Genomic DNA, 57,671 nt, shown 5'->3' on the forward strand with positions numbered 1-57,671 from the left:
CAGTTGATTCGGATACACATCCAGACCATAACCGCGCGCGGTCTTTGCGATTTCGGCGTGGTAGGTTTCAATCAGGTCAAAGGTCCAGTCAGACGGGCTGGGCAACCGTTCGTATGCTCGAGGCTCAGTCAAAGGTTGTGTCATGCGGTGACCCCTTTCTTTTTGAAGAGATCGCGGAACACAGGGTAAATGTCCTCTGGTGCACTCACCTTGCGCATGGCGAAGTTCCGGCGACTGGCCAGCAATTGCGAGTATTCCTGCCAAAGGTTCTGTTCTGGTTCGGCCACCTGCACATAGGCGAAATAGCGAACCAGCGGGAGGATGTTGTCAGACAGTAGTGCGCGACAGCGGCCGCTGTCCTGATGCCAGTTGTCGCCATCGCTGGCCTGCGCGCCGTAGATGTTCCATTCCCCGCTGGGGTAACGTGCGCGAATGATCTCATCCATGAGCAACAGCACGCTGGAGACGACGGTGCCACCTGTTTCAGTGGCCCGGAAGAACTCTTCCTCGTTCACTTCCTGTGCCTGAGTGTGATGCCGCAGGAACACCAGGTCGATCTTTTCGTAATGCTTTGTCAGAAACAGATAGAGCAGCATGAAAAAACGCTTGGACATGTCCTTGCGCGGCTCGTCCATCGAACCCGATACGTCCATCAGGCAGAACATCACCGCCTTGGCACTCGGGATGGGGGTCTTGACACGGCTGCGGTAACGCAGGTCGATGGGATCAATGAATGGCACATGACGGATGCTCTTTCGAAGTGTCTCAATCACTGCCTCGGTTTCGAGGATTTCACTGTTCAGGGCCTGCGTCTTGGGTTCGTGCTTCTGCAGGTTCAGCAGATGCGCCTCAAGTCTGTGCAGCTCCCTGCGTGGTTCTCCGCCCAATGCGATGCGGCGGGCGAGTGCCCCTCGCATGGAGCGCACCACGTGCAGATTGTTGGGCGTGCCATCGCTGCTGAATCCGGCGCGGTGGCTCTTCCACTCCGGTACTTCGGCCAGTTGGGTGCGGATCAGGTGGGGCAGGGCCAGATCGTCAAAGAAGGCACGCATGAACTCTTCGCGCGTGAGGCGAAACACAAAATCGTCTTCACCCGTGCCGCTGTCGCTGGCATCACCATCACCGCTGCCCGAGCCAGACCCTCCAGGTGGGCGGGCAATACGGTCTCCGCGCAGATAGTCGCGATTGCCCGGGTGCACGAATTCGCGGTTGCCGCCCCGCGCATGCCCGAAGGAGGGTTCCGACACATCCCGACGCGGCAGCGTCACGTCCTCGCCTTGCTCCAGTTCTCGGATGTTGCGGCCGCTCACCGCCTTGCGCACCGCCTCCTGGATCTGGCCGCGGTAGCGACGCAGAAAACGCTCCCGATTGCCAATCGACTTGTTCTTGCCGGACAACCTGCGATCAATGATCTGCTGGAAGATGGCCACGCGCAATTGCTCCTATGAACTCTTTCTTACCCGCAGGTACCACTCGCACAGCAGGCGCACCTGTTTGGCCGTGTAGCCTTTTTCGACCATGCGGCTGACAAAATCCTCATGCTTCTTCTGCTCGTCGGCGCTGCTTTTGGTGTTGAAGCTGATCACTGGGAGCAGTTCTTCGGTGTTCGAGAACATCTTCTTTTCAATGACGGTGCGCAGCTTCTCGTAGCTTGTCCAGGTCGGGTTGTTGCCCGCGTTGCCAGCTCGGGCGCGCAGCACGAAGTTGACGATTTCGTTCCGGAAATCCTTTGGATTGGCGATGCCTGCGGGCTTTTCGATCTTTTCCAGCTCGCCGTTCAGTGAAGAGCGGTCAAACACCTCGCCGGTGTCGACGTCGCGGTACTCCTGGTCCTGGATCCAGTAATCGGCATAGGTTACGTAGCGATCAAAAATGTTCTGGCCGTATTCGCTGTAGCTTTCCAGGTAGGCCGTCTGGATTTCCTTGCCGATGAATTCGGCATAGCGCGGTGCCAGCAATTCTTTGATATAGCTGATGTACTTCTGCTCGGTTTCTGCAGGAAACTGCTCTCGTTCGATCTGCTGCTCCAGCACGTACATCAGATGCACCGGATTGGCAGCCACTTCGGCGCTATCGAAGTTGAAGACCTTGGAGATGATCTTGAACGCGAAGCGGGTGGAAACGCCGCTCATGCCTTCGTCCACGCCCGCGTAGTCGCGGTACTCCTGAAGCGATTTGGCCTTCGGGTCCGTGTCCTTGAGGTTCTCACCATCGTAGATCTGCATCTTGCTGTAGATACTGGAGTTCTCAGGCTCTTTGAGTCGGGTGAGCACGGAGAACTGGGCCATCATGCGCAGCGTTCCGGGTGCGCACGGCGCCTGGGCAAGCGACGAGTTGCGCACCAGCTTCTCGTAGATCTTGATTTCTTCAGAGACTCGCAAACAGTACGGCACCTTGACGATGTAGATGCGATCCAGAAAGGCCTCGTTGTTCTTGTTGTTGCGGAAAGCCTTCCATTCGCTCTCGTTGCTGTGGGCCAGCACCACGCCGTCAAAGGGTATGGCACCAAAGCCCTCTGTTCCCTTGAAATTGCCTTCCTGCGTGGCGGTGAGCAGGGGATGCAGCACCTTGATGGGTGCCTTGAACATCTCCACGAATTCCAGCAGACCTTGGTTCGCCAGACACAGGCCGCCGGAGTACGAATAGGCGTCCGGATCGTCTTGCGCGAAGGTTTCCAGCTTGCGGATGTCGACTTTGCCGACCAGAGAAGAAATATCCTGGTTGTTCTCGTCGCCCGGTTCGGTCTTCGCCACCGCAATCTGCCGCAGCACAGACGGATAGCGCTTGACCACCTTGAATTTCCGGATGTCCCCGCCGTACTCTTCAAGGCGCTTCACAGCCCAGGGCGAGAGGATGCGGTTGAGGTACCGCCTGGGGATGCCGTATTCTTTTTCCAGAATCTCTCCGTCTTCCGCCGCGTCAAACAGGCCCAGGGGCGTCTCGTTGACCGGCGAGCCTTGAATCGCATAGAACGGCACGTGTTCAACGAGCTGCTTCAGGCGCTCTGCGATCGAACTCTTGCCGCCACCCACCGGACCCAGCAGGTAGAGGATCTGCTTCTTTTCTTCAAGGCCCTGGGCAGCGTGTCGAAAGTAGGACACCACCTGTTCGATAGCGTCCTCCATTCCGTAGAACTCTTTGAACGCCGGATAGATCTTGATGACCTTGTTGGCGAAGATGCGCGAAAGCCGCGGGTCGTTGCGCGTGTCGACCATTTGCGGGTCGCCGATGGCCTTGAGCATGCGCTCAGCGGCACTGGCATAGGCCACTGGGTCACGCTTGCAGAGGTCAAGGTAGTCCTGCAGCGAGATCACCTCTTCCCGTGTGCGCTCGTACCGGGCGGCGAAGTTGCTCATCACGTCCATACTGTCATCTCCTTAGAGTCAACAAGACTTCATGCTGGCATTGGGCGCAGCGCCCAATTTACTCTTTTGAAGCCGCACCAGCACTGTGCGCGATCAACAGAAAACTGCCAGTACTCTCAACGGTCTCACCAGCATAGAGCAAAGATCAGGCCTGCTGCACACTGTTGTTATTCTGAATGGCACCCCCGTATCAAAGTTCCGAATATGAAGGGCAATCCACAGGGATTTCTTGGGCTATTGCCGGATGCTGAGTCAGCATGCTTTTTCCACCTTAAGTGCGCCTGACTTGCGTCGATGGCTCTGCAGGTCTATCCTGAAAAACGAAAGGGATGACTTGCCATGATCAAACAGTCCAGAAGCGCCGCGCAAAGCCGGTTCCCAGATAGGGGAGCAGCCCTTGAGCGCTACAGGATGCGCGCTGAAGGTTACGACGGCGAGTTGGCGCTGTTCGAGCCCTTGCGGCAGGAGGCGATATCCCGGCTCAAACTCCGGGACGGAGAATCCGTGCTGGACGTCGGTTGTGGCACCGGACTGAGTTTTGCGCCGCTGAAAGCACTTGTGGGAGAGCAGGGGACCATCGTTGGCATTGAACAGTGCCCGCAAATGCTAAACAAAGCCAGGGAGCGTGTTCAGGCTCATGGCTGGCACGGGGTCAGGTTGTTGAGCGAAGCTGCCGATGAGGCATCTCTGCGCGGCCAGGCCGACGCGGCCATTTTCCATTTCACGCACGACATACTTCGGCAGCCAGAAGCTATCGCCCACGTGATGCAGCATCTCAAGCCCGGTGCAAGGGTTGTGGCGACTGGCCTTCAATGGGCGGCCCCCTGGGTGTGGCCGGTCAACCTGTTTGTCTGGAGCGCTGCGATGTACTCGGTCACCACCATGGACGGACTGGACAAGCCGTGGTCCATTCTCGCCACATTCCTTCGGGATATGGATGTGAGCACCACGTGGATGGGGAGCATCTTCATTGCAACCGGGACATGGAGCGGGCGCGAGCATGAAGTCTGAAATCGCCAAAATGACCCTCAAGGCGTAAAATTGCAAGTCGAGGTTTTAAATCAGTCGCACGCCACTGGACAAGACTGGCGCGGCGACAGAAGCCAGCTTCCCTCCTGATGAAAGCCACCATGACCGATCGTCCGGACAAGCCCATTGATCTGTGTGAGTTGGCGCCACTGGCGCCTGAACTTGCATTGGCCCTGGCGACGGTATCCAGCGACATCGCATTGGTCATCAGCTCAGATGGCGTGATTCAAAACGTTTCCGTGTGCGACGCCAAACTCACGGAGGCCACGAGCGACTGGGTTGGCCGTCACTGGAGTGACACCGTCACAAAGGAGTCGCGCGCGAAAGTGGATCAGTTGCTCGAAGAGGCTTGCACAGCGGGACTCACACGGCGAAGGGAGGTGAGTCTGCTCTCGCATTCAGGCGCAGACATCCCGATGGCCTATTCGGCCATTCGTTTGGGCCAAGGTGGTCCGCTGATCGCCGCAGGGCGCGACATGCGAGCCATTGCGGCCATCCAGCAGCATTTCATCCAGTCGCAGCAGGAAATGGAACAGTCCTATTGGGCGCGCCGTCAAGCTGAGTCCAGGTACAGGCTTCTTTTTCAGGTGGCGACCGATGGCGTTCTGGTGGTGGATGCCCTGACCATGCAGGTCGTGGATGCCAATCAAGCCGCAACTTGTCTTTTTGGCTTGCCGTTGGAATCGCTGGTCGGCCTGGATGCAGCTCAGGGGTTTGATCCCACATCTCAGCCTGCTTTTGGGGAACTCCTCACTTCTACCCGAACAACGGGACTGCCCGCCGAGATCCGTGCTCGCGTCGCGGGCAGTGCTGCACTGGTGGCGGTGTCAGCCACGCCGTTTCGCGCGGACAACGCATTGTTGCTCATGGTGCGGGTCCGGCCTTCTGACGCTTTGATCCAGCAAGACCCGGCGCAGTTTGTCGAGCAGACTCAGGACGCCGTTGTGATCACTGATTCAAGCGGTGGCATCCTGATGTGCAACCCTGCATTTGCGCGATTGTGCGAAGGCGGCGGCGCAGTCCAGCTCAAGGGGCGTCAGATTGATGCTGTTCTGACAGGGCTTGCGCCGTACCTGCCCCAACTCATCAGCGAGGCTCAGCGGCGAGGGCTGACGGGTCCATTGCCTGTGGCACTTGAATCGCCTGCAATATCCGTTGAGGTGGTGGCAACCATGCTCGATGAAGGTGATCAAGCGTGTATCGGCCTGACTTTGCGCACTCTTCGCCCTTCAACCCTGTCGACCGAAGGCATTGACGGCGAACTGGCGCTCGAATTATCTCAATTGACTGCCCGTCTGGGTGAGGTGAAGCTGACGGAGCTGGTGCTCAGTGCCACTCAAGTGATCGAACGCCATTTCTTGAAAGTGGCATTCGAACGTGCGAACGGCGATTCCGAGAGGGCGGCCAGGGTGCTTGGCCTACCGGTCTCAGTGCTCGAGCGGCAGCTGATTGAACTCGGCTTGCAGCCCGCGCAGGGGGCTGGTGGTGCTGCGCCCTCGGGCTTTCTGAACTAGCCCGCAGCAGAATTTCGGACATCCTCAGCGTGCCAAACAGCCCCGCATTCGGCCAGGCCGATCTGACCAACTGCGAGCGCGAGCTCATTCACCTTGCGGGCTCCGTTCAGCCGCATGGCGTGATGCTGGTGGTGAACGAAGCCGACTGGACCATCGTTCAGCTCAGCGCCAATGTTGCTGAGCTGATCGGCAAGCCACTGAGTGAGCTGCTGGGCAAGCCACTCAAGCTGCTGGGCGGAAACCTGGATGAGTGCGTGCGGAGCATGGCAGGCGCATGTTCGTTGGAAGATCCAGAGCCGATGCAGGCGCACGTGTCGCGCGGCGACGTCGAGGGCAGCCTCCACCGTCTGGCGCCGGGCGTGCTGGTTGTAGAGCTTGAACCCTTGTGGTTTGCAACTTCGGACGCTTTCACGGTTGCAACCGGCGCAAAGGAACTGCGAGACCACCTGGCGGTATCGGTTGAGCGCTTCGGAAAGGCATCTACGGTGAACCAGCTGGCCGACGCAGCGGTCAAAGCCTATCGAGAGCTTACCGGTCATGACCGCGTCATGGTCTACCGCTTTGACCCCGATGGCCATGGCAAGATCATCGCCGAGGCACGCGATCCCCGCCTGGATTCCCTGTTGGGGCACCATTACCCTGCGTCGGACATTCCTCAGCGCGCCAGACAGTTGTACATCCGCAACCGGGTCCGGGTGCTGGTCGATGTGCACTACGAACCGGCGCCGTTGGTTCCCCGGCTGTTCCCACTCTCGGGGCAGGACACCGACATGTCGATGTGCTACCTGCGAAGCATGTCTCCCCTGCACCTGCAGTACCTGAAGAACATGGGTGTGTCAGCCACCTTGGTGGTTTCACTGGTGCATGACGGGCAGCTCTGGGGCCTGATAGCGGCACACCACTACGCGCCCCGCAATATGCGATTCGCCGTTCGTGCGGCTGCCGATCTCATGGCCGAGGTGATCTCGACGCGCATTGCCGCCATTGAAAACTATGCTCACGCGCAGGTCGCCATACAGGTGCGGCGGCTGGAGCAGCGGCTGGTTGAAGCCACGTCAACCGAAGGTGATTGGCGTTACGCCCTGTTTCGCAATCCGCGCACGCTTTTGCAGCCCCTGGAGGCCACTGGCGCAGCACTTTTCTACGAAGGTGAGATCCTGACGACCGGAGAGGTGCCATCAACACCGGAACTTCGCGCTTTGCTTCAATGGGTCAACGACTGCCCTCATGAAGCGCCGTTCAATTGCTCGTCGGTGTCCAGGTCCAACCCGGAACTCGCTTCGTTGACGCCCACCGCCAGCGGCGTGCTGGCGATGCGACTTTCACGAGTTCGACCTGATTTCCTCATGTGGTTTCGCAAGGAGCAGCTTTCCTCAGTGACCTGGGCAGGTGATCCGACCAAGCCTCACGTGGGAGATGACCCGCTGGAGTTGTCGCCGCGCCGCTCATTTGCGGCTTGGTCGGAGATCGTGAGGGGCACGGCGTTGCCTTGGACCGCTTCAGACATTGCCCTGGCCAAGGCCTTGGGACTCTCCCTGGCGGACATCATCGTGCAGATCCACGCAGTCCGCCTCTTGATCGCGGAGCATCAGTTGGGACGGATTCGCAGCACGATGGAGAGCTCCCATGAACCTGTCGTTATTGCAAGCCCAGACGGGCGTGTACTCTTCACCAACCAGGCCTTTTTGCAGTTGGCCGGTCCTGCAAGTGCTGAATGCGGTTCGCTGGAGGAGGTGGCGACCTTGTTCAGCGATCCGCAGGCGGTCAATGAAATGTTGGCCAATACCCGCACGGCACACCAACCTTTGCGTAAAGAGTTTTCGTTGACTCGAGGGCCAGGCATGACGCTGCCGGTGAGCCTTCGAGCGGAGGTGGTGCCGGGCACTGCCGGCGCAGTGATCGGATTCATTCTGATCTTCGCCGACCTCAGTGACAACAAACGTGCCGAAGCCGCTCGGCGTCATCTGGAAGCTTCATTGACCGAGGCCGCTCGCGGTTCGCTGGGCTGGCCCCAGCGGTCTGGCGCGAGCACCGATGCCGATGAGTTGGTCAATGCCATCTTTACCAATGTGTCGCTGGCGGCCATGGACATTGCAGACTCGACCATCGGCCCTTCTGTCGCACCCTTGCTGGAACAGCTCGAACAGTCGGCACGACGCGCAGCGACTCTGTACGGGCATATTCGGAGTCACACTGAAAAGTCCTGAGACGGACCGGTCGAGGAGGCACTGAGCGCCTTGAAGATCAGACCATGCTGTTTGAACGCCCAGAGTGTCTCATCCACCACCGATGTTGTTTCCGCCTCTGTCAGTGGCAGCGCATCAAGTGCTTCGCGAAGATCGCGGGCATGGTTGGCGGCCTCGGTCTTGCCGCCAAAATCGTAAAAGGCGACACAAGAAATACGCAAGTGCTCCGTAAGACGCGAGACGGCGCGTGTCAGCACCTGGCCCCCATTGAGGTCTCCCAGGTACCGAACATAGGCATGGGCAACCAGGCGAACCGGGTCTTCGGTTGAGGCATTGAGCAAACGGGCGACATAGGCCAGGGTGGCTTCCTGAACCGGTAGCTTGAGCCAATTGTTTTTTACAGAGAGCGCAGTCAGATCGCTTTCCAGGGCGGGCAACCTGAAGAGATCTGTCTTGCAGACCAGCCCCACCCGTGGATCACCTGCCCTCAGCATCAATGCCGGTTCCAGCGTGGCGTAGATCGCATGGAGGTTGCGCAGCAGCGCGACATAACCATCGACGGGCAGTTCGCCACGCAGAAGGTCAGGCATGACACCGGTGCGCTCCACTTCGGCGTGCAGCGCGCGGGTGGCTGATCGCAACTGGGCCGCGAGCAGCGGGATGGGCTGGTGGGTCATGGTTGGGAAACGATGGTGCAGTGTGCACTGCGAGAAGCAGCTCGCCCTCTCAGCGCCGCGGTCAGCGAATGCGCTTGCAATGGGCTCGGGCACAGGGGTTCACGTTCGCGCAGAAAGCGGAAGTGAAGACCTCAGCGCATCACGCTCGCAGAAGACTCTGAGGGTGTGTCCAGGAGCACGCGGCGCGCGCCATTGAAACGCGAATTCCAGTACGAGAGGCGCATGTCTTCCAAGCGCACATGGGCGCCTGCTCGGGGAGAGTGGATGAACCGGCCTTCGCCCACATATATACCGACATGGCTGAATGTGCGCCGCATGGTGTTGAAGAAAACGAGATCGCCTGGCTTGAGTTCGTTGCGGTCAATCATCTGGGTTGCCGCAGCCTGTTCATCAGAACGCCGGGGCAGTACCTTGCCCACAGACTGCTCGTAAACCGCACGCACAAAACCGCTGCAATCAAAGCCTGTCTCGAAGCTGCTTCCACCCCACTTGTAGGGGACACCCAGGAAAGCCATGGCATTGATGACCAAACCAGAGGCCTGGTCCGAAACCGACAGGCGGGCTTGCTGCAACTGGTCACCAAGCCGGGTGATCAGGCCTTTGTCCGCCAACAGCGTATCCAGATCTCCATAGGTGTCGTGCGCCGGCGCAGCATGCGCTGCGGAAGACAACACCAATACGAGAGCGGGGATGCATCGGACCATGTCGGCGAGGGTATCGGTGTTGATCTTCCAAGTCAAGCGAAGAAAGAGCTTCAAGCGCTTGATTCTGTTGTACTTTCGAATACATGGCGACACTGCGCACGCATGCGGTGATGCAGGTGGTGCCACTCATTCACCATGCGGCTCTGTTTTCGGACGGGAATCTGGGTGGGTCGACAGGCTTCAAGTGTGCCGCCAGGCGAAGTGCTCGGCGAGAATGCGGTTTCTGATAATTGAAATTGATCAAAGGAATTGCATGTTGTTGGATGCCGAAGACTCACAGTTGGTGCTCGTGGATTACCAGGAACGCCTGTTGCCGGCTCTGTCCGATGGTGCACTGGCATTGGCCAACGCCGTCCGGTTGGCCCGCATGGCAATTTTGATGGAGGTGCCCGTGCTGGGTACTGAGCAGAATCCTGAAAAGCTCGGTCCTAACGCCCCCGAGCTTCGTCTGCTGTGCCAGAAAACCTTGGCAAAAATGTCGTTCGGTGCAGTGTCCGATGGGTTGGCAGATTGGTTGCGTCCGCTGGTGAAACAGCAGGGTGGCAATGCGCGCAGTCTCCCCAAGCATTTGCAAAAGCCCGCTGCGTCACCGCAAGGCAGACAGACCATTGTGATCGCAGGCTGTGAGGCCCACGTCTGCCTGCTCCAGACTGCGCTGGAGTTGATCGAGCAGGAGTTTGATGTCTGGGTGGTAACCGACGCCTGTGCTTCTCGTACGGAACGCAACCGCGATGCGGCTTTCGATCGCCTGGCTGGGGCAGGTGCCGAGTTGGTGACGACTGAAATGGTTGCGTTCGAGTGGCTGCGTAGTGCTGACCATCCCTTGTTTCGAGAGGTCCACGCGCTGATCAAGTAGCTGGCGGAAGGGTGGCGCAGTGGCTGTTGTGCGTGTCAGCCTCTCGCAAGCCGTGTGTTCATAATTATGAATTCAGATTGAGCAATTGCTGGGCTTTGGCGGCCGCCATGGGCGAGTTGCCGTGGGATGCTCGGTGCACAAAAAAGGTTGTCCACATCTGAACTCTCAAACTGGAGACATTCATGAACGCATCCATCAACTACGCTGATTTCCATCGCCGGTCCATTGACGAGCGCGACGCCTTCTGGGGCGAGCAAGCCGCCTTGGTGGACTGGCACAAGCCGTTTGACCGCGTCTGCAACTACGACAACCCGCCATTTGCGCGATGGTTTGAAGGTGGTTTGACCAATCTGTGCCACAACGCGGTGGATCGCCATCTCAAGGACCGTGGTGATCAGAACGCCTTGATCTTTGTGTCGACCGAAACCGATACAGAGCGCACCTACAGCTTCCGGCAGTTGCATGCCGAAGTGCAGCGCATGGCTGCCATCCTCCGCGCAGAAGGTGTGAAGAAGGGTGACCGGGTGCTCATTTACATGCCCATGATTCCGGAGGCCGCATTCGCCATGCTGGCGTGCGTCCGCATCGGCGCGATCCACTCCGTGGTGTTTGGAGGGTTTGCGAGCCATTCACTGGCCAGCCGGATTGAGGATGCGTCGCCTGTGACCATCGTCAGCGCAGATGCTGGCTCCCGCAACGGGAAAGTGGTGCCTTACAAGCCGCTTCTTGACGAGGCGATCGCGCTCTCTGCGCACAAGCCCAACTCCGTCTTGATGGTTGACCGGGGGCTGGCGCCTTTTTCAGCGGTCCCGGGCCGGGATGTGGACTATGCGGGTGCGCGGCAGCGCCATCTGGATACACAGGTCGAATGCGAATGGGTGGATTCCACCCACCCCAGCTACACGCTCTACACCAGCGGCACCACCGGCAAACCCAAGGGTGTTCAGCGGGACACCGGAGGCTATGCCGTCGCCTTGGCGGCCTCCATGAAACACATTTACATGGGCGAACCGGGAGAGACCTATTTCTCTACCAGTGACATCGGCTGGGTGGTCGGTCACAGCTACATCATTTACGGACCACTGATTGCCGGCATGGCCACCATCATGTACGAGGGTCTGCCCATCCGGCCGGATGCAGGCATCTGGTGGAGCCTCGTGGAGAAGTACAAAGTCTCGGTGATGTTCAGCGCGCCCACAGCCGTGCGCGTGCTGAAAAAATACGACGCTTCGCTGCTCCGCAAATACGATCTTTCCAGTTTGAAGGCATTGTTTCTGGCAGGGGAGCCGCTGGACGAGCCCACCGCCAAGTGGATTGCAGACGCCTTGAGCAAGCCCATCATTGACAACTACTGGCAGACCGAGACCGGCTGGCCCATCCTGTCGATATGCAATGGTGTTGAGAAAGCACCCACCAAATTCGGTTCGCCCGGAAAGGCGGTTTACGGTTACAACGTCAAGCTGCTTGACGATCAAACCGGCGAAGAGCTCGTTGGCGGCAACCAGAAGGGCGTGGTGGCCATCGAAGGCCCGTTGCCTCCTGGCTGCATGCAGACGGTCTGGCAGGACGATGATCGCTTCGTCAAAACCTACTGGTCCAGCGTGCCGGGCCGCTTGGTCTACAGCACGTTTGACTGGGGCATCCGTGATGAGGACGGCTACTACTTCATCCTCGGACGCACCGACGACGTGATCAATGTGGCGGGGCACCGCCTCGGAACGCGTGAAATTGAAGAGAGCATTTCCAGCCACCCACGCATCGCCGAAGTGGCAGTGGTGGGCGTGGCCGACCAACTAAAAGGGCAGGTGGCCATGGCATTCGCCGTGGTCCGGGACGCGAGCTTGCTGACCGACGAGGCTGCCCGGCTGAAGCTGGAAGGTGAGGTCATGAAGCTGGTTGATGAGCAACTGGGCGCCGTGGCGCGTCCGTCGCGGGTGCAGTTTGTGACACTGTTGCCCAAAACGCGCAGCGGCAAGATGTTGCGCAGGGCCATACAGGCGGTGTGCGAGGGCAGGGACCCGGGCGATCTCACCACCATGGACGACCCATCGGCTTTGCAGCAGATCAAGGACATGATGGCGTGAAAGAGGGCCTGGCTCTTTGAGGATCTCGGCCCGACCGGACATCGGGTTTCAAGGCGATACAGCCCTTGGACGCAGGTGCGACTTGCCAGTATGATGCATGCTTATATTCACAAAAGTGATGCATGCCATGGAACAGATGATCGAAACTGGCGCCAACGTGGAGAAAGCCCGCGTGTTCGAGCTGGCGGCTGAGCTGTTCGGTGTGTTGGCCACGCCCATGCGGCTGCGTGTGCTGAGTGCGTTGTGCGACAAGGAAAAATCGGTGTCGCAGCTGCTTCAGGAAATCGATACCACCCAGCCCAATCTGTCGCAGCATCTGAACCTGCTTTATCGAGCCGGGGTGCTTGCCAAGCGCAAGGAAGGTACCCAGGTGATTTACCGGGTTCAAAGCGAGCAGGCTGTCACGTTGTGCAGAACCGTGTGCACCCAGATAGCGATCGAGATGGACGAACCCAGTTCCGTTCCCGCTTCGCAGAGGCTCTCACCGAGGGTGGTCTCCTGAGCCTGGGATTCAACATGCCCACTTGTTTTGTGTTGTGCGGCGCACGACAAGCGGGGTGGCATCCGTGATCATTCTGTCCATCCGGAACAGTTTTTCTCCCTGATTGATGTCTGCAATGGCACAATCGCCAATTGCAGTCAGGTCCTTCCACAGTCACTGTCGCATCCGCCAAACGGTTCAGCCGTGTCGCGGAAGGTTTTCTTAACCAGCTAATGTTTCCCGAAGGGAAACGGAGGTCAGCGGATTCATGAGCGATACCCAATCAAATGGGGGCAACGTCTATGTTGCCTACAACACCAACTCCTACCTGTTTGGCGGCAACGCCCCTTATGTGGAGGAGATGTACGAGAACTACCTGGAAAACCCCGGTAGCGTTTCTGACACCTGGCGTTCCTATTTCGACGCGCTCCAGCATGTACCGGCGGCCGACGGCACCGATGCCCGCGACGTTCCCCACCTTCCCGTCATCAATGCTTTTGCCGATCGCGCCAAGCAGGGTGGCACCAAGGTGGTGGTGGCTGCTGGCGCCGACTCCGATCTGGGTCGCAAGCGCGTAGCGGTCCAGCAACTGATTGCTGCTTATCGCAACGTCGGCGCTCGCTGGGCCGACCTGGATCCGCTCAAGCGCACCGAGCGCGAACATATTCCCGAGTTGGACCCGTCTTTTTACGGGTTCGCCGACGCCGACTTCGAAACGGTGTTCAACACCAGCAACACATTCTTCGGCAAGGAAGTCATGTCCTTGCGCGATCTGCTCAACGCCCTTCGGGAGACCTATTGCGGCTCCATCGGCGCGGAGTACATGTACATCACCGACCAGAACCAGAAGCGCTGGTGGCAGGAGAAGCTGGAATCCATTCGGTCCAAGCCGTCGTTCGATGCAGAGCACAAAAAGCACATACTGGATCGGCTCACGGCGGCAGAAGGCCTTGAGAGATTCCTGCATACCAAGTACGTCGGGCAAAAACGGTTCTCCCTTGAAGGTGGCGAAAGCTTTATCGCCTCGATGGATGAGCTCATCCGCTCCGGCGGTGTCGCCGGCCTCCAGGAAATCGTGATCGGAATGGCCCACCGCGGTCGCTTGAACGTGCTGGTCAACACACTTGGCAAGATGCCCAAGGATCTGTTCGCCGAGTTCGACCACACGGCCCCTGAAGACCTGCCTTCTGGTGACGTCAAGTACCACCAGGGTTTCAGCTCCGACGTGTCCACCCCCGGCGGCCCGGTACACCTCACGCTGGCCTTCAACCCCTCCCACCTCGAAATCGTCAACCCTGTGGTGGAAGGCTCCGTGCGCGCCCGCATGGACCGTCGCGGCGACCCGCTGGGCAAGCAGGTACTTCCCGTGCAGGTGCATGGCGACGCTGCATTTGCCGGCCAGGGCGTGGTGATGGAAACCCTCGCACTTGCCGAGACGCGCGGCTACACGACGGGTGGCACCGTGCACCTGGTGATCAACAACCAGATCGGCTTCACCACCTCTGACCCTCGCGACAGTCGCTCCACACTGTACTGCTCGGACATCGTCAAGATGATTGAAGCGCCGGTGCTGCACGTCAACGGTGACGACCCTGAGGCCGTGGTGCTGGCCACGCGCCTGGCTCTCGAGTTTCGCCTGACTTTCCAGAAGGACGTGGTGGTCGACATCGTCTGCTTCCGCAAGCTGGGTCACAACGAACAGGACACCCCCAGCCTGACCCAGCCGCTGATGTACAAGAAGATCGCGGCCCATCCCGGCACCCGCAAGCTCTACGCCGACAAACTGGCTGCGCAAGGCCTGGGCGAAACGCTGGGCGACGACATGGCAAAGGCCTACCGCGCCGCACTTGACGCAGGACGGCACACGGTAGACCCCGTGCTCACCAATTTCAAGAGCAAGTACGCAGTCGACTGGACGCCTTTCCTGGGCAAGAAATGGACCGATGCAGCGGACACCGCGATTCCTCTGGCCGAGTGGACCCGTTTGGCAGAGAGCCTGACCACGGTGCCTGAAAGTATCAGTCCTCACCAGCTGGTGAAAAAAGTCTACGCCGACCGCGCGGCGATGGGCCGGGGCGACATTCCGGTGGACTGGGGCATGGGTGAACACATGGCGTTTGCCTCGCTGGTGGCCAGTGGTTTCCCAGTGCGCCTTTCTGGGGAGGACTGCGGGCGCGGCACGTTCACGCACCGTCACGCGGTTATCCACGACCAGAACCGTGAAAAGTACCACGAAGGCACCTACATCCCCCTGCAGAATGTCGCCGACAACCAGGCACCATTCGTGGTGATCGACTCGATCCTGTCAGAGGAAGCGGTTCTGGGTTTCGAATATGGCTATGCGTCGAACGATCCCAACACCCTGGTGATCTGGGAGGCACAGTTTGGCGACTTTGCCAATGGCGCACAGGTGGTGATCGACCAGTTCATTGCTTCCGGCGAAGTCAAGTGGGGCCGTGTCAACGGCATCACCCTGATGCTGCCTCACGGCTATGAGGGTCAGGGCCCGGAACACAGTTCGGCTCGCGTGGAGCGTTTCATGCAGCTGGCGGCCGACACCAACATGCAGATCGTGCAGCCCACCACGGCCAGCCAGATCTTCCATGTGCTTCGCAGGCAGATGGTGCGCAACTTGCGCAAGCCACTCATCATCTTCACGCCGAAATCGCTGCTGCGCAACAAGGACGCCACCTCACCGCTGTCCGAGTTCACCAAAGGCAGCTTCCAGACCATCATCCCCGAGCAGAACGCCGATGTCGTCAAGAAGGCCGACAAGGTCAAGCGCATCATCTGCTGCTCAGGCAAGGTCTACTACGATCTGGTGAAGAAGCGCGAGGAAAAGGGGTCGGACGACGTGGTGATTCTGCGTGTCGAGCAGCTCTACCCGTTCCCGCACAAGGTGTTTGGTGCAGAGATCAGGAAGTACCCGAACGCCACCGACATCGTCTGGTGCCAGGATGAACCGCAGAATCAGGGCGCCTGGTTCTTCGTGCAGCACTACATTCACGAGAACATGCTGGACGGCCAGAAGCTCGGTTATGCCGGCCGGGTGGCGTCGGCCTCGCCTGCAGTCGGTTATGCCCACTTGCACCAGGAGCAGCAGAAAACGCTGATCGAGGCGGCATTCGGCAAGCTCAAGGGATTCATCCTCACCAAATGAACAGTGCCAGGGCGGGGAGCGTCAGCTGTGCCGGTGAATCGCCGGACCGTGGCATTTCCTTCTCCTGACGCGTAAAGCAATACCAGGAAAGAAAAATGGCAATCGTAGAAGTCAAGGTTCCCCAGTTGTCCGAGTCGGTGGCCGAAGCCACCTTGTTGCAATGGAAGAAAAAAGCCGGTGATGCGGTCGCGCTCGACGAGATCCTGATCGAGATCGAGACCGACAAAGTCGTGTTGGAAGTGCCGGCTCCCGCTGCCGGCGTGCTGGTGGAACTGGTACAGGTGGACGGTGCGACCGTGGCCGCCGAACAGTTGATCGCGCGCATCGACACCGAAGCAGTGGCTGGCGCTGGTGCATCGGCGCCGACCGAATCCGCTGCGCCCGCTCAGGCTGCTGCTCCTGCTGCAGCGGCCTCGTCATCTTCCAAGGCCGGTGTGGCCATGCCCGCTGCAGCCAAGCTCATGGCCGACAACAAGCTCGCGGCTGGTTCGGTCAGCGGGACTGGAAAAGACGGTCGCGTTACCAAGGGCGACGTGCTCTCAGCCGTGGCGGGCGGTGCCACAGCGCCCAAGACGGCAGTGGCCGCACCCGTGGCAATCCCGACGGGTGCACCATCCAGGGTGCTGCCTCAGGTCGCCGTGGTGGCACCGGATCTGGGCGACCGCCCTGAAGAGCGTGTACCCATGACCCGCCTGCGTGCCCGTGTGGCTGAGCGACTGTTGCAGTCTCAGTCCACCAACGCCATCCTGACAACCTTCAACGAGATCAACATGGCCCCGGTCATGGAGATGCGCAAGAAGTTCCAGGAGCGGTTCGAGAAGGAACACGGCGTCAAGCTCGGTTTCATGAGCTTTTTCGTGAAGGCGGCGGTGCATGCGCTCAAGAAGTACCCCATCCTCAACGCCTCGGTGGACGGCAACGACATCGTGTACCACGGGTATTTCGACATCGGTATCGCAGTGGGATCTCCGCGTGGCCTGGTGGTGCCCATCATCCGCAACGCGGATCAGATGAGTTTTGCCGACATCGAGAAGAAGATCGCCGAATTCGGTCAGAAGGCCAAGGACGGCAAGATCGGGCTGGACGACCTCACTGGCGGCACGTTCTCCATCTCCAATGGCGGCACCTTCGGCTCGATGATGTCCACTCCCATCATCAACCCGCCGCAGTCGGCCATCCTCGGGGTCCATGCCACCAAGGAGCGCGCCATGGTGGAAAACGGCCAGGTGGTCGTGCGTCCGATGAACTACTTCGCCTTGTCTTACGACCACCGCATCATCGACGGCCGCGAGGCCGTGCTGGGTCTGGTGGCCATGAAGGAAGCGCTGGAAGATCCCGCGCGTCTGCTGTTCGACATCTGATGTCGAGAAAGGCGCCTTGACCATGTCTCTGGCAGACGAACTTCTGAAACTCGAGCAACTCCGCGAACGCGGAAGCCTGTCGGTGGAAGAGTTTGAGCGGGCAAAATCCCGTCTGCTGGGTACGGGGTCGACACCGCAGAATCCTTCCGAACTGGCGCAGGCCTTGAACAACCTGCGTCGCTCCCGCACCGACAAGTGGATCGCCGGCGTCTGTGGCGGGCTTGCTGCCGCCACTGGCGCAGACGCCTGGATCTGGCGATTGTTGCTGTCCGTGCTGTTTTTTGCGGGAGGTACAGGGCTGGTCCTCTACATCCTGCTTTGGATCTTCGTGCCCGCTGAATGAGTGAAGCGGGCACCAACCGAGAGTTTGAACATGTCCCAGTCTTTTGATGTGATCGTCATTGGTGGCGGTCCCGGTGGATACATTGCGGCCATTCGTGCCGCCCAGCTTGGCTTCAAGGTGGCCTGTATCGACGAATGGAAGAATGCCGCTGGCGGCCCCGCGCCTGGCGGCACCTGCACCAATGTGGGTTGTATTCCCTCCAAGGCCCTGCTGCAGTCGTCTGAGCACTTCGACCACGCCAACCACCACTTCGCTGACCACGGCATCAGCGCAACCAACGTGAAGATCGACATCGCCAGGATGATCGGTCGCAAGGACACGGTGGTCAAACAGAACAACGACGGCATCCTGTACCTGTTCAAGAAGAACAAGATCACGTTTTTCCACGGGCGTGGTTCGTTCGTCAAGACAGTGGAAGCGGGCTACGAGATCCAGGTAGCCGGCGAGAAGGAAGAAGTCCTCACAGGCCAGCAGATCATTGTGGCCACTGGCTCCAATGCCAGAGCGCTGCCTGGTGTGCCCTTTGATGAAGAAACCGTGCTGTCCAATGACGGCGCCCTGCGCATCGGTTCGGTTCCCAAAAAGTTGGTCTTGATCGGCTCTGGCGTGATCGGTCTTGAGATGGGCTCGGTCTGGCGCCGTCTGGGTTCCGACGTGATCATTCTGGAAGGTTTGCCGACCTTCCTGGGTGCGGTTGATGAACAGATCGCCAAGGAAGCCAAGAAGGCGTTTGACAAACAGGGCCTGAAGATCGAACTGGGCGTGAAGGTCGGCGACATCAAGACCACCAAGAAGGGCGTGAGTGTGTCTTACACGAACGCCAAAGGTGAAGCGCAGAGCATCGATGCCGACAAACTGATTGTCTCGATCGGCCGGGTGCCCAACACCATCGGCCTGAACGCCGAAGCGGTCGGTCTGCAGCTGGACGAGCGTGGTGCCATCGTCGTGGACGAAGCGTGCCGCACCAGTCTCAAAGGCGTGTGGGCCGTGGGCGACGTGGTTCGTGGCCCCATGCTGGCGCACAAGGCGGAAGAAGAGGGCGTTGCCGTGGCCGAGCGCATCGCCGGTCAGCATGGGCATGTGAACTTCAACACCGTTCCCTGGGTGATCTACACCAGCCCGGAAATCGCCTGGGTGGGCCGCACCGAGCAGCAGCTCAAGGCCGACGGCGTGAAATACAAGGCCGGCACCTTCCCGTTCCTTGCCAACGGCCGTGCACGAGCGCTGGGCGACACCACCGGCATGGTCAAGTTCCTCGCCGATGCCACAACCGACGAAATCCTGGGCGTGCACATTGTGGGCCCCATGGCTTCGGAATTGATTGCCGAAGCGGTGGTGGCGATGGAGTTCAAGGCCAGTGCCGAGGACATTGCCCGGATTTGCCATGCACATCCTTCACTGTCCGAGGCCACGAAGGAGGCCGCACTGGCTGTGGACAAACGGACGCTGAACTTTTGATCCGCACCTGTCGGTTGCTCACGGCGAGTGGTTGCGTACGGGCGACTCGCAGGGTCGGCTGCCTTTCGGATCCGTGGAGGCAGGCCCGGCCAGACCTGGAGTCGCGGCTATTGACGTCTCAAAAGGGTCGCCCCTGCAGATCGGCAGAGCCGGTGTTGCAGGGTAGCTGCGCAAGCCCGATGCAGGGAGCAAGTCCATGCCCATTTGAGGGATGCCCGTGTCTGTAAGGGCGTTCTATGAGGCCGCTCTCAAGGAACGCGGCTACAAGACCGATCCTGCGCAGCAACGTGCGATTGACGCATTGGAGCGCTGCGCGAGCGAGTGGGCACACTACAAGCAAAAACGGTCGAACCCGCTGAAAAAGCTCATCAACCGGCCAGATATTCCTCGCGGCGTGTACATGTACGGTGGCGTGGGCCGGGGCAAGAGTTTTCTGATGGACTGCTTCTTCAATGCGGTGCCGATCCGGCGCAAGACCCGCCTGCATTTTCATGAGTTCATGCGCGAGGTGCACCGCGAACTGCGTGATCTGCAGGGTACAGTGAACCCGCTGGATGAGCTGGGTCTGCGAATGGCCAGACGCTACAAGCTCATTTGCTTTGACGAGTTTCATGTGGCGGACGTGACCGACGCCATGATCCTGCACCGCCTGCTGGATGCGCTCTTCAAGGCAGGCGTGGGCTTTGTCACCACCTCCAACTTCCACCCGGATGGTTTGTACCCGGACGGATTGCATCGCGATCGCATTCTGCCTGCCATCGAGCTGTTGAAGCAGCGCCTGGAAGTGCTGAGTGTGGACAACGGCACCGATTACCGGCAGCGAACTCTCACGCATGTGCAGCTGTACCACTGTCCTCTGGGGGCAGATTCAGATACCGCCATGGAGGAAACTTTCAGCCAGCTGGCCGAGACTGCCGATCAGGACCCGGTCATGCGAATCGAGTCGCGGGAAATACAGGCGTTGCGGCGCGCTGGCGGTGTGATCTGGTTCGACTTCAGAACGCTTTGCGGCGGTCCACGATCACAGAACGACTATCTGGAAATCGCCACCCAGTTCCACACCCTGATGCTGTCGAATGTGCCTCAGATGTCGGTGCGCCAGGCGTCGGAGGCAAGGCGATTTACCTGGCTGATTGATGTGTTGTATGACCGCCGTGTGAAGTTGGTCATGTCGGCGGCGGTGCCGCCCGAGCATTTGTATACCGAAGGACCAATGTCGCACGAATTCCCTAGAACGGTATCGCGACTGAACGAAATGCAGTCGGCGGAGTTCACTGCGCTGGAGCACCGCTTGGTCGATACCAGCCTGACCTGACCACGTTGTCCTGGTGCAATGGCCGCAAACCAGAAAAAGGCTGTTTGCCTGAGTGCAGATCAGCCCAGTGGATCGAGCTTGACAATGACCAGGGAGAGGTTGTCTCCCATGCCTTTGGATCTCGAGCGAGCCTTCTGGATCAGGAATTCGCAGGCCTCGCGCGGTGAGAGCATGGCCACGGTGCTCGACAGCTCTTCCGGCGTGAAGTAGTGCCAGACCCCATCGCTACATGCAACGATGGCATCACCGGTTACCAGCTGGGAAACCACGTGTATGTCCACCGGTGGATCGTTGTCGGTACCCAGGCAGCCCATGAGGATGTTGGAATGCGGGTGGTCCAGCGCTTCTTCTTCGCTGATTTCGCCCTGATTGACCAGCGTCTGAACGTAGGAATGGTCCATGGTTCTGAACACCATTTTTCCATGTCTGAAGTGGTAGATTCGCGAATCGCCTGCGTGCACCCAGTGGCTGTCACCTGCTGGATTCACGAGGAACGCTGCAATCGTACTGTGAGGCTCTTGCTCAGCGGAAACAGCGGTCAGCTTGATGACCAGATGCGATTCTTCAACAATTTGTCTCAGCAGGGCCGCACTGTCATCAGAGTCCGGGTCGTAGCGCTCAAAGAGTTGGCGGGCTGTCAGCATCACCTGGTCTGACGCTTTTCTTCCACCGCTGCGACCACCCATGCCATCGGCCACGACCGCCAGGAGGCAGCCACTGTGGCGGGGATGATGCAAGAGGCAAACCTGATCCTGCTGGTAGTCGCGGTCACCTTTGTGGATCCCGGTGGAAGCCTGAATGCGGTAGCCTTTGGACATAGTGAATCTTGTAGTCAGTCAATGGAAGCGGTGACCGCAGAACCTTCGCAATGGTAACGACGAAATCTGGTTGTGCGAGCAGCCTATCACCAAAACCGAGGCCATCGGACCGTTGTGAACACGATTCGATCCACAAGGCAGTGGCTGGCTGGCTTCAGGGCCTGATACCTTGACGACACTTGAGCGACAGGTACTCGAGGCCTGGGCCGAAGGAGGTGCCATGGCTCGGGGCGACCTGCGCCTCCAGCAAAGAGAGGGGCAGATCGAGATGGCCAGGCTGGTGGCACATGCGATCACGCTGCATGGCAGTCTGGTGGTGGAAGCTGGTACTGGGGTGGGCAAGACGTTTGCCTATCTCGTTCCCCTTCTGCTGAGTGGGCAGCGTGCCGTGCTGTCCACCGCCACTCACGTGCTTCAGGCGCAACTGGCCCAGCGCGACATACCGGCGGTAACTCGGTTGTTGGGTATTCCGGTGCGTGTGGCGGTTCTCAAGGGGCGCTCCAGCTATGTGTGCCTGCATCGACTTGAGCAGGCGTGTCAGGAGAATGGCGGACGATTGCGAGACCCGGCGCTCTCAGTGCAGCTGGAAAACATTCGACACTGGGCCCGAGGGTCCCAACAAGGCGATTTTTCTGAACTCGACGGATGGGATGGGCAGTCGCAAATGGCTGCGCTTGCGGGTTCCACCACTGAGAATTGCCTGCGTTCGGCCTGCCCACGGGTTGCAGATTGCCACTATTTGCGCGCCAAGCGCCAAGCCGCGTCGGCCGACTGGGTCGTACTGAATCATCACCTCTTTTTTGCTGAGACGACGGGTCGACGATCTGGCGACACCAGCCTGCTGACCGGACGAGGCGTGGTGGTGTTTGACGAGGCACATCATCTGAATGAGGTCGGCACCCAGCAACTGGCGGCCGTTGTGGGAACAAGGCAGCTGAACGCTTTCGCCCGCGACCTTGTGAATCAGGGCAAGCTGTGGGCGCAAGGGTTGCGTCCCTGGAGCCATCTGGCCATGTCCATTGGCCAGGCGGTTCGGCTGATCGAGGAAATGGCGGGAAGCGCAGGGTTGTCAGGGCGCCGCAGCCGATGGGACGGTGCCGTGCCAAGTGGCCTGGATGGAGATGCGTGGGCAAGGGCCGCCATTGCCATGGACACAGCATTGCGTTCTGCATATGAAAGCCTGCGAGGCACCGCTTCGTCATCGCCGGATCTTGGTCGCCTTCTTGAGCGAGCGCACGATCTGGTGGTGGCATGGCGCAGACTGGCCCGAGGCAGAGGCCCTGACGGGATGCATGAGGTGTGCTGGATTGACTGGGGCGAAGAGGGCGTCGGATCAAACGGATGGGCGCTGATGAGTGGTCCTTCTGAAAGCGCAGATTTTTTTCAGCAGCTGATGGATGGCCCGGAGGCGGATGCAACTGGCTGGATATTCACTTCCGCCACACTGGGTCACGACACCTCTCTCTCTTGGTTTACCGAGCGTCTAGGGCTCAAGGCGCGAGAGGGAGTCCAGACTGCACAAATTCCGAGCCCGTTCCACCGTGTGAACCAGATGGCGCTGTTCGTGCCACGGCGACTGCCCATGCCCTCAGAGCCTGCGCACAGCATCGCTCTTGCTGATGCCATTGCGAACTGGGCGTCCCAGCTGGGAGGGCGAACACTTGTATTGACCACCACCCGAAAGGCGGCCTATCGAATTGCACATCGCCTGCGCTGGCAAGTGGCACGGGGTGGCTGCGAAGTGCTGAATGTGCTGGACGAATCCATGTGCCCACGTGCACATCTTCTGCAACGGTTTCGCGATGCGGGCGCACCTTCGCTGCATGATTGCGATCCTGACCAGGCCTCGGTGCTGGTCTCATCGATGGCGTTCTGGGAGGGGATTGATCTGACTGGCGATGTGCTTCAGCTTCTGGTGATCGACAAGTTGCCGTTTCCGCCACCGGATGATCCGGTCATGGAAGCGAGAAGCAGGCAGCTTTCAATCAAAGGCCTTGATCCGTTTGTTCACGGATTGCTTTCGGAAACCAAGCTGACGCTCAAGCAGGGCGTTGGCCGGTTGATCCGTTCGGCAGACGACCGGGGCATCGCTGTCATTGGCGACAAGCGGCTGCTGCTGAGGGAATACGGACCGCAACTGTTGGCCATTTTGCCGCCACATCGTCAATTGATGGACGACACAGAAATGATGGCCGAGTTGGCCAGCATGCGGCTCACCAGACCTTCCACCAGGGATCCGAAGATTTCCGGAAGCCCTGGGTGAGAAAGGTGCTTTGCGGAAAGTTGGTTTCCATGACGCGCCGCGCGTCGTCCCTCAACTGATCCATGCCCAAAGCGTCGTAAGACTGAACCAGGATGTAAAGCGCCTCTTCAAGTGCAGGTGCATCTGCATAGTCGACCAGCGCCGACTGGGCGCGGTTGATCGCCGCCACATGGGCACCACGGCTGTAGTAGTAGCGTGCAACGTGAACCTCATACTGAGCCAGCGAGTTCACGATGTAGGTCATGCGAATCCTCGCATCAGCCGAATAACGCGAATCCGGGAAGCGGTTGACCAGATCCTTGAATGCCTCAAAAGACTCTTTCGCCGCCTTTTGGTCGCGTTCCGACAAGTCTTGCCGTGCAAGTGATCCGAAAAGGCCGAGATTGTCGTTGAATGAAACCAAACCCTTCAGGTAGAGCGCGTAGTCCATGGCCGGGCTGGTGGGATGAAGGCGCATGAAACGGTCGATTGCAGCCTGGGCCTGCGCTGGCTCTCCAGCTTTGTAGTGTGTGTAGGCCTTGTCCAGTTGGGCTTGTTGGGCCAGCGGGGTGCCGGCAGCACGACCTTCAAGCTTCTCGTACAACACGACCGCTTTGTCGAAGTTGCCAGAATCGCGCTCGTCCCGCGCTTCGCTTAAGAGCCTGTTGGGACTCCATCCAAGGGTGTTGTCGACGGGTGTGCTGCTGCATCCCGAGAGGGCCAGCGTTGCACCGATCAGGGGCAGCGACACAACCGATAATCTGAACGAACGTATCACACGCGCACCTTTACAACGGAACAAAGCTTGAACGCTGAAATTATATCGATGGGGGAAGATCTCGAAGACCCTCTGGATACACCTGCTGACGTTGTGCTTTCAGAGGTGGAAATTCGGCATGGCGAGGTTCCAGCAGACATGCACGGCTGGCGGCTGGATCGGGTGCTCGCACGCCTGATCCCCGAGTTCTCGCGCACCTACTTGCAGCAGCTCATCGTCGATGGCGCGGTCGAACTGCGGGGCACACCCCAGCGAAAGCCCGCAGTCCGTTTGACCGTGGGTGATCGCCTCGCCGTGGGACTTCGGCCTCCGCAGCAGGTCCAGGCCTTTGTGGCAGAAGAAATGAGCCTGGATGTGGTGTTCGAGGACGCCGATCTGCTGGTGATACATAAACCGGCGGGCTTGGTGGTTCATCCGGGCGCGGGCAACTGGAGCGGTACGCTGCTCAACGGCTTGCTGGCCTTTCATGCGGGGGCTTCAGCACTGCCGCGCGCAGGCATCGTGCACCGCCTGGACAAGGACACCTCGGGCCTCATGCTGGTGGGAAAGTCGCGCCGCGCTGTGGACGCGCTGGTTCGTGCAATTGCTGCCCGGGACGTCAAACGCCTCTACCTCGCCTTGGCCCATGGGCGCTGGAGTAGCCAGCCAGAAATCACAGTCGACCAGGCCATTGGCCGGGATGTTCGCAACCGCCTGCGGATGGCCGTGGTGGAGGCGGGAAGCGGCAAGCCGGCCCAAACCACGCTGACCGTCCTAGAAAAGACCGATCAGGCCTCCTTGCTGGTCTGTCGACTGCACACTGGGCGCACCCACCAGATTCGGGTGCACGGGGCCTGGTTGGGGCACCCTTTGGTGGGTGACGTGCTGTATGGGGGCCGTCCATTGTGGGGACTGACTCGCCAGGCTCTTCATGCCACTCGTCTGGAGTTGAATCACCCAGTGACGGGGAAACCCCTGGTGTTTCGATCAGACCCTCCGCAAGATTTCAAGGAAGCCTTGAAGCAAGCCGGGCTCCATTACAATCCGGAGTGTCTGGATTGATTGCGTCAGAGACAGGTGGCACGGCAGAGTTGTCGCTGTGAAGCGGTTTGTCGACCACAAAACACCACACTCTGGCGCCAACGTGATTCTCGCCTTCCCGGTCACCACAGACCGTGCGTTGAGATATACGCCAACACCCGCCGCATCCCATGCCAGTCGCTCAGCGGGTATTGCATGATTTTCTCCTGCCCAGCCGGCCATGGGCCATTGACTGAACACCACAGATGAACACCACGGATGCCAAGCGTGTCCTTGAAACGGCACTGATCTGCGCAGCTCAGCCGCTCTCCCTGCGGGACATCGCGGTTCTGTTCGATCAGGCTTTGTCCACCGACACCCTCAAGAAGCTTCTGGCCGACCTTCAGCTGGAATGGACCGGGCGGGGCGTGGAGCTGGTTCATGTGGCGACAGGCTGGCGATTCCAGTCGCGTCCGGAGCTGCGTCCGTACCTGGACAGACTGCACCCGGAGAAACCGCCCAAGTACAGTCGCGCCACCCTCGAGACTTTGGCCATCATCGCGTACCGGCAGCCCGTGACCCGTGGCGACATGGAAGACATTCGAGGCGTGACCATCAACTCCTTGATCATCAAACAGCTGGAAGACCGGGGCTGGATCGAGGTCATCGGCCACAGGGAGACGGTGGGGAGACCAGCGCTGTTCGCCACAACCCGCCAGTTTCTGGACGACCTGGGCCTTGCTTCGCTGGATCAACTGCCTCCGCTGGAAGCCAGCGAGATCCAGGAGTCTGCCCTGGACCGGCTGGACTTTGAGGCCCTTTCGAGTGGCCTTCAGGCTGACCTTGATGCCGGACCGGCAGAACCAGAAATCCTGTCTCTCTCCGAAGCCGCTGCCACGCCAAATGCTGCCCCATCCGAAAGTTCCTCCGGCATGATGCCGGTGGCCGACGTTACCCAGGAATCCAATGAACTCGGCACCAACCCCCCCCACTGAACCTGTCCCCTCCGAAATTGCCGAGGTGAACGCAGACGCGCAGAAGGAGATTCGCGCGGAGCATGGCGGCTCGCCTGAAAGGGCGTCTGCAGGCCATCCCGGTGCGGGCGAAGCCGCACACCTTCAATTTGGTGACGTCGTCAGCGGCGCTTTCGATGCCGAGCAGGAACAGGATCTGCCTCTTCCGGGCAAACGCGTGCTGGCACCACAGGCCGAATCTCCCAAGCTGCACAAGGTGCTTGCCCAGGCAGGCATGGGATCGCGGCTGGAAATGGAGCAGTTGATTCTTGAAGGGCGCATTTCAGTCAATGGCGAGCCCGCCCACATCGGTCAGCGGATCCAGTTTGGCGACGTGATCAAGGTGAACGGAAAGCCCGTTCGTGTGCGCATGACGCCACCGCCGCCGCGGGTGCTGGCTTACCACAAGCCCGCAGGCGAAGTGGTCACGCGAGACGATCCGCAGAACCGGCCCACCGTGTTTCGGCGCTTGCCAAGGTTGATCCAGGGCAAATGGCAGTCGGTGGGGCGGCTTGACATCAACACGGAAGGTCTGCTGCTGCTCACGAGTTCGGGAGAGCTGGCCAACCGGTTGATGCACCCGCGCTTCGGCTTGCAGCGCGAATACGCGGTGCGGGTGCTGGGTGCATTGTCCAATGAAGAAAAACAGCGACTGCTCGATGGTGTGCAGCTCGAAGACGGGCCAGCCCAGTTCGCATCGATCGAGGACGGTGGAGGTGAAGGGGCCAACTGCTGGTATCGCGTGACCATTGCCGAAGGTCGAAACCGCGAAGTTCGCCGCATGCTCGAAGCCGTGGGACATGCCGTCAGCCGGCTCATCCGCATTCGTTACGGCGTCGTGATGTTGCCGCGAGGCCTCAAGCGCGGTGCCTGGATCGAGCTGGACCAACGTGACATTGATAGGCTGACCGCGGCGGCTGGCTTGGCAGGCGCGGAGGGCGGCATGGACCGTCTGCCTCGCAACGGGGTCCGCCATCCGGCGAGCAGAGGCAAATCGGGCGGCAAGTCCAACAAGCCGCGGGGTGCTTCAGACGGCAGTCGGGGGCCAGGTTCGTACTTTGGCTCTCGCGCTGAGAGTGGAGCTTGGGCTGGGGACGGCCCGAGCGCGCCTGGGGGTACCCCGCGCCCGCGTGGTACCAAGCCGCCAGGCAAGACCAGCACCCCCCAACAGCCCGATCCCATGAAAACTTCCTTTGGCTACATTGGTCAGGATGCCCTTCAGCGCCGCCGTGAAGAAGAAGGGCGCCGCGCCGGTCCACCGGGGGCAGGGCGCAAGCGCGGCGGAGGAAATCGTTCCGGCCGGAAATGAAGGAGCGCTTTTTCCGAGCGAGCGAAGGCCGTGTTGCCTTGGAAGTGGTGGCACTTCCGAACCGGGCTGAAACGGCCCGGCGATGTAGAATTGAAAGCTTTGCGAGTTAGCGCAATTCCCTCTTTCTCATCCAAAAATCTCAGGATCCATATGGCTATCGAACGCACCCTTTCCATCATCAAGCCCGACGCCGTTGCCAAGAACGTCATCGGCCAGATCTACGCACGCTTCGAAGCGGCTGGCCTCAAAGTCGTGGCTGCACGCATGGCACATCTCTCGCGCGGTGAAGCTGAAGCCTTTTACGCGGTTCACAAGGAACGTCCTTTCTTCAAGGACCTCGTGGACTTCATGATTTCCGGCCCGGTGATGATTCAGGCACTGGAAGGTGAAGGCGCCATTGGCAAGAATCGTGACCTCATGGGCGCCACCGACCCCAAGAAGGCCGCCGCAGGCACCATTCGCGCCGACTTTGCTGACAGCATCGATGCGAATGCGGTCCACGGTTCGGACGCCCCCGAAACGGCAGCTGTGGAAATCGCGTTCTTCTTCCCTGGCATGAACGTCTACTCTCGTTGATGCTGTCTTCCGCGCTCATCCCCAACCTCGACAGTGTTCTGGTGGGGTGGCGTGCGCGGAGCCGACGGTGTTGGAGCCTGTGAAATGAAGGTCAATCTGCTCGACTTTGACCTCGATGGAATGGCCGCCTTCTGTGAAGGCCTGGGCGAGAAGCGGTTTCGCTCTGTGCAGCTGTTTCGCTGGATTCATCAAAAAGGCGCTCGAAACTTCAACGAGATGAGCGATCTGGCCAAATCGCTGCGTGAAAAGCTCCCTGCCGTTTGCAGCATCGATGACCTCTCAGTGTTGTCGCGGCAGGAGTCGATTGATGGCACCATCAAGTGGCTTTTTGATGTGGGCGGCGGCAACGCAGTTGAAACCGTGTTCATTCCTGAAGCAGACAGAGGCACGCTTTGCATCTCTTCGCAGGCGGGTTGCGCCGTCGGGTGCCGCTTTTGCTCAACTGGCCATCAAGGGTTCTCGCGCAACCTCACGACTGGTGAAATTGTGGCGCAGCTGTGGCATGCCGAGCACTTTCTTCGTAAACACCTGGTCTCCAAAGAACGTGTGATCACCAACGTGGTCATGATGGGCATGGGGGAGCCGCTACAGAACCATGCGGCGCTTTTCCCCGCTCTTCGTATCATGCTCGATGACCACGGCTACGGTCTGTCGCGCCGCCGAGTGACTGTGTCCACCTCCGGCGTGGTGCCCATGATGGACCGTCTTGCCCGCGAGTGCCCTGTGGCTCTGGCCGTGTCGTTGCATGCACCGAACGACGCCCTGCGCGACTCGCTGGTCCCGCTCAATCGCAAATATCCCATCGCCGAGCTGTTGGACGCCTGTGTGCGATACCTGCCGGCGGCACCCCGGGATTTCATCACCTTCGAATACTGCATGCTCGATGGTGTGAACGATCAGCCCGAGCACGCCCGGCAGTTGCTTGATCTGGTGCGGTCGCACCGGGGGCGGGGCGTGCCGTGCAAGATCAATCTGATACCGTTCAACCCTTTTCCCGATTCCGGGCTCAAGTGTTCACCCAAATCGGTGGTATCCCGGTTTGCACAGATCCTTGTAGACGGGGGTGTGGTGACAACCGTGCGCAAAACGCGCGGCGACGACATCGAAGCCGCTTGCGGTCAGCTGGCGGGTGACGTGCTTGATCGCACCAATGCGGGTCAACGTCTGGCGAGGTTGCGTTCGGCGGAAGAACGACCCATCCGTATTGTTCACAGAGAAAGGCAGGCATGAATCACCCGTTTCGCGTTCGTTCCATTTCCGTAGGCGTTCGGTTGACCTTGCTGTTGTCGGCCTCGCTGCTCATTGCCGGGTGCACACAGATGCCGCTGGACCGCGGCGGGAACGAAGTCGGACCGATCACCGAGTCGGACGAGCCAGAGACGCGAAAACGTGCGCGCATACGGCTGGAGCTTGCGTCCAGTTATTTCGAGCAAGGCCAGACCAATGTGGCGCTGGACGAGATCAAGCAGTCGATTGCCGCAGATCCAACCTACGCGAAAGCCTACGTGCTCAGAGGGCTGGTGTTCATGCAGATGAACGAAAACCGCCTCGCCGAAGAGAGTTTTCAGCGGGCCATTCAGCTCAATCCGCGCGATCCTGATGCATTGCACAACTACGGATGGTTTGTCTGTCAGCAGGGCAAGCACGCCCAGGCCATAGACCTGTTCACCCGCGCATTGGTCAGTCCTGTGTATGGGGGTCAGGCCAAGACGTTGAGAGCGAAAGGCGTGTGCCAGATCCGCATGGGCCAGCTTGCAGAAGCGGAAGGCAGCCTTGCCCGTTCCTATGAGCTCGATGCGGCGGATCCATTTACGGCATACAACCTGGCAACCCTGCTGTTTCGCCGAGGAGAAGACACCAGGGCCCAGTTCATCATCCGTCGGCTGAACAACACCGAGCTGGCCAACGCTGAGACCTTGTGGCTCGGCATCAAAGTGGAGCGGCGGCTGCGAAACACCGAGGCCATGGAGCAACTCGCGCAACAGTTGAGTCGCCGTTTTGCCCAGTCGCCTCAGTGGGGTCTCTACCAAAGAGGGGCCTTCAATGAATGAAGACGCACTCGATGCATCCAGTGTTTCGAATGGACCACAGGATCAATCGCACGTGCCCCTGCACCTGCTGAGGCAGGCGAGAGAAGCGGTTGGCCTTCACATTGCTGTCCTGGCGGCTGCGCTGAAGGTTCCAGTTCGGAAGCTGGAAGCGCTGGAAGCGGGTCGGTACGACGAGTTGCCCGACCTGACGTTCGCTCGTGCCCTGGCTTCGAGCGCTTGTCGCCAGCTCAAGATCGATCCTGCGCCGATCCTGGAGCAGATTCCGATGGGGCGATTGCCCGTCTTGGGGAAGGCGGGGAATGCCATCAACACCCCGTTCAAGGCCTCGTTCCCAGGAGCGACTTCAAACCAGTCGTCCTGGTTTTTCCGGCCGTCGGTGCTCATTGCCACCTTGCTGGTTGTCGCGGCCCTTGTGCTCCTGGTGCTGCCTGAAGTCATTCAGATGCCGGCCATGGGTACCAATCCGACGGTCTCCACGGATCAGACCGGTCAGACGATCGAACCCGTTGAGCTGGGGGCACCACCTTCAGAAGAGCCTCAGGCCGACCCGTCCGGGGCTGCACCTCCTGTTGTACCCGTCGAAGGCAGCGTCACCCCATCAACTGCCGAGCAGCCGGCGTCTGGCGCTACGCCGGGTGAAGGTGTTCCCTCGCTCCAGGAGGCGAGCACTGCCGTACCTGGTAACGTACAACAACCAGGCACGCCCGCGGCATCCCCCGCATTGCTGCGCATCACAGCAGGGGGCGAATCATGGGTGGAAGTGACCAACGGTGCAGGTGCAGTGGTGGTTCAGCGCGTGCTCAGGCAGGGGGAAGTCATCGAGTTTTCATCGACACCGCCTTACAAAGTGATTCTGGGCCGGGCAGAGGCTGCTCAAGTCTTTGTTCGAGGGCAATCGCTTGATGTGATGCCTTACGCGCGCAACAATGTGGCCCGCTTTGAAGTGAAGTGATCGACATGAATGGAATCAACGCTTCAATGACAATGCCCGCCCAACCTGAATTGCCCATTGCAATGGGTGTTGCGCAGACCCGCAAGACCCGACCGGGTGTGGTGGCGTGGGGTGATCATCGGGTGACGGTAGGTGGGGGCGCACCCGTGCGCGTCCAGGCCATGACCAATACCGACACGGCCGACGCAATTGGCACTGCCATACAGGTCAAAGAACTTGCCTTGGCGGGTTCGGAGCTGGTTCGCATCACTGTCAACAACGACGATGCAGCCAAAGCCGTGCCCTACATCCGCGAGCAGTTGGATCGCATGGGTGTGACGGTGCCACTCATCGGCGATTTTCACTACAACGGACACCGGCTGCTCACTGACCATCCTGCTTGCGCGCAAGCCCTTTCCAAGTACCGTATCAATCCCGGCAATGTAGGCCGTGGCGACAAGGGTGATCGGCAGTTTGGGCAAATGGTGGAGTTGGCCGCGAAATACGACAAAGCCATCCGCATTGGCGTGAACTGGGGCAGTCTGGATCAGGATCTGCTCGCACGGCTGATGGACCAGAACGCACAACGGTCACGCCCCTGGGAAGCCAAGCAGGTGATGTACGAGGCACTGATCACTTCGGCGCTGGAATCGGCTGCCAAGGCCGAAGAAATCGGCTTGAACGGCAACAACATCATGTTGTCGTGCAAAGTGAGCAATGTCCAGGATCTGGTGGCCGTGTACCAGGCGCTGGCCCAGCGCTGCGACCATGCGTTGCATCTTGGCTTGACCGAAGCCGGTATGGGGACCAAAGGGGCGGTTGCGTCTGCGGCGGCCCTTTCCGTCCTGCTTCAGCAAGGCATTGGTGACACCATTCGCGTGTCGCTCACGCCTCAGCCTGGCGAATCACGCACCCACGAAGTGCTGATCGCCCTGGAGATCCTCCAGGCGCTCGGCCTGAGGGCATTTGTACCGAGTGTGACGGCATGCCCAGGTTGTGGTCGCACCACCAGCACCACCTTTCAGGAGCTGGCCAAGCAGATCGACGACTACCTTCGTCAGTCCATGCCGCAGTGGCGAGAGCGCTATCCTGGTGTCGAAAATCTCAAGGTGGCCGTGATGGGCTGCATCGTCAATGGCCCCGGTGAAAGCAAACACGCAGACCTCGGTATCAGTCTGCCAGGCACCGGAGAGGCGCCTTCTGCGCCGGTCTACATCGACGGTGAGAAGGCCATGACGCTGCGGGGCGATGCGATCGCGCACGATTTCCAGCAGATTGTTGAAAATTACATCGAGAAAAGGTTTGGTGTGGCGGGCTGAGCCCTGAGCAGGGCAGGTGCCTTGCTCAATCAGGACGCAAACAGCCAGCAAACAAAATGGCAGAGAAAATCAGTGCTGTCAAAGGCATGAACGACATAGCGCCTCCCGTGTCTGCACATTGGGAATGGCTGGAAGAACAACTGCGAGGCCTGATGCGGAGGTACGGGTATCGCAACTTGAGAACCCCTATCGTCGAGCCGACCGCACTGTTTGTGCGCGGCCTGGGTCAAGTGACCGACATCGTCGAGAAGGAGATGTATTCGTTTGAAGACCGTCTCAATGGTGAGCAGCTGACCCTTCGTCCTGAAAACACGGCGGGCGTGGTGCGGGCCGCGATTGAGCAATCGCTGACCTATGACGGAGGCAAGCGGCTCTACTACATGGGTCCAATGTTTCGTCACGAGCGCCCTCAGAGGGGCCGCTACCGCCAGTTCCATCAGTTTGGCGTCGAGGCACTCGGCTTTGCCGGTCCTGATGTGGACGCCGAGCTGATCGTGCTGGCCTGTGACCTGTGGGCAGCACTGGGCTTGAGCGGAATTGCTCTGGAGATCAACAGTCTGGGGCAGCCTCATGAACGCCTGGCACATAGAGCATCGCTGATCGCCTATCTGGAAGGGCATGCGGAACAGCTAGACGAGGATGCCAGGCGCCGACTTCACACCAACCCGCTTCGCATTCTGGACACCAAGAATCCGCTCATGCAGGACCTTGTGAACCGGGCACCCCGGCTGATGGACCACCTGGGCCCGGAGTCGCTGCACCATTTCAACCGGCTGCGCGATTTGCTTGATGCGCATGGCATTGCCTACCACATCAATCCGCGACTGGTGCGGGGCATGGACTACTACAACCTGTCGGTGTTCGAGTTCGTCACGACCCAGTTGGGTTCGCAGGGAACGGTGTGCGCAGGCGGTCGTTACGATGGCTTGTTCGAACAAATCGGCGGCAAGTCGGTTCCGGCGGTCGGCTGGGCGCTGGGCATGGAGCGCATTCTTGAATTGCTCAAGGAGCAGGGGAGGCTGCCAGTGCAGCCCACGCCGGATGCCTACGCTGTGGTAACGGATACAGGCAGTCTCCCCAGAGTCATGCCCGTGCTCCGCTCCCTGCGTCAGGCGGGTGTGAGTGTGCAGATGCACGCCTGCGGCCCCGAGGGGATGGGGAGCATGAAGTCCCAGTTCAAAAAGGCAGACGCCAGCGGTGCGCGCTTTGCCCTGATTTTTGGACCATCCGAGCTTGAGCAAGGCGCGGTGGCGATCAAATCCCTGCGGGGACCTCGTGCAGTGGCAGACCAGGGAGAAGCCGTGCAGCAGTTGCTGAAGCCGCTGGCAGACGTCGAATCTTGGGCGGCTACTCTGACAGCAATTTGACGACACGCCCTGGGTCTGCTGCGCAGCGGAACTCAGGAGCAACGCTGCCGATCTTGCCTTGCATCGACTGCGCCCCCATACAATCACCGATTCCCAACCGAAATCCCCATGGCCAAACACCTCGACCTCGAAGAGCAGGAACAACTCGACCAGATCAAACACTTCTGGTCGCAGTATGGCAACGCCATCACTTGGGCGCTGATCGCCGTATTGGGTTCGTTTGCCGCCTGGAATGGATGGAACTACTGGCAAACCAACCAGGCCATCAAGGCAGCAGCGCTCTACGACGAAGTGCAAAGTGCCGCCCAGGCCAGGGATGTCGATCGACTCAAGCGGGCGCTCGGGGATATGCAGTCTGGCTACGCCAAAACCAGCTACGCGGGTCAGTCGGCACTTCTGGCGGCGCGCTCTTTCCATGAGGCGGATCTGAATGATGCTGCGCGTGAGGCCCTTGAGTGGACGGTCAACAACGGGTCCGACCCAGGTTATCAGGCCGTTGCCCGCTTGCGTCTGGCGAGTCTGTCACTGGAGGCAGGCGAATTCGATGCTGCGTTGAGATGGCTGAATGCACCATTGGCGCCTCCATTTGAACCATTGGCATCCGATCGTCGAGGCGATGTGCTGCTTGCGCAGGGCAAGACCGAAGAGGCCACCGTGCAATATCAGACAGCTTGGCGAACGATGTCCGAAGCGAGTGAATACCGGCGATTGGTGGAAGTCAAGCTGGCATCATTGGGTGTGGATGTACTGGCTCAGTCAACGGAGGTGTCCCGTTGAGCAAAGAATTCAAAGCCGTGGACGGCATTCGAGAGACGCTTGCAACGATCATCAGGCGCTGTCTCGTGGTCGGAGGTGCAGCAGTGCTTGTGGCATGTTCGTCCGGACCCGAAAAGCCGAAGCCCGAACCGCTTCCCCCGGTGACTGCCCTGATTGGCGTCCAGCAGGCGTGGAGTGCGCAAGTGGGTGACTCGTCGGCTTCCGTTGCACCCTTCGCCGTGGAAGGTCGCGTGTACGTGGCATCGTCTGCCGGTACAGTGGCTGCGCTCGATGCGGCGACCGGGCAGGATGTCTGGCGAATCAACCTGGGCACCTCCATCGCGGCCGGTGTCGGCTCCGATGGTGAGACCGCAGCGGTTGTCACGCGGGGCAATGAACTGGTGGCGATCAACAGTGGCAAGGAGCTTTGGCGGGTGCGCTTGCCAGCCCGGACCTTCACTGCACCGCTGGTGGCTGGAAAAAGGGTGTTTGTGCTGATGGCCGACCGGACGGTATTGGCTTTCGATGGCCAGAGCGGCACCAGATTGTGGAGCCAGTCCCGCACAGCCGAACCTCTCGTACTCAGCCAGGGAGGCGTCTTGCTGGCGGTCGGGGACACCTTGGTTGCGGGTTTGTCTGGCCGTCTGGTTGGCTTGAATCCGCTCAATGGATCGGTCCGCTGGGAGGCGCCTGTTGGCAGTTCGCGGGGGACGAATGAGGTTGAACGTCTGGTGGACCTCGTGGGGCCTGCCAGCCGGGTGGGCAACAGCGTGTGTGTGCGTGCCTACAGCGCTGCCGTGGGCTGCGTCGATACGCTGCGTGGGGCAGCCGCCTGGGTCCGCCCGGCGCGAGGTATCGTTGGGGTGCATGGCGATGAAAGTCGTGTCTTTGGTGTTGAGGCCAATGGCCGGGTTCAAGCCTGGATACGGAGTTCGGGAGAACCTGCATGGAACTCCGATCGGTTGCTCCATCGCAGTCTGGGTGCGCCTCTGGCAGTCGGGCGAGTGGTTGTCATTGGCGACAGCCTCGGAACGGTCCACGTGCTTTCTCGGGAGGATGGCACCGAAATGAACCGGCTTTCTACCGACGGTTCACCCATTTTGATGGCTCCAATCATGGCCAACAATTTGTTGGTGGTCCAAACCCGCAATGGCGGCGTTTATGCCTGGCGTCCGCAATAGTGACCCTTTTAAGTCCCCGAATTTTGCGGTTCTGAACGAAAGCTGTTGCCCTTGAAACCCGTCATCGCCCTGGTGGGCCGCCCGAATGTGGGCAAGTCCACTCTGTTCAATCGTCTGACGAGTTCACGCGACGCCATCGTGGCCGACTTTGCCGGGCTCACCCGAGATCGGCACTATGGCAACGGTCGACTGGGCTCCCGCGAGTACATCGTGATCGACACCGGGGGCTTCGAACCCGATGCCAGCGAGGGCATTTACCGGGAAATGGCCAAGCAAACCCGGCAAGCGGTGGCCGAGTCGGATGTGGTGATTTTTGTGGTCGATGCACGTGCAGGCATCAGCTCGCAGGATCATGAAATAGCCCAGTATTTGCGCAAGCTGGGAAAACCGACCGTCTTGGCGGCCAACAAGGCGGAGGGCATGACGCAGGGGCTTCAGCTGGTTGAGTTCTTTGAACTTGGCCTGGGAGAGGTGTTGCCGGTATCAAGTGCACACGGACAGGGTGTTCGTTCCATGCTTGAAATGGCACTGGAACGCATACCCGGCCTGCCTCCTGAAGATGAGGAAGCGACCGAGCCTGAGCCGGGTGTGATTCGGCTGGCTGTGGCGGGGCGTCCCAATGTGGGCAAGTCCACATTGATCAACGCTTGGCTGGGAGAGGAGCGCCTCGTGGCCTTTGACCTGCCAGGCACGACGCGCGACGCCATTGCGGTGCCCTTTGAGCGTTCTGGCCAGAAATACGAGCTCATTGATACCGCAGGGATCAGACGCAAAGGCCGGGTTTTTGAAGCCATCGAAAAATTCTCGGTGGTCAAGACATTGCAAGCCATTGAAAATGCCCATGTGGTGTTGCTTTTGCTGGATGCAACTCAGGGTGTGACAGACCAGGACGCCCACATTGCTGGCTACATTCTTGAAAGCGGGCGCGCTGTCGTGCTTGCAATCAACAAATGGGACGCCGTTGACGCCTATCAGCGTGAGCAGATTGAACGCCAGATCGAGACGCGACTGGCATTCCTGAAATTTGCTTCATTGCACTTGATTTCTGCCCAGAAGCGGCAGGGGTTGGGTCCTGTGTGGAAATCCATTACGCAGGCGCACACCTCTGCAATGCGGAAAATGTCCACCCCGGTACTGACCCGACTATTGATGGAGGCTGTCGCATTTCAGGCGCCTCAGCGCTCGGGCATGTTTCGGCCCAAAATGCGCTACGCCCATCAGGGCGGCATGAATCCGCCCGTGATTGTGATCCATGGCAACTCACTGGAAAATGTGCCTGATGCTTACAAGCGTTTTCTTGAGGGACGTTTTCGCAAGGCTTTTGACTTGGTCGGCACGCCCCTGCGCATCGAATTCAAGACATCCACCAACCCTTACAAGGAATAGCCTCCTTTTGCCGTCGCAAGGACGGTCGTGTGGTAAGGTCTAAGACCCAATAAAACTCTCTGAACACGGAGCATATCGTGAGCAACAACAAAGGCCAACTCTTGCAAGACCCTTTCCTCAACCAGCTGAGGCGGGAGCACGTCCCCGTGTCGATCTACCTGGTCAATGGCATCAAGCTGCAGGGTCAGATTGAATCTTTCGACCAGTATGTGGTCCTGCTCCGGAACACGGTGACTCAAATGGTATACAAGCATGCCATTTCGACCATCGTGCCTGGGCGGCCGATGCAGTTCTCTGCGGCACCTACAGACGAAGCACCAGCTTCTTGATGTCGCTTGAGAAATCCGCCGGACCTGAATTCGGCGACTCGGTCACCATGGCGGCTCTCGGACCGACTTGAGGACCGACATGAATCAGCCAACGCCACTGTCAACTCCCACACCCCGGGTCATTTTGGTGGGTGTGGATCTGGGTGCCTCGAACTTCGACGGCGACCTGCAGGAGTTGGGATTGCTCGCCAAAACGGCGGGTTACGAGGTCGTTGAGCGTGTGGCTTGCAAGCGCCGTGCACCGGATCCGGCCTTGTTTGTGGGATCCGGTAAGGCCGACGAGATCAAGCAGCTGGCACAGGCGACGGGTGCATCCGAGGTTTTGTTTGACCAGGCCCTCAGTCCGGCACAACAGCGCAACCTTGAACACCATCTGGGCATGCCGGTCAATGACCGCATCCTGCTGATACTTGAAATCTTTGCACAACGGGCAAGGAGCCACGAGGGCAAACTGCAGGTTGAACTGGCGCGGCTTCAGTACCTCTCCACACGTCTGGTCCGCAGGTGGTCGCACCTGGAGCGTCAAAGCGGTGGTATCGGGATGCGGGGCGGCCCGGGTGAAACCCAGATTGAGCTCGATCGACGCATGATCGGCGACGCTATCAAGCGCATCAAGGAGCGGCTCGTCAAGGTCAAGAAGCAGCGAGCCACGCAGCGACGCCAGAGAGAGCGCAGGGATGCGTTCACGATCTCCCTGGTGGGTTACACCAACGCGGGAAAGTCCTCACTTTTCAATGCGCTCGTCAAGGCGCGGGCCTACGCAGCAGATCAGCTTTTCGCCACGCTGGACACCACCACACGGCAGCTCTACCTTGGCGATGCAGGCCGAACGGTTTCTTTGTCGGACACAGTGGGTTTCATTCGAAATCTGCCACATGGCCTGGTTGATGCCTTCGCCGCCACATTGCAGGAGTCGATAGATGCGGATCTTCTGCTGCATGTCGTCGATGCATCCAATCCCTCCTTCACTGAGCAGATTGCGGCTGTACAAGGCGTGTTGAAAGACATTGGTGCCGATGCTGTCCCCCAGATACTCGTCTTCAACAAGCTGGACGCGATGCATCCAGACTCACTTCCTTTGGCCACGCAAGATGTGATGGAACTCGATGGCAAACCCACAGATCGAATCTACGTGAGTGCGCTCAGCGGAGACGGGATGAGTCGCCTGCGAGCAATGCTTGCTCAACGGGTGGCGCAGGGCTCGCGTGCGAATGAGGACAATACCCTGGGGGAGTTCGCCGGTATCGGCGATGCACCTCTGTGATTAGGCACAATGTGATGGTTTTGAATTGAAAAAAGTTGGCAAGACATGGACGTGAATTTGCAACCGCGTGACCGCGGGTCGGAAAATGTGGCTCGCCGCCGTGGCTGGCTCTCGCGCTTGGGTGTGTTCAACCTCAACGATCCCAGGTGGGGCCGGGATGACGACCCATCGCGCAGTGGCGGGGACAGCAATGAAGATCGCCAGCCACAACGGGATCAGCGCCCGAAGGGGCAGGGTCCTAATCAGGGACCTCCTGACCTGGATGAGCTCTGGCGCGACTTCAATCGCAAGCTGGGTGGCTTGCTTGGAAACAAGGGTGGTTCCGGCGGCGGACAAGGTGGTGGTGGTGGCGGCGGGTTGCCTGGATTCAATCCCAACCCCAAAGCGACGGGTATCGGTGTCGGTCTGATCGCTGCGGTTGCGGCGTTGATCTGGCTGGGTACCGGATTTTTCATCGTTCAGGAAGCCCAGCAGGCCGTCATCACGCAGTTCGGCAAATACCACAGCACAGTTGGAGCGGGCTTCAACTGGCGGTTGCCTTACCCCATTCAGCGGCATGAAACGGTGTTTGTGACCCAGTTGCGGTCTGTGGATGTGGGGCGCGACAACATCGTACCGGCCACAGGTTTGCGCGAGTCGTCGATGCTGACGGAAGACGAGAACATCGTCGACATCAAATTTGTCGTTCAATACCGCCTGAACGACGCACGTGCATTCCTTTTCGAGAGTCGGGATCCTGATGCGGCGGTACTGAAGGCTGCTGAGACTGCCGTTCGCGAGGTGGTCGGCAAAATGAAAATGGACGCCGTGCTCGCTGAAGAGCGTGACCAGATCGCCCCCCGTGTGCGCGCCCTCATGCAAACCATTCTGGACCGGTACAAGGTGGGTATCGACGTCGTGGGTGTGAATCTGCAGCAAGGCGGCGTTCGTCCACCAGAGCAGGTTCAGGCCGCATTTGACGATGTGCTCAGGGCTGGCCAGGAGCGTGAACGGGCCAAGAACGAAGCCGAGGCTTATGCCAACGACGTGGTGCCTCGTGCCCGTGGTGCTGCTTCCCGACTGACTGAAGAAGCCGAAGGCTATCGTGCCCGGATTGTGGCTCAGGCAGAGGGTGATTCGCAACGCTTCCGCTCGGTCCTGGATGAATACCAGAAGGCGCCGCAGGTCACCCGGGAGCGCATGTATGTCGATGCCATGCAGGAGATCTACAGCAACGTCACCAAGGTGCTGGTGGACTCCAAGTCAGGTTCCAATCTGCTCTATTTGCCCCTCGACAAAATCATGCAGATGTCCGGTCAAGGCCCTTCGGCCGCCGCGCAGGGTTCACCCACGACCTTGCCTCCGCCGGCCTCCACGCCGGCCACTCGCAGTCTTGACAACGCTGCTCGCTCGCGTGAGCGAGAAAGCCGCTAGATGGATCGGCGAGTACCCGTGAATAAAGAGCAAGCGCTATGAACAAACTGGGTTTTATCCTTACGTCCTTTTTCGTGGCACTCGCGATCGCGAGTTCCATGTTGTTTGTGGTCGATCAGCGCCAGTTTGGCGTGGTTTTCCAGCTCGGGCAGATCAAGCAGGTGGTGACCGAGCCGGGCCTCAACTTCAAGCTCCCGCCACCTTTTCAAAACGTGTCCTACATTGACAAACGTCTTCTGACACTGGAAAGTACGGACACCGAACCCACCCTGACCGCAGAGAAGCAACGGGTGGTCATCGACTGGTTCGTGCGGTGGCGCATCAGCGATCCCCAAGCCTACATTCGCAATGTCGGTATCAACGAGCGGGCAGGGGCTCTGCAGCTAAACCGCGTGGTGCGAAACTCCTTCCAGCAGGAAGTGAACAAGCGCACGGTGAACGAGTTGTTGTCAACACGACGCGAAGAACTCATGGCCGATGTCAAGCGCGATGTGCTGGCGGCTGTCCGGGGCGCTGACCAACCTTGGGGGATGGACGTGGTCGATGTCCGCATCACCCGTGTGGACTACGCTGAAAGCATCACGCGTGCGGTTTACGACCGGATGGAGGCCGAGCGCAAGCGGGTGGCCAACGAGTTGCGCTCCACCGGTTTCGCAGAGGGTGAAAAGATCCGTGCTGATGCAGACCGGCAGCGCGAGGTGATCGTGTCAGAGGCGTACCGTGATGCCCAGCGCATCAAGGGTGAGGGTGACGGGCAGGCTGCGGCGACATTTGCAGAGGCGTTTGGGCGCGATCCTGCATTTGCCCAGTTTTACCGAAGCCTGGATGCCTACAAGGCCAGTTTTTCCGGGAAATCTGACGTGTTGGTCGTCGATCCTTCGTCGGACTTCTTCAAGGCGCTTCGCAGCAGCAACGTCGCCCCACGTTGAGGGCGTGTGCCCATGATCGAGGTGTTCTGGGCAGCGTTTGCACTCGTTCTCATATTGGAGGGCTTGCTGCCCTTCATCACGCCTCGGGGGTGGAGACGCATGTTTGGCGAAATGCTGAAAATGCGCGACGGTCAGATCCGGTTCTTCGGATTGATTTCTCTGGTTTCCGGAACCTTGCTGTGGTTGTGGGTCACCTGAAGCCGTCAACAGGCTGCCGGTGAATCCACAATTGCCTCGCCAACCGCACGTGCGCGCGGTTTAGCATGGGCGCGGCCAGTAAAATTCCCCTTTTAATTTTCCTCAAAATGCCCATGTCTGCCTGGGTCCTTCCGGATCACATTGCCGATGTCCTGCCTTCCGAGGCTCGGCACATCGAGGAGTTGCGCAGGAGCCTGCTCGACACCGCCCGCAGCTACGGCTATGAGTTGGTCATGCCCCCGTTGCTTGAACACATAGAGTCCTTGCTGACGGGCACTGGAGAGGCACTGGACCTCCAGACGTTCAAGTTGGTGGATCAGCTCTCCGGGCGAACGCTGGGTCTGCGTGCGGACAGCACACCCCAAGTTGCTCGAATTGATGCTCATTTGCTGAACCGTCAGGGCATCGCCCGCCTGAGCTACTGCGGCCCGGTGGTGCATACCCGCGTCGACCGCCCGCTTGCCAGCAGGGAACCACTGCAGTTTGGCGCGGAGATCTACGGCCATGGTGGTATGGAAGCAGACCTGGAGATCATCGAGTTGGCGAAGGCTTGCCTTCGCGCCGCAGGCTTGCAGAAGCTCCATCTGGACATGGCTGACGTTCGCGTGATCGACGCGGTTCTCAGAACGGTTCAGATCGAGGCTGCCAAGGTGACACTGATTCATTCAGCCTTGGCCGCCAAGGACGTGGCCGAGTTGAGATCGCTGGCGCGCGAACTGCCGGTGCGGGTTCGTGAAGATCTCTGCGCATTGCCTCGGCTCTTTGGAGGCGCAGAAGTGCTGGACGAAGCGCTGCGGCTGTTGCAGCCGTCCATAGAACTTGAAGAGGCCATCCGCTGCCTCAGGTGGTTGGCTTCACACGCGCCAGAAGAGATGGAAGTTTCCATCGATCTGGCCGATCTGCGGGGTTATGCCTACTACACCGGCATGCGATTTGCGGTGTTTTCTCACGGGAGCAAGGGCGAGCCTGTTGAAGTGGCCCGTGGCGGACGGTATGACGAAGTAGGTGCCATTTTTGGCCGAAACCGGCCTGCTGTGGGGTTCAGTCTGGACCTCAAGGAACTGGTGGGAGCCGTCGCTCCTTGTCCCCTGGTGGCCGCCATACGCGCTCCCTGGGGCATGGACGTTCAACTGCGCCAGGCCATTGCAGAGCTGCGCGCTCATGGCAACACGGTGGTGTGTGTGCTGCCCGGGCATGAACACGAAGTCGACGAATTCAGGTGTGACCGAGAATTGGTGAGCGATGCCACCCATAGCGGCGCGTGGACTGTTAAGAATATTTGAACGGAAGATTGAGAATGGCAAACAGCAACAGCGCCGTGGTACCAGGGCGCAACGTGGTGGTTGTGGGCACCCAATGGGGTGACGAAGGCAAGGGCAAGCTGGTCGACTGGTTGACCGAAACAGCGACGGGCGTGGTGCGCTTTCAAGGTGGGCACAACGCCGGACACACCTTGGTGATCAATGGCGTCAAGACCGCCTTGCACCTCATTCCGAGCGGCATCATGCGGCCGGGTGTCAAATGCTACATCGGCAACGGTGTGGTGCTGTCGGTGGGCAAGCTGTTTGAGGAAATCACAGGGCTTGAGAAGGCCGGTGTCGATGTGCGCTCGCGATTGCGGGTCAGCGAGGCCTGCCCTTTGATCCTGCCATTTCATGCTGCCATCGATATCGCTCGGGAAGCGGCCAAAGAAAAGGCGGGCAACGCCAAAATAGGCACCACCGGTCGCGGAATAGGCCCAGCTTACGAAGACAAGATCGCCCGCAGAGCCTTGCGTGTGCAGGACCTCAAATACCCGGATCGCTTTGCGTCGAAATTGCACGAACTGCTCGATCTTCACAACCATTTGCTGACCACCTACCTTGGGTCCGCCGGTATGGTCTGGGACGACGCCATCGCAGCCTACATGAAAGACGGAGCGATTCAGTTCGAGCCGGTCTACGAAGAAGCCATGGCCCAGGCCGAGTTGCTCAGACCGATGATTGCCGATGTGTCGCGCGAACTCAATCGCGCCCATCTGGATGGCGCCAATCTGTTGTTCGAGGGCGCGCAAGGGACGCTGCTCGACATCGATCACGGCACCTACCCTTTTGTCACCTCCAGCAACTGTGTCGCCGGCAACGCATCGGCGGGAGCTGGCGTCGGGCCCGGCATGCTGCACTACGTACTGGGCATCACGAAGGCCTATTGCACACGCGTGGGGGGCGGTCCGTTCCCGACCGAGCTTGAATGGGAAGAGGAAGGTACACCGGGGTGGCACATGGCCACGGTGGGCGCCGAAAAAGGCGTCACCACTGGCCGGAGCCGTCGATGCGGCTGGTTTGACGCGGCCCTGTTGAAGCGGTCTGCCCAGGTCAATGGTCTTTCGGGGCTGTGCATCACCAAACTGGATGTGCTTGATGGGCTCAGCGAGCTCAAGCTGTGCACCGGTTACGAGCTCGACGGTGAGTTCATTGACATTCTTCCCATGGGCGCTGAAGACATCTCACGCTGCAAGCCGATCTACGAGTCGCTTCCAGGCTGGACCGATTCATCGGTGGGCGTGACGCAATACGAAGCGCTGCCTGAGAATGCGCGCCGCTACCTGCAGCGCATCCAGGAGACCACCGGTGTCCCGATCCATGTGGTGTCCACCAGCCCGGACCGGGATCACACGATCCTGTTGCACCACCCGTATCACGCGTGATGGTCGGTCACCCGACTATCGTGCAGAATTCAAAACTCAGACCTCTCCCGGAGCCTACATGCTGACCGAAGACGGCAAACACCTCTACGTTTCTTACGACGAATACCACAACCTGATCGAAAAACTGGCGCTCAAGGTCTACCAGTCGGGCTGGGAATTCGACACCATCCTTTGTCTGGCCAGGGGTGGCATGCGGCCCGGGGACATACTTTCTCGCATTTTTGACGTGCCGCTGGCGATCATGTCGACCAGTTCCTACCGCGCCGAAGCAGGCAAGCAACAGGGGCAGTTGGACATCGCGCGGTACATCACCACACCCAGAGGCGAGATAGCAGGCAAGGTGTTGCTGGTGGACGACCTGGCCGATTCGGGTGTCACGCTCCAGGCGGTGATCAAGATGTTGAAAACCAACTACGCGCCAATCACCGAGCTGCGCAGCGCTGTGATCTGGACGAAGCAGCTCTCCACCTTCACGCCTGACTATTCCGTTGAATTTTTGCCTACGAATCCCTGGATCCACCAACCCTTTGAGGGCTACGATGCGCTGAGACCGGCGCAATTGTTGGAAAAATGGAAGCTTTGAGCTGAATGAGCGACTCCCTCAATACCCAGCTGATTCACCATCCTTACAGCCCACCCGTGGGGTTTGAAGCCGTGGCGCCGGGCGTGCACAAGGCGTCCACAGTGCTGTTTCCCAACGTTCGAGCCCTTCGCACGCAGGAGTGGAAAGACAAGAGCGGCTACACCTACGGGCTGCACGGCACGCCCACCACGTTCACGCTGGAAGAGCGCATCGCCACGCTGGAAGGCGGCCGTTTTTGCGTTCTTGCACCCAGCGGGCTTTCGGCCGTGGCCTTGGTTGACATGGCGTTTCTCCGGCAAGGGGATGAGCTGCTGATCCCTGACAACGCCTACGGTCCTGGCAAAGCTTTTGCCGAAGGCGAGCTCAAGGCATGGGGTATTTCGCATCGCTACTTCGATGCCATGAATCCGGCCGACCTGGCATCCAGATTGAGTCCCGCGACACGTATGGTCTGGCTGGAGGCACCGGGCTCCATCACGCTCGAGTTCCCTGATGTGCCTGCGCTGACCGAGGTGGTGCGCCAGGCCAATCGCCAGCGTGGCGCTTCAGAGCGCCCGATCATCACGGCGTTCGACAACACCTGGGGTGCCGGCATTGCGTTCAATGCGTTCGATCTGGGTGTCGATGTGTGCATGCAGGCCCTCACCAAGTACCCCAGCGGGGGTGCCGATGTGCTGATGGGCTCAGTGGTGACGCGGGAAGAACAACTGCACCAGGCCGTGTTGATGACCCACATGAGGCTGGGTTTGGGCGTGGGCGCGAACGATGCAGAGTTGGTGCTGCGTGGGCTCAATTCGATCGGCGTGCGTTACCACGCCCAGGATGCCACCACACGGGACCTCGCCGCGTGGATGCAACAACAGCCCGGGGTGGTCAAAGTGCTTCACCCTGCCATGCCGGACTCGCCCGGCCATCATGTCTGGCGCAGAGACGCCCGAGCTGCGGCCTGCCTGTTCAGCGCGGTCTTTGACGAATCGATTGCCCAGGACCGCATCGATGCCTTCTGCGATGCACTACAACTGTTTCGACTGGGCTGGAGTTGGGCGGGGCCCATCAGCCTGTGTGCTCCATACAACGTGTCTTCCATTCGCACCGCGCCTTGGCCCTACAAGGGTGGGTTGGTGCGGTTCGCCGTCGGGCTTGAAGCCGCAGAAGATCTGCGAGCCGATCTGGCGCAGGCGCTGCCTGCGCTGACCGCCTGATCCCCTTTCCACTCTCCAAAGAAAGACAGTTTTGGCCACTCCCAATTACGGATTTGAAAAACGCCAGCGCGAACTCGCCAAAAAGAAGAAAAAGGAAGAAAAGCTCAGGGCCAAGGCAGCGGGCAAGCGCCCCGATGGCAGTGATGCATCCGAAGGTGATGCCTCTGAGGGACAAGAACAGAGCAGCGCAGAGGGCGAAGCGCCTGGAAGCATTGAGCCCGGTAGCGCAGCTTGAACGAGGACGGTGCGCTCCGGCCTCATGCTCAGTGAAGGCGAGCGCATCCGGGTGTCAGTTCACCACCTCTTCAGATTCACGAGCAATGAGGGCAGTTGCTGTTCCTGCAAATGATGCCGGGGTCCGGTCGGGTAGTTCCATGGGCAACGCGTGCGGAAACTGCTTGAAGTTTCTTTCGATGGACTGAGCGTACATGGGGTCATAGTGGTGGTTCAGCAGCTCCTGCACGACCCAGGGCGTTTGGCCCGCATGGACCTTGGCGATCCAGTCTGACACCACCGCCTTGCCACGAAGCTCTGTCAGCGCCTCCAGGCGCGCGCAGAAATGCGCGGGCTCCTGAACAAAAAAGTCGTAGTCTTCCAGTAGCAGGGCAACCCGCTCTGGATCGCTGAGGCGCAGGTCCACACACGGACTGTTGCGCATGGCCTCCATCAGGCCGTCAGGCACCCGAAGGTTGCCCACCTTCTTGCTCTCACTCTCCACATACACGACTCGCGAAGGATCGAACTGGCGCAAGGCCTGCCAAACCAGGCTGTCAAAGCGTTTTTGGCTGGGTTGGGCCCGGCCAGGAATGTGACCAAGGACAGAGCTTCGGTGCGCCGCCAGGGCTTCCAGGTCGAGCACCTGCGCTCCCTGTGCAACCAGGGCATGCAGCAACCGGGTCTTCCCGCTTCCTGTGGGGCCACAGATCACCCTGAAGGCAAAACGCGGTGCGCTTCGTGCAAGATCTTCCACCAGGGCGGCACGCCAGGCCTTGTAGCCCCCTTCAATGAGCGTCACCTGGAAGCCGATGGCACCAAGAATGGTGGCCAGGGCGCCACTTCGGTTCCCGCCACGCCAGCAGTACACCAGCGGTTTCCAATCCCTTGATTTGTCGATTACCTCGCGCTCGATGTGCGCCGCGATGTTTTTTGCCGCCAGCGCGGCTCCCCGCTTCTTTGCTTCAAACGCATTGACCTGTTTGTACATGGTGCCAATGGCGATGCGTTCTGTGTTGTTCAGTGTTGGCCAGTTCACCGCTCCGGGTACGTGGTCCAGTGCGTGTTCGTCCTCGGACCTGGCATCGATGATGGTGTGAAAATCATCCAGGCGAGCAATCGCATCGCAAGCAGACAGTGTGAAGACAGGCATGTCCGTTTACCGTTTGGGGAGCATCTTGCGCAACTCAGGCCAGACATTGGCCAGCATGATCGGTTGCGCACTTTCATTGGGGTGAATGCGGTCGCTCTGGAACAGCTTGAGTGGGTCGGTCGTGTCGGCGACGTTCTTCAGGAAAAACGGGACCAGCGCCGTCTCCTCGGCCTTGGCCACGGTGCTGAACAATTCCCGGAACTCCTGCGCGTACCTGGTACCGTAGTTGGGCGGCATTTCCATACCCAGCAGCAGCACCCTTGCACCGGCTTCGCGCGAAAGCCGCGCCATGGTGGCGAGGTTCTCGCGGGTCATGTTCAAGGGCAATCCGCGCAGGGCGTCGTTGGCGCCCAGTTCGATGATCACATGTGTCGGCTGGTGCTGCCGAAGCAGCGCCGGGACACGGGATCGGCCGCCAGACGTGGTGTCACCGCTGATACTGGCGTTCACGACCTGTGCAGGAACCTTCTCTTGAACCAGGCGCTCTTCCAGCAGGGCCACCCACCCCTTCCCACGCTGAAGGCCGTATTCGGCGCTCAACGAGTCGCCCACCACCAGGATCACGGGATTCTGGGGTGCGGGCCTGGCCTGAGCCGCCTGTGGCAGGGCGGTCGAGCAAGTCCCCATTGACAGGGCTGCCACAGTCAGGGCGTTAAAGTGACGTCGTTTCAACTTGAGAAGTCCTTCCATGTCCGATGTGATGATTGCGGTCCAGCATGTGTTCAAGTCGGTCACCGACTCCACCGGGTCGCTGACCATTTTGCGCGATATCGATTTCACCCTGTCAAAAGGTGAAACCGCGGCGATCGTGGGCGCCTCGGGTTCGGGCAAAAGCACCTTGCTGTCCATCGTGGCCGGGTTGGATACGCCCACCAGCGGCACAGTTCATATCGATGGTGTCGACTTGTTTGCGCTGGACGAAGACCAGCGTGCTGCGTTGCGCGCGCAAAAGGTGGGTTTCGTGTTCCAGAGCTTCCAGTTGCTGGGCAACCTGACTGCGCTGGAAAACGTGATGTTGCCACTGGAGCTGGCCGCAAGGCGTGACGCCCGTGCCACCGCCACGCACATGCTTCAACGTGTGGGGCTGGGCGAGCGCTTGTCGAGCTACCCGAAGGTGCTGTCTGGGGGCGAGCAGCAGCGGGTGGCACTTGCCCGGGCGTTTGTCGTGCAACCCGCGGTGCTGCTGGCGGACGAACCCACCGGCAGTCTGGATTTCGCCACCGGGGCCACGATCATGGAGCTCATGTTTGAACTCAACCGCGAGCAGGGAACGACCCTGGTGCTGGTGACGCACGACCGGGCCATTGCCCAGCGGTGCGAACGGCGGATCACGATCGAGGCGGGTGCCCTGGCATCCAACGACACTTTCTCGGACGCTGTGAACCCCTGACCAGACATTTCAGCGAGGGGGCGATTCAGGAAGGCCGATTCAGAAAAAGTTGAGTCGATCTGGTACCTGGACAGAACGGAGAGATGGGCGGGGTTGCCGATGCGAGCCTGCACGCCTGGCCCGATAATCGCTGCATGTCATCCCCCAAAGTGCTGTTCGGCTTTCACGCCGTGGGCGTGCGCCTGAAAACCGCGCCGCAATCCATCATCGAAATCTATTTCGAACCGACGCGCCGCGACGCCCGCATGCGCCAGTTTCTGGACCGGGCGCGCGAAGTCAATGCGCGCCTTATTGAGGCCGATGGTTTGCGCATCGCAAAACTCGCAGGCAGCCATGGTCACCAAGGCGTGGCAGCTCGGGTGGAAGCCATCACACAGGCACGTTCGCTCGACGATCTGCTGGAACAGCTGGAACCCACAGGCGTTCCACCCTTGTTGCTGGTGCTCGACGGCATCACCGACCCCCACAACCTGGGCGCCTGCCTGCGCGTGGCCGATGGTGCCGGCGCGCATGCGGTGATTGCGCCCAAGGACCATGCCGCCGGCATCAACGCCACAGTGGCCAAGGTGGCCAGTGGTGCGGCAGAAACCATGCCGTATTTCATGGTGACTAACCTTGCTCGCACCCTGGGCGAGCTCAAGGAGCGCAACATCTGGATCATCGGGACGAGTGACGACGCGCCCAAGACGTTGTACCAGGTGGATCTCAAGGGACCAGTGGCCCTGGTACTGGGTGCTGAAGGCGCGGGCATGCGCCAGCTCACTCGCAAGACCTGTGACGAGCTGGTCAGCATTCCCATGGCCGGCGCGGTGGAAAGCCTCAATGTGTCGGTGGCAAGTGGTGTGTGCCTGTACGAGGCGCTGCGTCAGCGGAGCTGAAGCGATCAGGCGCAGACATGTCCGATGCAGTGCGTCAGTGGATAGCTGCAGCGAAACACCTGGTTGTGCTCACCGGGGCAGGCATGAGTGCCGAGTCGGGTGTGCCCACATTCCGTGACGCCCTGGCCGGGCTGTGGGCGAAGTTCAGTCCGGAGGAACTGGCCACCGAACAAGCCTTTCGAGCCGATCCACAACGCGTGTGGGACTGGTACGTCTCACGACGCGAAGCGGTGGCTGCTGTACAACCGAATGCGGGGCACGCCGCCCTGGCCGCCTTCCAGTCGCGTCATTCAGGTCGTTTCGCCCTGATCACTCAGAATGTGGATGGCTTGCATCAGCGTGCGGGCAGTGTGCACACCATTGCACTGCACGGTGCCTTGTCCGAAGACCGATGGCTGGACTCGGCGCGCGCCTGTTGCACAGCGGATTCAATAGAACCTGGCAGACCACCACGTTGCAGTGTCTGCGGCAATCTACGAAGGCCATCGGTGGTCTGGTTTGGCGAGCAGTTGCCTGCGCCAGAGCTGGGGGCTGCAGAAGACGCTGCGCAGCATTGCGACCTGATGTTGGTGGTCGGTACTTCCGGTGTGGTCTATCCAGCCGCTGGCTTGGTCCTGAGTGCCCATCAACACAATGCACGTGTGGTGATGATCAACCCGGAGCCTACCGAACTCGACAGGGTGGCCGATGCATGCCTGCGACAGCCTGCAGCCGTTTGCCTGCCCTCCTTGCTGAGAGCTTGAAACCGGTCATCCACCCGTGATGAACGCGCGTTAAAGTCAATGTCGGTCAAATTCTCCGCGCTGTTGCACCAGGCGCTCTGTTTTTGAGGAGGTTGTATGGACATCGTCGAACGCGTCAAGGCCATCTTGCTGAAGCCGGCGGAGACCTGGCCAGTCATTGAACTGGAGCCCACAGACACCGCTCGCATTTACAAGGAATATCTTCTGCTATTGGCGGCCATTCCCGCCGTGGCCAGCTTCATCGGCCTTAGCCTGATCGGATTCGGGGGCTTCGGCATGAGCTTCCGGGTTCCTCTGCTCGCCGGATTGGGCAACATGGTGGTGAGCTATGTGCTTTCGCTCGTGATGATCTACGTGATGTCGTTGATCGCCAACGCCCTGGCCCCCACATTCGGTGGCGAAAAGAACGCGCTCAACGCGCTCAAGTTGATGGCCTATGGCAGCACGGCGGCGCTGGTGGGGGGCATCTTCAGCCTCTTGCCCATGCTGTCCATGCTGGGGTTGCTTGCAGCGCTCTACTCCATCTACCTGATCTACACCGGCATTCCGGTCTTGATGAAGGCCCCAGCGAGCAAGGCCGCGGGCTATACCGCCGTGCTGGTGGTGTGCGGCATTGTGGCCGGCGTGATGCTGGCCGCTGCGAGTGCGCTTTTCGGCGGTGGCCGTGGCATGGGCACGATGATGGGTGACGGCTCGCCGAACATGTCCATCAAGGTACCGGGGGCAGCAGTTTCTATCGACACCGCCAAGCTGGAACAGGCTGCCCGCAAGATGGAAGAGGCCGGCAAGCGCATGGAGGAGGCACAGGCCAAAGGGGACACCGCGGCTGCAAGCAAGGCCATGAGCGAAATGTTCGGGGCGGCCCTGGGCGGGCAGGGAGGCAAGCCATTTCCTCCAGATGAGCTGCAGAAGTTTGTGCCGCAGACCTTGGGTGGCTTGGAGCGCACAGAGCTCGAAGTCCGGTCGGATGCTGCCATGGGCATGAACATTTCCAGTGTCACAGCCAAGTACCAGGGCAGCGACAGCAGCCTGGATGTCAAGCTGCAGGACATTGGCTCAGTGCCCGCTCTGGCCATGGCCATGGGCGTCTGGACCCAATCCACGGTCAACCGGGAAACGGCTGTCGAGGTGGAGCGCATTTTTCAGCGCGATGGTGTTTCATTCAAGGAGGAGTACCGCAAGGATGGATCCCGGTCGGAAATGACCATGATGCTCGCGAACGGCATTCTGCTGGAATTTGAAGGCAGGAATGTGGACATGGACGCCTTGCGAACAGCGGCATCGCGTGTCGATGTGAAAGGGCTTGCCGGTCTGAAGCGGGCGAAGTAGGAGATCGCCGTCGTTGGGCGAGGTCAGCGGCGTTTTCAGACCCAGCCTGCGGCGCCGAGCACGGCGCCAGCACCGATGAGCCAAAGCAGATGGATCCGGGTCTTCCATACGATCAAGGTGGTGGCAGCGGTGAGCAGCCAGAGCGGCCAGTCCCGTGCAGGGTGATCGTGCGACCCGGTGAGTAACCAGCCGGTGGCGATCAGCAGGGCGATCACGATGGGTGCCATACCGGTCTTGAATGCCCGTACGCCTCGCATTTCGCGATTGCGATGCGCCCAGCGCGTGGCGGTGTAGGTCAGCACCGATGATGGCAGCATGATGGCCACCATGGTCACCAGCACACCCAGAAAGGCCAGCGCCCAGGCCAGCCACCCTGCCGAGGGTCCTCCGCCGGCGTTGAGACCAACGTTCCAGCCCAGCAGGGCCACAAAAAGCACATTGGGGCCGGGTGCTGCCTGCGAGAGCGCGATGGACGAGGTGAACTGCGCATCGCTCAGCCAGCCGTTGTTGTGCACCAGGTGACGATGCATGTCTGGTGCGGTGGTGATGGCGCCCCCCACACCCAGCAGCGACAGTGAAGCAAAGTGGCCAAACAGGTCCATCCAGTTTGCGACTGTAGGGGCCATGCTCATGACGCTGCTTCCTTGTCGGCCGGTCCGTTTGGCAACACCCGGTACGCCCAAAGGCAGGCGCCGCCCCCGATACCCAGCAACACCCATAGCAGAGGCCAACGGAGCAGGGCAATGGCGATAAAGGTCAGAGTGGCCAGGCCGATGCACACCCCCAACCCCATGGCATTCCTGTCCAGCGCTGCGATGAGCTTGATACCTGTGGCGGTGATCAGGCCTGCGGCGACAGCGCCCATGCCTCGCAATGCGTTTTGCGCCACAGGGTATTCGGCCACGTTGCCATACAGAATGGCCAGAGCGAGCACACCCAGAAGGGGGAAAGCCAGCATGCCAGCCAGCGCAGCCAGTGCGCCTGGCAGCCCGAAATACCGCCCGCCGATCATCATGGAAAGATTGACCACATTGGGTCCGGGCATGATCTGCGCAACCGCCCAGTCTTCGACAAACTGCTCGCGCGTCATCCAGCGCTTCTTCTCCACCAGCTCACGCTGTACCACGGCCAGAACGCCGCCGAAACCCTGCAGGGCGAGCCAGGTGAATGACCAGAAGAGATCGGCGCGTGAACTCGGGGCGTTCAGGGATGGTGGTGGTGAAAGGTCGCCAGTTGGCGCAGCGGATTCGGGCATGAGCGGATTATCAGCGGCCCGTGACCGCCGGGTTGGTCACAACTTGAACGGCAAAGGTTTCTTCAGCTGACGCTCAGCAGGTCACGCACCTTCTGCACAGAAAGGGGCTTGGTGATGAAGTCCCGAATCAACGGCATTTCACTGGCGATCTGCCGGTCCCTGGGGGCGTCTGAGGATGTCAGCATCATCAGCCACACCGTGGATTTTTCGTTCAACAGTGACTTGGCCTGCCGAGCGAATTCAAAGCCGTCCATCACAGGCATGTTGATGTCGAGAAAGATGCAGGTGGGTGCGATGAGCGGATCCCTCTGCAAGAAAACCAACGCTTCTCCGGCATCTTCAAAGATCAGCAACTCACCGGAGAAACCGGCTCGGCGAATCATGATTTCGTGGAAGACGTTGTCGGCTTCATTGTCATCAATGAGGATGAAGCGGGTCGGAGCAATCACACGGAGCTTTCACTGGGGGTACCGTGTGCCAACGGGAGGCGCAAGGTGAAGCGACTTCCTTCGCCGGGCACCGATCGCATTGTCAGGTAACCACCATGCATGGATGCAATGCGACGGGCGATCGGCAGTCCGAGTCCCGAGCCAGGGTGTGCGCGGCGCAAATGCAGTCGTTTGAGCATATCGAACACGGCCTCCTGATGCTCGGGGGCCACGCCAATGCCATTGTCTTCGACATGTACCAGGTCGAAGCCATCTTGTCGCTCAGCCAAGACCCGCACGTGAGCCGGTACGCCAGGCTTCGTGAACTGAAGCCCATTGGCCACGAGGTTGCGCAAGAGGTCTCGCAGCAGTGCCGCATCTGCCTGAACCTTCGGAAGTGTGAGCACTTCAAGTGTGCCTGCACCGCTCGCCAGCATGGGTGCCAGGTCGACCTTCACCTGTTCCATCACGCCGTGCAATTCGACTCGCTCCGTGGCCAGCGAGTGCTTGTCCAGTTGCATGAAGCGCAGAAGATCGTTCAGCAGAGTGCCCATACGCTGCCCCCCTGAACGCACAAACCCAAGGTACTGCTGACCTGAAGCAGGCAAGTCGTCAAGGTGGTCCGATTCCAGCAACGACGAGAAGTTGTTGATGGCGTTGATGGGCTCGCGAAAATCGTGCGAAAGCATGTGGATGAAGCGCTCTTGCTGGTGCGTTCTCTGTTCCAGCAGGGCCACGGTTTCGCGCAGGTGCGCTTCGCGCTGCCTGATGTCGTGCACATCTTGTGCGCGCATGACGGCGCCCGTGATGGCACCCTGCGCATTGCGTGCCGGCATCAAGGCCACTTGCACATGACGCGATCCCTTGCCCGGAAACTGCGTCATGCGATGGTATTGACTGGCCTGGCCTGCAAGCGCCAGTTCGAGCTTGGGCTGAATCACGTCCTTGAAAGCCTGTTCGCCGACCAGGTCGGCCAGGGTGCGACCGACAATCTGCTCACGTGAGCAGGCCCAGTATTCCAGGAACGTGTCGTTGACATGCTGGTAGACGTAGTTGCGGTCCACATAGACCAGCAGGTCCAGACCGGCCACGGCCATTGCCGTGAGCTCCTCGTTCTGGCGCTCCACGGCCTCTGCGGTGCGGGCGGCTTCCTGCATGCGCACTTTCTCATGTTCCAGCAGCGTGACCACCAACGCAGAGAGCCTGCACAATGCGTCCAGCTGGACAGGGGTGAGCTCTCGCGGTTCTTGATCGATCACACACACGGCGCCCAGCGCAAACCCGTCATCTGTCACGATGGGTGCGCCGGCATAGAAACGGACCTGGGTGGGTCCGTTCACGAAAGGATTGTCGTGAAAACGGTCATCCTGGCGCATGTCGGGGACCATCATCGTCTGACCCGGGTTCAGGATGGCGTGCGAACAGAAGGCCACTTCGCGGGGCGTTTCGGTCATGTCCACGCCAATTCGGGACTTGAACCACTGGCGGTCCCTGTCGATCAGCGTGATCAGCGCAATCGGCGTGCCGCAGATGGCCTGCGCCAACGCCGAAATGTCGTCAAAAGCCTGCTGCGGCAGGGTGTCGAGCACGCCCAGGCCATTCAATCGGGCTAGGCGTTTTTCTTCGTTGTAGGGCAGGGGGGCAATCAGCATTTGGGCGGCAAAAATGGTGTATACGATTTTTGCATGCTGTTCAAAATTAATGGGAACCGACTGTCAGGAGGCTGTGGGTACTGGGCAGTACCTCACGCACGAAAAGCATGCCTGGCAACGGGTCCGCCAGCCAGCCCCTGGCAGCCCTTGCGAGCATGCAACGATCAGACCGACATGCCGCCAGAAACTTCAATCACCGCACCATTGATGTAGCTGGCTTCGTCGCTGGCCAGAAACGCGTACACATTGGCGATTTCTTCTGGTTGACCCAGGCGGCGCAGAGGCACACGGTGCTCCATCTCCTGAATGACCTTGTCAGGAATGGTGCTCAGGATGGAGGTGCTGATGAAGCCCGGCGCCACAGCATTGACACGAACACCTTTGGGGCCGAGTTCACGACTCCAGGTCTTGGTGAAGCCGATCACGCCGAACTTGCTGGCGGCATAGTTGGTCTGGCCGAAGTTGCCGTAGATGCCCACCACCGAGCTTGCGTTGAGGATCACGCCGCTGCCTTGCGCAGTCATGGTGTCGGCCACTGCCTGCGCACAATGGAACACGCCCCGCAGGTTCACGTCGATCACCTTGTCGAACTGCTCCAGCGTCATCTTCTGCAGTCGCGCGTCCTGGGTGATGCCGGCGTTGTTGACCAGCACATCGATGCGGCCGAAACGCTCCTTCACCTCGGCGACCACGGCATCGACCATCTCGCGCTGGGTGACGTCCATCACGAAGCCCACCGCGGTGGCGCCTTCGGCTTCGCACTGCGCGACCGCTGCGTCCACCGCGGCCTGCTTCACGTCGCAGACGATGACCGTGGCGCCTTCGCGGGCGAACTTGAGCGCGGTGGCGAGACCAATGCCCTGGGCGGCGCCGGTGATGATGCTGATCTTGTTGTCGAGTCGTTTCATGATTTCAGTAGGGAAATGACGAGAAAAAGCCGGCAAGCTGAACAGCCGCCGGCCGCTGAATGAGTCTAGCGAGCCCTGTTGACGCCAGATTGACGAGCCTCAGTACACGGGCTGGTGCTGGCGAATGGCGGCCTTGACCGCGTCGCTGAGAACGAAGCCGCTGCCGTGCTTCGCCGCCAGCTCGACGCAGCGCTGCTCGAAGGCCTCGATGCCCATGCCGTAGATGAACTGCAGGGCTCCACCGGTCCACGCCGGGAAGCCAATTCCGAAGATCGAGCCGATGTTGCCGTCGTGCACACTTGTGAGCACGCCTTCGGACAGGCAACGCGCGGTTTCCACCGCTTGACGGTAGAGGATGCGGTCCTTGATGTCCTGCAGGTTGTAGGCTTTATCGGGCTTTTCGAACAGTGTTTTGAGTGTGGGCCAGAGCACCTTTTTCTGGCCTTCCGGGTAGTCGTAAAAGCCGCTACCGCCAGCGCGCCCCGGCCGCTTGTGCTGCTTGACCATGTGCTCCACCAGCGTTTCGCCCGGGGTGGCCACGTACTGTTTGCCTTCCTTCTGAAAGTCCAGGCGCGTCTGCTCCAGCACATGCACCGAGAGCGAAAGCGCCGTCTCGTCCAAAACCGCCAACGGGCCCACCGGCATGCCCACCTGCATGGCACAGTTCTCGATCACCGGCGCCGGAATGCCTTCGCCCAGCATGGCCGCGCCCTCCATCACGAAGGTGCCGAAGGTGCGGCTGGTGTAGAAGCCGCGCGAGTCGTTCACCACGATGGGCAGCTTGCCCAGCGCCTGCACATAGTCGTAAGCGCGGGCAATGGTTTCATCGTCTGTCTGCTTGCCACGGATGATCTCCACCAGCTTCATCTTGTCCACTGGACTGAAGAAGTGGATGCCGACAAATTTTTCCGGCTTGCCGCTTGCCTGGGCCAGACCTGAAATGGGCAGTGTGGAGGTGTTGCTGGCAAAGAACCCGCCTTCGGCCAGCATGGGCTCGGCTTCCTGGGTCACCATGGCTTTGAGTTCGCGCTGCTCGAACACCGCCTCGATGATCAGCTCACAGCCTTTGAGGTCGGCGGCGCTTGCGGTAGGCGTGATGAGACTCAGAATGCCCGCCTGCTTCTCAGCCGCCATCTGGCCCTTGTCCACGCGCTTCTGCGTGAGCTTGGCGGTGTAGGCCTTGCCTTTTTCGGCAGCTTCTGGGCTCACATCCTTGAGCACGGTGGCAATGCCGCGTGTGGCCTGCGCATAGGCAATACCGGCGCCCATCATGCCCGCGCCCAGGATGCCCACCTTCTTCGGCTGGTACTTCTCCGTTCGCCCTGAGCCTGTCGAAGGGCCGGGGCGTGACTGGCCTCCCTTGATGGCGTTCATGTTGAAGAAGAACGTGTTGATCATGTTCTTCGCCACCGGGCTGATCATCAGCCCGGCCAGGTAGCGGCTCTCCACGCGCATGGCGGTGTCGAAGTCCACCATGGCCCCTTCCACCATGGCCGCCAGAGCGGCTTCCGGGGCAGGGTAGAGGCCACGCGTTTTCTGTTTGAGTACGGCGGGCGCCACGCTCAACAGATTGGCGATCTTGGGGTTGCTTGGCGTGCCGCCGGGCATTTTGTAGTCCTTGCGGTCCCACACGTGCTGGCAGGCCTCGGGCTTGCCTTGTGCGGCTTCGATGAATGCCAGGGCTTTGGGCAGCAGCTCTTCGGCGGTCGCCACCAACTCGTGCACCACACCGATCTTCAAAGCCTCTTCAGGGCCGAACAGCTTGCTCTCAAGGATGTAGGGCTGCGCAGCCATCAACCCCAGCAGACGCGTCATCTTGGTGATGCCGCCACCGCCGGGAATCAGTCCCAGTGTGATTT

53 protein-coding genes (2 of these 53 cut by a window edge) are annotated in these 57,671 nt (G+C 60.0%); 38 read left to right on the forward strand and 15 right to left on the reverse strand.

Annotated features, from left to right (window positions below; translation table 11 throughout):
• The 3 genes in view from Q7V46_RS15490 to Q7V46_RS15500 are tightly spaced (at most 12 nt apart) and all read right to left on the reverse strand, a layout consistent with a single transcriptional unit that may run on beyond the window.
• Positions 1–144, reverse strand: the 5' portion of a protein-coding gene (locus Q7V46_RS15490; RefSeq protein ID WP_304914448.1) for a SpoVR family protein. Its footprint begins 1,392 nt before the window's first position; the window shows 144 of its 1,536 coding nt (coding positions 1–144); its start codon is at positions 142–144; its stop codon lies off the left edge, out of view.
• Positions 141–1,430, reverse strand: coding sequence for a YeaH/YhbH family protein (locus Q7V46_RS15495; RefSeq protein ID WP_304914449.1), 1,290 nt, complete (start codon positions 1,428–1,430; stop codon positions 141–143). The genes Q7V46_RS15490 and Q7V46_RS15495 overlap by 4 nt, the downstream gene beginning before the upstream one ends.
• Before the next feature lie 12 nt (positions 1,431–1,442).
• The gene (locus Q7V46_RS15500) at positions 1,443–3,365 is read right to left on the reverse strand and encodes a PrkA family serine protein kinase (protein ID WP_304914450.1); all 1,923 of its coding nucleotides are present in this window, start codon (positions 3,363–3,365) and stop codon (positions 1,443–1,445) included.
• A gap of 339 nt (positions 3,366–3,704) precedes the next feature.
• Here Q7V46_RS15500 and Q7V46_RS15505 point away from each other — a divergent pair, with 339 nt between their 5' ends.
• The 3 genes from Q7V46_RS15505 to Q7V46_RS15515 all read left to right on the forward strand — a co-directional run bounded on the left by Q7V46_RS15505 (position 3,705) and on the right by Q7V46_RS15515 (position 8,115).
• Positions 3,705–4,376, forward strand: coding sequence for a class I SAM-dependent methyltransferase (locus tag Q7V46_RS15505; protein ID WP_304914451.1), 672 nt, complete (start codon positions 3,705–3,707; stop codon positions 4,374–4,376).
• 158 nt (positions 4,377–4,534) lie between these two features.
• Complete coding sequence (gene ppsR / locus Q7V46_RS15510) at positions 4,535–5,908, forward strand: transcriptional regulator PpsR (protein WP_304914452.1); 1,374 nt, start codon at positions 4,535–4,537, stop codon at positions 5,906–5,908.
• A 29-nt stretch (positions 5,909–5,937) separates the two neighbouring features.
• Positions 5,938–8,115 carry a GAF domain-containing protein gene (locus Q7V46_RS15515; RefSeq protein ID WP_304914453.1) on the forward strand — a complete coding sequence of 726 codons (2,178 nt, stop codon included), beginning with the start codon at positions 5,938–5,940 and terminating at the stop codon, positions 8,113–8,115.
• On the opposite strand, the gene Q7V46_RS15520 is transcribed toward Q7V46_RS15515, so the two are convergent.
• The gene (locus tag Q7V46_RS15520) at positions 8,097–8,771 is read right to left on the reverse strand and encodes a heme oxygenase (biliverdin-producing) (RefSeq protein WP_304914454.1); all 675 of its coding nucleotides are present in this window, start codon (positions 8,769–8,771) and stop codon (positions 8,097–8,099) included. The genes Q7V46_RS15515 and Q7V46_RS15520 overlap by 19 nt on opposite strands.
• Before the next feature lie 131 nt (positions 8,772–8,902).
• Positions 8,903–9,475, reverse strand: coding sequence for a C40 family peptidase (locus Q7V46_RS15525; protein ID WP_304914573.1), 573 nt, complete (start codon positions 9,473–9,475; stop codon positions 8,903–8,905).
• 253 nt (positions 9,476–9,728) lie between these two features.
• Between Q7V46_RS15525 and Q7V46_RS15530 the strand changes: the two genes are divergently transcribed.
• The 8 genes from Q7V46_RS15530 to zapE all read left to right on the forward strand — a co-directional run bounded on the left by Q7V46_RS15530 (position 9,729) and on the right by zapE (position 20,533).
• On the forward strand, positions 9,729–10,331 hold the full coding sequence (locus Q7V46_RS15530; RefSeq protein ID WP_304914455.1) for an isochorismatase family protein: 603 nt from the start codon (positions 9,729–9,731) through the stop codon (positions 10,329–10,331).
• 182 nt (positions 10,332–10,513) lie between these two features.
• Entirely contained in the window at positions 10,514–12,415 is a 1,902-nt protein-coding gene (locus Q7V46_RS15535) for a propionate--CoA ligase (RefSeq protein ID WP_304914456.1), read from the forward strand.
• A gap of 127 nt (positions 12,416–12,542) precedes the next feature.
• Complete coding sequence (locus tag Q7V46_RS15540) at positions 12,543–12,917, forward strand: helix-turn-helix transcriptional regulator (RefSeq protein ID WP_304914574.1); 375 nt, start codon at positions 12,543–12,545, stop codon at positions 12,915–12,917.
• Between the two features lie 247 nt (positions 12,918–13,164).
• Positions 13,165–16,056 (forward strand): 2-oxoglutarate dehydrogenase E1 component, encoded by a 2,892-nt coding sequence (locus tag Q7V46_RS15545; RefSeq protein ID WP_304914457.1) that lies wholly within the window; start codon positions 13,165–13,167, stop codon positions 16,054–16,056.
• Between the two features lie 95 nt (positions 16,057–16,151).
• Positions 16,152–17,417, forward strand: a complete 1,266-nt coding sequence (gene odhB / locus Q7V46_RS15550; protein ID WP_304914458.1) for a 2-oxoglutarate dehydrogenase complex dihydrolipoyllysine-residue succinyltransferase — start codon at positions 16,152–16,154, stop codon at positions 17,415–17,417.
• Positions 17,418–17,439: 22 nt separating this feature from the next.
• Positions 17,440–17,760 carry a PspC domain-containing protein gene (locus tag Q7V46_RS15555; RefSeq protein ID WP_304914575.1) on the forward strand — a complete coding sequence of 107 codons (321 nt, stop codon included), beginning with the start codon at positions 17,440–17,442 and terminating at the stop codon, positions 17,758–17,760.
• Positions 17,761–17,790: 30 nt separating this feature from the next.
• Entirely contained in the window at positions 17,791–19,218 is a 1,428-nt protein-coding gene (lpdA, locus tag Q7V46_RS15560) for a dihydrolipoyl dehydrogenase (protein ID WP_304914459.1), read from the forward strand.
• Between the two features lie 211 nt (positions 19,219–19,429).
• On the forward strand, positions 19,430–20,533 hold the full coding sequence (gene zapE, locus Q7V46_RS15565; RefSeq protein WP_304914460.1) for a cell division protein ZapE: 1,104 nt from the start codon (positions 19,430–19,432) through the stop codon (positions 20,531–20,533).
• Positions 20,534–20,592: 59 nt separating this feature from the next.
• On the opposite strand, the gene Q7V46_RS15570 is transcribed toward zapE, so the two are convergent.
• Positions 20,593–21,351: a PP2C family serine/threonine-protein phosphatase gene (locus Q7V46_RS15570; protein ID WP_304914461.1), complete on the reverse strand. Its 759-nt coding sequence runs from the start codon at positions 21,349–21,351 to the stop codon at positions 20,593–20,595.
• A 220-nt stretch (positions 21,352–21,571) separates the two neighbouring features.
• Between Q7V46_RS15570 and Q7V46_RS15575 the strand changes: the two genes are divergently transcribed.
• The gene (locus tag Q7V46_RS15575; RefSeq protein WP_304914462.1) at positions 21,572–23,614 is read left to right on the forward strand and encodes an ATP-dependent DNA helicase; all 2,043 of its coding nucleotides are present in this window, start codon (positions 21,572–21,574) and stop codon (positions 23,612–23,614) included.
• Here the strand turns inward: Q7V46_RS15575 and Q7V46_RS15580 are convergent.
• Positions 23,565–24,368 (reverse strand): outer membrane protein assembly factor BamD, encoded by an 804-nt coding sequence (locus Q7V46_RS15580; protein ID WP_304914576.1) that lies wholly within the window; start codon positions 24,366–24,368, stop codon positions 23,565–23,567. The two genes, Q7V46_RS15575 and Q7V46_RS15580, sit on opposite strands and share 50 nt — an antisense overlap.
• 30 nt (positions 24,369–24,398) lie before the next feature.
• Between Q7V46_RS15580 and Q7V46_RS15585 the strand changes: the two genes are divergently transcribed.
• From Q7V46_RS15585 to Q7V46_RS15690, 22 genes are all read left to right on the forward strand, one after another.
• Positions 24,399–25,412, forward strand: a complete 1,014-nt coding sequence (locus tag Q7V46_RS15585; RefSeq protein WP_370690358.1) for an RluA family pseudouridine synthase — start codon at positions 24,399–24,401, stop codon at positions 25,410–25,412.
• Between the two features lie 224 nt (positions 25,413–25,636).
• Entirely contained in the window at positions 25,637–26,365 is a 729-nt protein-coding gene (gene scpB / locus Q7V46_RS15590; RefSeq protein WP_304914463.1) for an SMC-Scp complex subunit ScpB, read from the forward strand.
• Positions 26,337–27,692, forward strand: coding sequence for a 23S rRNA pseudouridine(2605) synthase RluB (rluB, locus tag Q7V46_RS15595; protein WP_304914464.1), 1,356 nt, complete (start codon positions 26,337–26,339; stop codon positions 27,690–27,692). Before scpB ends, rluB begins: the two co-directional genes overlap by 29 nt.
• Before the next feature lie 150 nt (positions 27,693–27,842).
• Positions 27,843–28,268, forward strand: coding sequence for a nucleoside-diphosphate kinase (gene ndk / locus Q7V46_RS15600; RefSeq protein ID WP_304914465.1), 426 nt, complete (start codon positions 27,843–27,845; stop codon positions 28,266–28,268).
• Positions 28,269–28,352: 84 nt separating this feature from the next.
• On the forward strand, positions 28,353–29,498 hold the full coding sequence (gene rlmN / locus Q7V46_RS15605; protein ID WP_304914466.1) for a 23S rRNA (adenine(2503)-C(2))-methyltransferase RlmN: 1,146 nt from the start codon (positions 28,353–28,355) through the stop codon (positions 29,496–29,498).
• Positions 29,495–30,319: a type IV pilus biogenesis/stability protein PilW gene (pilW, locus tag Q7V46_RS15610; protein ID WP_304914467.1), complete on the forward strand. Its 825-nt coding sequence runs from the start codon at positions 29,495–29,497 to the stop codon at positions 30,317–30,319. Before rlmN ends, pilW begins: the two co-directional genes overlap by 4 nt.
• A complete protein-coding gene (locus Q7V46_RS15615) occupies positions 30,312–31,271 on the forward strand; it encodes a RodZ domain-containing protein (protein WP_304914468.1) in 960 nt (319 codons plus the stop codon). Before pilW ends, Q7V46_RS15615 begins: the two co-directional genes overlap by 8 nt.
• A 62-nt stretch (positions 31,272–31,333) precedes the next feature.
• Positions 31,334–32,569, forward strand: a complete 1,236-nt coding sequence (ispG, locus tag Q7V46_RS15620; protein ID WP_304914578.1) for a flavodoxin-dependent (E)-4-hydroxy-3-methylbut-2-enyl-diphosphate synthase — start codon at positions 31,334–31,336, stop codon at positions 32,567–32,569.
• A gap of 56 nt (positions 32,570–32,625) precedes the next feature.
• A complete protein-coding gene (hisS, locus tag Q7V46_RS15625; protein WP_304914469.1) occupies positions 32,626–33,936 on the forward strand; it encodes a histidine--tRNA ligase in 1,311 nt (436 codons plus the stop codon).
• A 108-nt stretch (positions 33,937–34,044) separates the two neighbouring features.
• Positions 34,045–34,713, forward strand: coding sequence for a tetratricopeptide repeat protein (locus Q7V46_RS15630; RefSeq protein WP_304914470.1), 669 nt, complete (start codon positions 34,045–34,047; stop codon positions 34,711–34,713).
• 26 nt (positions 34,714–34,739) lie between these two features.
• Positions 34,740–35,873 carry an outer membrane protein assembly factor BamB gene (gene bamB / locus Q7V46_RS15635; protein WP_370690367.1) on the forward strand — a complete coding sequence of 378 codons (1,134 nt, stop codon included), beginning with the start codon at positions 34,740–34,742 and terminating at the stop codon, positions 35,871–35,873.
• A 51-nt stretch (positions 35,874–35,924) separates the two neighbouring features.
• Complete coding sequence (gene der / locus Q7V46_RS15640; RefSeq protein ID WP_304914471.1) at positions 35,925–37,259, forward strand: ribosome biogenesis GTPase Der; 1,335 nt, start codon at positions 35,925–35,927, stop codon at positions 37,257–37,259.
• A 59-nt stretch (positions 37,260–37,318) separates the two neighbouring features.
• Positions 37,319–37,588 carry an RNA chaperone Hfq gene (hfq, locus tag Q7V46_RS15645; protein ID WP_304914580.1) on the forward strand — a complete coding sequence of 90 codons (270 nt, stop codon included), beginning with the start codon at positions 37,319–37,321 and terminating at the stop codon, positions 37,586–37,588.
• 79 nt (positions 37,589–37,667) lie between these two features.
• Entirely contained in the window at positions 37,668–38,852 is a 1,185-nt protein-coding gene (gene hflX, locus Q7V46_RS15650) for a GTPase HflX (RefSeq protein WP_304914472.1), read from the forward strand.
• A gap of 45 nt (positions 38,853–38,897) precedes the next feature.
• Positions 38,898–40,265 (forward strand): FtsH protease activity modulator HflK, encoded by a 1,368-nt coding sequence (hflK, locus tag Q7V46_RS15655; RefSeq protein ID WP_304914473.1) that lies wholly within the window; start codon positions 38,898–38,900, stop codon positions 40,263–40,265.
• 38 nt (positions 40,266–40,303) lie between these two features.
• Positions 40,304–41,194 carry a protease modulator HflC gene (hflC, locus tag Q7V46_RS15660; protein WP_304914474.1) on the forward strand — a complete coding sequence of 297 codons (891 nt, stop codon included), beginning with the start codon at positions 40,304–40,306 and terminating at the stop codon, positions 41,192–41,194.
• 12 nt (positions 41,195–41,206) lie between these two features.
• Complete coding sequence (locus Q7V46_RS15665) at positions 41,207–41,392, forward strand: DUF2065 family protein (protein WP_304914475.1); 186 nt, start codon at positions 41,207–41,209, stop codon at positions 41,390–41,392.
• Positions 41,393–41,505: 113 nt separating this feature from the next.
• Positions 41,506–42,675 carry an ATP phosphoribosyltransferase regulatory subunit gene (locus Q7V46_RS15670; RefSeq protein WP_304914476.1) on the forward strand — a complete coding sequence of 390 codons (1,170 nt, stop codon included), beginning with the start codon at positions 41,506–41,508 and terminating at the stop codon, positions 42,673–42,675.
• A gap of 14 nt (positions 42,676–42,689) precedes the next feature.
• Complete coding sequence (locus tag Q7V46_RS15675; RefSeq protein WP_304914477.1) at positions 42,690–44,078, forward strand: adenylosuccinate synthase; 1,389 nt, start codon at positions 42,690–42,692, stop codon at positions 44,076–44,078.
• A 58-nt stretch (positions 44,079–44,136) separates the two neighbouring features.
• Positions 44,137–44,661: a phosphoribosyltransferase gene (locus tag Q7V46_RS15680; protein WP_304914478.1), complete on the forward strand. Its 525-nt coding sequence runs from the start codon at positions 44,137–44,139 to the stop codon at positions 44,659–44,661.
• Between the two features lie 5 nt (positions 44,662–44,666).
• Entirely contained in the window at positions 44,667–45,863 is a 1,197-nt protein-coding gene (locus Q7V46_RS15685) for a PLP-dependent transferase (RefSeq protein ID WP_304914479.1), read from the forward strand.
• Between the two features lie 31 nt (positions 45,864–45,894).
• On the forward strand, positions 45,895–46,098 hold the full coding sequence (locus tag Q7V46_RS15690; RefSeq protein ID WP_304914480.1) for a hypothetical protein: 204 nt from the start codon (positions 45,895–45,897) through the stop codon (positions 46,096–46,098).
• A 54-nt stretch (positions 46,099–46,152) separates the two neighbouring features.
• On the opposite strand, the gene mnmH is transcribed toward Q7V46_RS15690, so the two are convergent.
• Positions 46,153–47,229 (reverse strand): tRNA 2-selenouridine(34) synthase MnmH, encoded by a 1,077-nt coding sequence (gene mnmH / locus Q7V46_RS15695; protein WP_304914481.1) that lies wholly within the window; start codon positions 47,227–47,229, stop codon positions 46,153–46,155.
• Positions 47,230–47,235: 6 nt separating this feature from the next.
• Positions 47,236–47,919, reverse strand: coding sequence for an arylesterase (locus Q7V46_RS15700; protein WP_370690360.1), 684 nt, complete (start codon positions 47,917–47,919; stop codon positions 47,236–47,238).
• Here Q7V46_RS15700 and Q7V46_RS15705 point away from each other — a divergent pair.
• The 4 genes from Q7V46_RS15705 to Q7V46_RS15720 all read left to right on the forward strand — a co-directional run bounded on the left by Q7V46_RS15705 (position 47,918) and on the right by Q7V46_RS15720 (position 51,569).
• Positions 47,918–48,619, forward strand: a complete 702-nt coding sequence (locus Q7V46_RS15705; RefSeq protein ID WP_304914482.1) for an ABC transporter ATP-binding protein — start codon at positions 47,918–47,920, stop codon at positions 48,617–48,619. The genes Q7V46_RS15700 and Q7V46_RS15705 overlap by 2 nt on opposite strands.
• 134 nt (positions 48,620–48,753) lie before the next feature.
• On the forward strand, positions 48,754–49,497 hold the full coding sequence (rlmB, locus tag Q7V46_RS15710; protein WP_304914483.1) for a 23S rRNA (guanosine(2251)-2'-O)-methyltransferase RlmB: 744 nt from the start codon (positions 48,754–48,756) through the stop codon (positions 49,495–49,497).
• 17 nt (positions 49,498–49,514) lie between these two features.
• Positions 49,515–50,240 carry an NAD-dependent deacylase gene (locus tag Q7V46_RS15715; RefSeq protein ID WP_304914484.1) on the forward strand — a complete coding sequence of 242 codons (726 nt, stop codon included), beginning with the start codon at positions 49,515–49,517 and terminating at the stop codon, positions 50,238–50,240.
• A 96-nt stretch (positions 50,241–50,336) separates the two neighbouring features.
• Positions 50,337–51,569, forward strand: coding sequence for a Yip1 family protein (locus Q7V46_RS15720; RefSeq protein WP_304914485.1), 1,233 nt, complete (start codon positions 50,337–50,339; stop codon positions 51,567–51,569).
• Between the two features lie 35 nt (positions 51,570–51,604).
• Here the strand turns inward: Q7V46_RS15720 and Q7V46_RS15725 are convergent, their stop codons facing one another.
• The 6 genes from Q7V46_RS15725 to Q7V46_RS15750 form a co-directional block, all read right to left on the reverse strand.
• A complete protein-coding gene (locus Q7V46_RS15725; protein WP_304914486.1) occupies positions 51,605–52,201 on the reverse strand; it encodes a chromate transporter in 597 nt (198 codons plus the stop codon).
• Positions 52,198–52,824 carry a chromate transporter gene (locus Q7V46_RS15730; protein ID WP_304914487.1) on the reverse strand — a complete coding sequence of 209 codons (627 nt, stop codon included), beginning with the start codon at positions 52,822–52,824 and terminating at the stop codon, positions 52,198–52,200. Before Q7V46_RS15730 ends, Q7V46_RS15725 begins: the two co-directional genes overlap by 4 nt.
• Positions 52,825–52,886: 62 nt before the next feature.
• The gene (locus Q7V46_RS15735; protein ID WP_304914488.1) at positions 52,887–53,273 is read right to left on the reverse strand and encodes a response regulator; all 387 of its coding nucleotides are present in this window, start codon (positions 53,271–53,273) and stop codon (positions 52,887–52,889) included.
• The gene (locus tag Q7V46_RS15740) at positions 53,270–54,904 is read right to left on the reverse strand and encodes an ATP-binding protein (protein ID WP_304914489.1); all 1,635 of its coding nucleotides are present in this window, start codon (positions 54,902–54,904) and stop codon (positions 53,270–53,272) included. The genes Q7V46_RS15735 and Q7V46_RS15740 overlap by 4 nt, the downstream gene beginning before the upstream one ends.
• A gap of 164 nt (positions 54,905–55,068) precedes the next feature.
• Positions 55,069–55,812, reverse strand: coding sequence for a 3-oxoacyl-ACP reductase FabG (fabG, locus tag Q7V46_RS15745; RefSeq protein WP_304914490.1), 744 nt, complete (start codon positions 55,810–55,812; stop codon positions 55,069–55,071).
• Between the two features lie 99 nt (positions 55,813–55,911).
• Positions 55,912–57,671, reverse strand: partial view of a 3-hydroxyacyl-CoA dehydrogenase NAD-binding domain-containing protein gene (locus Q7V46_RS15750; RefSeq protein ID WP_304914491.1) — the 3' portion only. The gene runs 418 nt beyond the window's last position; only the last 1,760 of its 2,178 coding nucleotides appear in the window; the start codon falls outside the window, past its right edge; it ends in the stop codon at positions 55,912–55,914.

The sequence above is a fragment of the Hydrogenophaga sp. genome, from assembly GCF_030651625.1.
In the GTDB taxonomy this organism is placed as follows: Bacteria; Pseudomonadota; Gammaproteobacteria; order Burkholderiales; family Burkholderiaceae_C; genus Hydrogenophaga.

Bases quoted from the DNA above. Each gene is read 5' to 3' on its own strand.
- Q7V46_RS15500 (WP_304914450.1), bottom strand. From the start codon at position 3,365: ATGGACGTGATGAGCAACTTCGCCGCCCGGTACGAGCGCACACGGGAA.
- Q7V46_RS15505 (WP_304914451.1), top strand. From the start codon at position 3,705: ATGATCAAACAGTCCAGAAGCGCCGCGCAAAGCCGGTTCCCAGATAGG.
- Q7V46_RS15520 (WP_304914454.1), bottom strand. From the start codon at position 8,771: ATGACCCACCAGCCCATCCCGCTGCTCGCGGCCCAGTTGCGATCAGCC.
- Q7V46_RS15525 (WP_304914573.1), bottom strand. From the start codon at position 9,475: ATGGTCCGATGCATCCCCGCTCTCGTATTGGTGTTGTCTTCCGCAGCG.
- Q7V46_RS15530 (WP_304914455.1), top strand. From the start codon at position 9,729: ATGTTGTTGGATGCCGAAGACTCACAGTTGGTGCTCGTGGATTACCAG.
- Q7V46_RS15535 (WP_304914456.1), top strand. From the start codon at position 10,514: ATGAACGCATCCATCAACTACGCTGATTTCCATCGCCGGTCCATTGAC.
- Q7V46_RS15540 (WP_304914574.1), top strand. From the start codon at position 12,543: ATGGAACAGATGATCGAAACTGGCGCCAACGTGGAGAAAGCCCGCGTG.
- Q7V46_RS15545 (WP_304914457.1), top strand. From the start codon at position 13,165: ATGAGCGATACCCAATCAAATGGGGGCAACGTCTATGTTGCCTACAAC.
- odhB (WP_304914458.1), top strand. From the start codon at position 16,152: ATGGCAATCGTAGAAGTCAAGGTTCCCCAGTTGTCCGAGTCGGTGGCC.
- Q7V46_RS15555 (WP_304914575.1), top strand. From the start codon at position 17,440: ATGTCTCTGGCAGACGAACTTCTGAAACTCGAGCAACTCCGCGAACGC.
- lpdA (WP_304914459.1), top strand. From the start codon at position 17,791: ATGTCCCAGTCTTTTGATGTGATCGTCATTGGTGGCGGTCCCGGTGGA.
- zapE (WP_304914460.1), top strand. From the start codon at position 19,430: ATGCCCGTGTCTGTAAGGGCGTTCTATGAGGCCGCTCTCAAGGAACGC.
- Q7V46_RS15570 (WP_304914461.1), bottom strand. From the start codon at position 21,351: ATGTCCAAAGGCTACCGCATTCAGGCTTCCACCGGGATCCACAAAGGT.
- Q7V46_RS15575 (WP_304914462.1), top strand. From the start codon at position 21,572: ATGGCTCGGGGCGACCTGCGCCTCCAGCAAAGAGAGGGGCAGATCGAG.
- scpB (WP_304914463.1), top strand. From the start codon at position 25,637: ATGAACACCACGGATGCCAAGCGTGTCCTTGAAACGGCACTGATCTGC.
- rluB (WP_304914464.1), top strand. From the start codon at position 26,337: ATGAACTCGGCACCAACCCCCCCCACTGAACCTGTCCCCTCCGAAATT.
- ndk (WP_304914465.1), top strand. From the start codon at position 27,843: ATGGCTATCGAACGCACCCTTTCCATCATCAAGCCCGACGCCGTTGCC.
- rlmN (WP_304914466.1), top strand. From the start codon at position 28,353: ATGAAGGTCAATCTGCTCGACTTTGACCTCGATGGAATGGCCGCCTTC.
- pilW (WP_304914467.1), top strand. From the start codon at position 29,495: ATGAATCACCCGTTTCGCGTTCGTTCCATTTCCGTAGGCGTTCGGTTG.
- Q7V46_RS15615 (WP_304914468.1), top strand. From the start codon at position 30,312: ATGAATGAAGACGCACTCGATGCATCCAGTGTTTCGAATGGACCACAG.
- ispG (WP_304914578.1), top strand. From the start codon at position 31,334: ATGGGTGTTGCGCAGACCCGCAAGACCCGACCGGGTGTGGTGGCGTGG.
- hisS (WP_304914469.1), top strand. From the start codon at position 32,626: ATGGCAGAGAAAATCAGTGCTGTCAAAGGCATGAACGACATAGCGCCT.
- Q7V46_RS15630 (WP_304914470.1), top strand. From the start codon at position 34,045: ATGGCCAAACACCTCGACCTCGAAGAGCAGGAACAACTCGACCAGATC.
- hflX (WP_304914472.1), top strand. From the start codon at position 37,668: ATGAATCAGCCAACGCCACTGTCAACTCCCACACCCCGGGTCATTTTG.
- hflK (WP_304914473.1), top strand. From the start codon at position 38,898: ATGGACGTGAATTTGCAACCGCGTGACCGCGGGTCGGAAAATGTGGCT.
- hflC (WP_304914474.1), top strand. From the start codon at position 40,304: ATGAACAAACTGGGTTTTATCCTTACGTCCTTTTTCGTGGCACTCGCG.
- Q7V46_RS15665 (WP_304914475.1), top strand. From the start codon at position 41,207: ATGATCGAGGTGTTCTGGGCAGCGTTTGCACTCGTTCTCATATTGGAG.
- Q7V46_RS15670 (WP_304914476.1), top strand. From the start codon at position 41,506: ATGTCTGCCTGGGTCCTTCCGGATCACATTGCCGATGTCCTGCCTTCC.
- Q7V46_RS15675 (WP_304914477.1), top strand. From the start codon at position 42,690: ATGGCAAACAGCAACAGCGCCGTGGTACCAGGGCGCAACGTGGTGGTT.
- Q7V46_RS15680 (WP_304914478.1), top strand. From the start codon at position 44,137: ATGCTGACCGAAGACGGCAAACACCTCTACGTTTCTTACGACGAATAC.
- Q7V46_RS15685 (WP_304914479.1), top strand. From the start codon at position 44,667: ATGAGCGACTCCCTCAATACCCAGCTGATTCACCATCCTTACAGCCCA.
- mnmH (WP_304914481.1), bottom strand. From the start codon at position 47,229: ATGCCTGTCTTCACACTGTCTGCTTGCGATGCGATTGCTCGCCTGGAT.
- Q7V46_RS15705 (WP_304914482.1), top strand. From the start codon at position 47,918: ATGTCCGATGTGATGATTGCGGTCCAGCATGTGTTCAAGTCGGTCACC.
- Q7V46_RS15700 (WP_370690360.1), bottom strand. From the start codon at position 47,919: ATGGAAGGACTTCTCAAGTTGAAACGACGTCACTTTAACGCCCTGACT.
- rlmB (WP_304914483.1), top strand. From the start codon at position 48,754: ATGTCATCCCCCAAAGTGCTGTTCGGCTTTCACGCCGTGGGCGTGCGC.
- Q7V46_RS15715 (WP_304914484.1), top strand. From the start codon at position 49,515: ATGTCCGATGCAGTGCGTCAGTGGATAGCTGCAGCGAAACACCTGGTT.
- Q7V46_RS15720 (WP_304914485.1), top strand. From the start codon at position 50,337: ATGGACATCGTCGAACGCGTCAAGGCCATCTTGCTGAAGCCGGCGGAG.
- Q7V46_RS15725 (WP_304914486.1), bottom strand. From the start codon at position 52,201: ATGAGCATGGCCCCTACAGTCGCAAACTGGATGGACCTGTTTGGCCAC.
- Q7V46_RS15730 (WP_304914487.1), bottom strand. From the start codon at position 52,824: ATGCCCGAATCCGCTGCGCCAACTGGCGACCTTTCACCACCACCATCC.
- Q7V46_RS15740 (WP_304914489.1), bottom strand. From the start codon at position 54,904: ATGCTGATTGCCCCCCTGCCCTACAACGAAGAAAAACGCCTAGCCCGA.
- fabG (WP_304914490.1), bottom strand. From the start codon at position 55,812: ATGAAACGACTCGACAACAAGATCAGCATCATCACCGGCGCCGCCCAG.